Source organism: Streptomyces sp. NPDC014656, from assembly GCF_043084305.1.
Lineage (GTDB): Bacteria > Actinomycetota > Actinomycetes > Streptomycetales > Streptomycetaceae > Streptomyces.
In genome coordinates, this window is record NZ_JBIBZN010000010.1 from 169,515 (window position 1) to 225,907 (window position 56,393).

Below are 56,393 nucleotides of genomic sequence, written 5' to 3' on the forward strand. Positions count from 1 at the left end.
GGAGTCGTTGTGGCCGATGATCACGCCGGGCATGCCGGAGAAGGTGTAGCCGGCGACGTCGTAGCGGCAGGTCGCCGAGACCGAGCGGCAGTGCAGGCCCATCTGGTACCAGAGGGACGGCAGCATCGGCGCGAGGTGCGGGTCGTTGGCGAGCAGCGGCTTTCCGGAGGTGGTGAGCTTCCCGGAGACGACCCAGGAGTTGGAGCCGATGCCGTTGCCGTTGGGGCCGAGCAGCGAGGGCACCTGGTCGAGGACGTCCGAGAGGCCGGAGAGGGCGGCGAGCTGGGCGCTCGGACCGCCGGAGCCGTCGCCCGCGCCGCCCGCGGCGGAGCCGCCGTCGTCCTCGCCGTCCTTGCCCGCCTTCGGGTCGAACTTCTTCGTCACCGGGTCGACCGTGCCGCGGTCGAGGATCGGCTGGTGGAGCTCGTACGGGTACGCCGGGTAGAGCTGCTTGATCTGCGCCGGGGTCAGCCGGCTGGTGAGCAGCGAGCGGTCGATCTCGTCCTGCATGTTGCCGCGCAGGTCCCAGGCCATGGCCTTGAGCCAGGCCACCGAGTCGACCGGGGTCCACGGCTCGATCGCGTAGTCGTTGGTGAGGGCCAGGGCCGCGTACTCGACGGAGACGTCCTTCGGCGCCCGGTCCTTCAGGTAGGCGTTGACGCCCTCCGCGTACGCCTGGAGGTACTTCTTCGTCTCCGGCGCCAGGACCTTGTCGTACTCCTGCTGCGCGACCTGGCGCCAGCCGAGGGTGCGCAGGAAGGCGTCGGTCTCGACCTGGCCCTCGCCGAACATCTCGGAGAGGCGGCCGGCGGTGAGGTGCCGGCGGACGTCCATCTCGTAGAAGCGGTCCTGCGCCTGGACGTAGCCCTGCGCGCGGAAGAGGTCGGCCTCGGTGTCCGCGTAGATCTGCGGGATGCCGTGGGCGTCCCGCTTGACCTCGACGTCGCCGGAGAGCGAGTCGAGCCGGACCTCGCCGGTGGTCTGCGGGAACGAGGCCCGGACGGTGCCGACTCCCCACCAGCCGCCGAAGGCGACGGCCCCGACCAGCGCAAGGACCAGGAGCAGGACGATCAGGCGGGCGCGCCTGCCTTTCTTCTTGGCGGGGGGCGCGGTCGTGTTGGAGGGCATCGCTGTCCTTCGAGGGGCAGGGTGGTCCTGGAGTACGGGAGCCACCTTAGGCGCAGCGCCTGGGCGCCTTGGACGCGGTGTCAGGGAGGAACCGTACGGATGACCGTGTGATGACCGTATCGAAGCGGGAGGGAGCGCAAAGAAGGCGTCAAGAAAGCGTTAAAGATTAGGTAAGGTAACGAAGTACCTGGTGCTGGAGGAACGATCCGGCGCGTGCGAGGGGAAGGAACGGCGCACTGACTGTCCACGAGCTCAACGAACTCCTGCTGATCAGCTCACTGGTGCTGCTGATCGCGGTCGCCGCCGTCCGGATCTCGTCCCGCAGCGGGCTCCCCAGCCTCCTCCTCTACCTCGGCATCGGCGTCGCCATCGGACAGGACGGCATCGGCAACGTCGCCTTCGACAACGCCGAACTCACCCAGGTCATCGGCTACGCGGCCCTCGTCGTCATCCTCGCCGAGGGCGGTCTCGGCACGAAGTGGAAGGAGATCAAGCCGGCCCTGCCGGCCGCGGTCGTCCTCTCCACCGTCGGCGTCGCCGTCTCCGTCGGCGTCACCGCCGCCGGCGCCCACTACCTCGTCGGCCTGGAATGGCGGCAGGCGCTGATCATCGGCGCCGTCGTCTCCTCCACCGACGCCGCCGCCGTCTTCTCCGTGCTGCGCAAGGTGCCGCTGCCGGCCCGGGTCACCGGCGTGCTGGAGGCCGAGTCCGGCTTCAACGACGCCCCCGTCGTCATCCTCGTCGTCGCCTTCTCCTCCGCCGGACCCGTCGACGACTGGTACGTGCTCGTCGGCACGATCGCCCTGGAGCTCGCCATCGGCGCCGCCGTCGGCCTCGGGGTCGGCTTCGTCGGCTCGTACGGACTCCGGCACGTCGCCCTGCCCGCCTCCGGCCTCTACCCGATCGCCGTCATGGCCATCGCCGTCGCCGCCTACGCGGCCGGCGCGATCGCCCACGGCTCCGGCTTCCTCGCCGTCTACCTGGCCTCGATGGTCCTCGGCAACGCCAAGCTGCCGCACGCCCCCGCCAACCGCGGCTTCGCCGAGGGACTCGGCTGGATCGCCCAGATCGGCATGTTCGTCCTGCTCGGCCTGCTCGTCACCCCGCACGAGCTCGTCCACGACTTCTGGCCGGCCGTCGTCATCGGCCTCGTCCTGACCATGGTCGCCCGGCCCATGGAGGTGCTGGTCAGCCTGCTGCCCTTCCGCATCCCCTGGCAGGAGCAGGCCCTCATGTCCTGGGCCGGCCTGCGCGGAGCCGTGCCCATCATCCTCGCCACCATCCCGATGGTGGGGCAGATCGAGGGCAGCGAGCGGATCTTCAACATCGTCTTCGTCCTGGTCGTCGTCTACACCCTCGTCCAGGGCCCGACCCTGCCCTACCTGGCGAAGGCGCTGAAGCTCGGCGACTCCGCCGGGACCGCCGACCTCGGCGTCGAGTCCGCCCCGCTGGAGCGGCTCCGCGGCCACCTGCTGTCCGTCGCCATCCCCGAGGGCTCCCGGATGCACGGCGTCGAGGTCGCCGAGCTGCGCCTCCCGGCCGGCGCCGCCGTCACCCTCGTCGTGCGGGACGACGCCAGCTTCGTACCGGGGCCGGCGACCGTGCTGCGCAAGGGCGACGAACTGCTCGTCGTCGCCACCGACCCGGTGCGCGACGCCACCGAGCGCAGGCTGCGCGCGGTCGGCCAGGGCGGCAAGCTCGCGGGCTGGCTCGGCACCGGGGACGGACGGAAGACGGTCCCCGCGACGGCGACCCGCTTCCACCGGCCGGCGTCCATGACGGGGAAGGACGCGCCGCCGGGGGAGACCGGACGAACAGAGCGTTAATCGGCGGCATTATTTCGGGGTCAGGAGCGTTCTTCCCAGTGGAATCACAGGCGGGAGAACGCTCCTCCCTGTACCATGAAGGCACACTTGATCGAACCAACTCTGCCTGACGCAGAGCTGGCGCGACCGTATGGCGGCCGCGGCGCCCCCTCCCGCAGTGGGGGCCCTCCCGGTATCTACCGCAGTTCCGCGCAAGAGGACAGCTCTCGGCGAGACCGGCACCACCGTGCCCGCGCGCTACCAGGCGGCAGAAAGGCCAGGACCGTGGCGTCCACGGTCGTCTCCGAGAAGCGGCCCGGCTACGGGCAGCTGCTGCGCACCCCCGGTGCGCTCTCCTTCCTGCTCCCCGGGTTCGCCGCCCGGCAGCCCTTCGCGATGCTGACCATCGGCATCGTCCTGCTCGTCCAGCACACCACCGGTTCCTACGGCAGCGCCGGCGCCGTCGCCGCCGTCACCGGTGTCTCCATGGCGCTCTTCGCCCCGCAGAGCGGCAGGCTCGCCGACCGCTTCGGCCAGCGCGCCGTCCTCGTCCCGGGCGTCCTCGTCCACTCCGCCGCCGTCTCGCTGCTCGTCGTGCTCGCGCTGGCCGGCGCCCCGCTGTGGGCGCTGTTCCTCGCCGCCGTGCCCGCCGGCGCCTCCGTCCCGCAGGTCGGCCCCATGGTCCGGGCCCGCTGGGCGGCCAAGCTCGACGGCAGCCCGCTGATGCCGACCGCGGCGGCCTTCGAATCGGTCACCGACGAGTTCACCTTCGTCGTCGGCCCGGTCCTCGCCACCGCCCTGTGCACCGGCGTCCACCCGGCCGCCGGTCTGATCACCGAAGCCGCCCTCACGCTCTTCGGCGGCCTCTTCTTCGCCTCCCAGCGCGCCACCCAGCCGCCGCACGGCCTGCTCGCCGCGGCCGGCCGCGGCGACACCGAGCCGCACCGCTCGGCGCTCTCCGTCCCCGGCGTCCGCGTCCTGATCGTCGCCTTCCTCGGCATCGGCGCCGTCTTCGGCGGCATGCAGGTCTCGCTCACCGCCTTCAGCGAGGAGATCGGCAACCCCGGCGCCAACGGTCTGCTGTACGGCGTCTTCGCGGCCGGCAACATGCTCGCCGGCATCGCCATGGGCGCCGTCGCCTGGAAGGGCGGCCCCCGCCGCCGCCTGATCCTGGGCTACACCGGCCTCACCCTCGCCGCGTCCCTGCTGTGGACCGCGCACTCGGTGGTGCTGCTCGGCGCCCTCGGCCTCGTCGTCGGCCTCTGCATCGCCCCGGCCCTGATCACCGGCTACACCATCGTCGAGACCCTGATCCCGGCCTCCGCCCGCACCGAGGCGTTCACCTGGCTCACCGGAGCCGTCGCCCTCGGCCAGGCCCTGGCCGTCACGGTCGCCGGACAGCTCGCCGACGCCCACGGTTCCGGCGCCGGATTCCTCGTCCCGGCCGCCGGCACCGCGCTCGCCTTCGTCACGCTCGTCGCCCTGCGCGGGAAGCTCAAGCCGCGCGAGGCGAGCCGGGTCGCGGCACGTGGTGTCGGTCACCGCGTGCCGGTGGCGGTGGACTGAACCGACGGAATACGTCACTATGGATCGTCGTTAGCACTCGATGAGTGTGAGTGCCAGGAGGAAGACTAGTGCCGACCTACCAGTACCAGTGCACCGAGTGCGGCGAGGGCCTTGAGGCGGTCCAGAAGTTCACGGACGACGCGCTGACCGAGTGCCCCGCCTGCCACGGCCGCCTCAAGAAGGTTTTCTCGGCCGTCGGCATCGTCTTCAAGGGCTCCGGCTTCTACCGGAACGACAGCCGCGGTGCCTCGTCCAGCAGCTCCCCGGCCTCGAAGAGCTCGGCGTCCTCGACGACGTCCACCTCCTCGACCCCGTCGTCCTCGGACACGAAGCCGGCCCCGTCGACGACCACGGCGTCCTCGTCGTCGTCCTCGACCCCGGCCGCCTGAGGCCACCCCGCACCACAGCCCGAAGACCCCGGTCCCTCACGAGGGGGCCGGGGTTCCGGCATGTCCGGGGGCCCGGCGGATGCGTAGGGTGACCGGCATGGTGAGCAGCGCTTCCGGCTACGCGGCCGACGACACGTACGCAGAGATCGGCGTGATCGGGGGCTCCGGCCTCTACTCCTTCCTCGACGAGGTCCGCGAGGTCCCCGTCACCACCCCCTACGGCGACCCCAGCGACTCCCTCTTCCTCGGCGAGGTGGCCGGCCGCCGGGTCGCCTTCCTGCCCCGCCACGGCCGCGACCACCGCATCCCTCCGCACCGGATCGACTACCGCGCCAACCTCTGGGCCCTGCGCTCCGTCGGCGTCCGCCAGGTCCTCGGCCCCTGCGCCGTCGGCGGTCTGCGCCCCGAGTACGGCCCCGGCACCCTCCTCGTTCCCGACCAGCTGGTCGACCGGACGAAGAACCGCGCCCAGACCTACTTCGACGGCGAGCCGCGCCCCGACGGCGCCGTCCCGAACGTCGTCCACGTCTCCTTCGCCGACCCCTACTGCCCCGACGGCCGGCAGGCGGCGCTCAAGGCCGCCCGCGCCCGGGACTGGCGGGCCGTCGACGGCGGCACCCTCGTCGTCGTCGAGGGCCCCCGCTTCTCCACCCGCGCCGAGTCCCGCTGGCACGCCGCCAACGGCTGGTCCGTCGTCGGCATGACCGGACACCCCGAAGCCGTCCTCGCCCGCGAACTCGGCCTCTGCTACACCTCCCTCACCCTCGTCACCGACCTCGACGCGGGCACCGAGACCGGCGAGGGCGTCTCCCACACCGAAGTCCTGCGCGTCTTCGGCGAGAACGTCGGCCGGCTCCGCGACGTCCTCTTCGACGCGATCGCCGCCCTCCCGGCCACGGCGGACCGCGACTGCCTCTGCGTCCATGCCCACGACGGCTGGGACCTCGGCATCGAACTTCCGTAACGCTCCGCAAACCACCTGCGGGAGTGGGCGAGTTGTCCACAGGCCGTGGATCGTCCACAGGCCGGAGCGGGATCCGGCGGGGGGCGGGACCGTGGACGCATGAACACGACGTACGTCCGCGACTCCACCCCCGCTCCTCTCACCGCCCCCGCCCCCGTCTCCACCCCCGTCCCCGCTCCCTGCGAGGTGCCGGACTTCCCGCCGCTGCGCGTGCGCGGCGGGCGGTTCCGGCCGCGCCGCGCGCCCGGCGCGCTCCTCCTCCTCACGGCCGCCGCGCTCGCCCTGGCCGCCACCGCCCTGCCCGCCCCACCGGACGGCCGGCACGGCCCCACGCCCCGCGCCGCGTCGGCGCCCGCCGCCCGCTCCCCCGCCGCCGCCTCCGCCGCCCCCGCGCGGCTCGTGTCCGCGCCGGTGCGGATCGCGGACCCCGAGGCCGTACGGCTGCTGCGGGCCGGCGACCGGGTGGACGTCATCGCCGCGCCGGTCGTCAACTCCCCTTCCGGGCAAGGCGGCAGCGCGGTGCGGGTGGTGGCGCGGTCCGCCCGGGTGGCCGAAGTCCCGCGCCCGGATGAGACCCGCCCGGACGGAGGGGCGCTGATCGTCCTGTCCGTGCCCCGGGCGACCGCGACGGCGCTGGCGGGCGCCGGCATCACGTCCCAACTGGCGGTGACACTGTGCTGATTCGCACGGACACACTGTCAAGTCACCGTCCCGTGTGTACGGATTGGACGGCCTCGCGCCCTTCACGGCCTAATGGCTCCGCACACAGCAGCACACCCCTAGAAAGGCACCCCGGTGGCGAAGAAGGAAAGCGTGATGGCGGGCTTCAAGGCCTTCCTGATGCGCGGAAACGTGATCGACCTCGCCGTGGCGGTCGTCATCGGTGCCGCGTTCACCAACATCGTGAACTCGGTGGTCAAGGGCATCATCAACCCGATCGTGGGCGCCTTCGGCACGAAGAACCTGGAGAGCTACGCAAGCTGCATCAAGGACCCCTGCCGGATCGTCGACGGCGAGATGCAGGGCATCCAGCTCCAGTGGGGCCTGGTGCTCAGCGCCATCCTCAGCTTCCTCATCACCGCGGCCGTCGTCTACTTCCTGATGGTCCTGCCGATGGCCAAGGTGCTCGCCAAGCGTGCCGCGCACGACAAGGCGAAGGAGGGCGTCCAGGAGACCATGGAGGTCAGCGAGCTGGAGGTGCTCAAGGAGATCCGCGACCACCTCGTCGCGCAGCGCGGTCCGGGCAGCGGCCAGGGGACGCACTCCACCTCCTGACCGGAGGGACGCTCCGGCGTCAGAGGTGGTGCGGCGGCTTCTCGTCGAGGAAGCGCGCGAGGTCGGCGGCGCTGCCGCCGGTCGGAGGCCGCTCGCCCCACCCGCGGTCCGTGTCGTCCGCGGACTGCGCGTCCAGCGGATCGTCGAAGACGATCGCCGGCTTCGGGCGGCTCTCGGTGTCCGGCCGAATGCCGTTCGGCTTCGCGTCTCGCGGTCCGTGGGCGGGGGCGGTGCTCATGTCTTCAGGGTACGCCCGCTCCCCCGCCCCGGACCCGCCCGACCGGCGGCCTCCCGGGTCGCCCGGTCAGCGGTCCTTCGGGCCGCCCGGTCAGCGGTCCTTCGGGTCCAGCGCCCACAGGCCGAGGACCACCAGGAACGACAGGACGAGGAAGCCCGCCCCCCACCAGGCGGTGCCGGTGTCTCCGGACATCCACTCGTCCACCACGATGGTCAGCCCCCAGAGCTGGCCGATCACCACCGTGAGCGCCAGCGCGAGCCGCGCCGACAGCTTCGAGGAGCGCTCCGGTTCCTGCTCCGTGCCCGCCCCCGGGCCCGGCCCCGTGTGCCGGATCCGCGGGTCGCCGTAGCCGCTCGTGGGCCTGATCTGCGGGTAGCGCTCGTGCACCGGCCGGTTCAGCCGCGGCTGCGCGCTGCCCGGGGTGTAGCCGGGGCGCTCCGGGAGCGGGTTCTCGGTCGTCATGCGCGCTCGCTCCTCTCCGTTTCGGCCCGGCCGGCGGGGGCGTCGGCCCGGAGGGCCGCGCAGGGCGGGGTGCCGGCGCCGCGCTGGCGGCAGTACCCCTCCTGGAGGCTCTCGCCGGAGCGGGCGGTGCCGACGGCCCAGACGCTGCCGTCGATCTGCTCGACCAGGATGACCTTGGGCAGGCCGCGCGGCGGCGGGCCGGCCGTGACCTCTCCCGTGCGGGCGTCGAAGACGCCCTCGTGGCAGGGGCAGTACAGCTCGCCCTCGCTGCCCCGGTCCTTGCGCCAGAGGACCGCGCAGGCGAGGTGGGTGCAGACGGCGGAGTAGCCGGCGAGGGTGCCGTCCTCCATCCGGACCGCGATCGCCCGGTCCTCGTCGCCCGGGTAGCGGAAGGCGAGGGACTCCCCCGGCAGGATCCGGTCGGCGACCTTCTTCACCTCGGGGGTGCCGTCGGGGTCGCCGTGCCGGTGCAGGATGCCGGAGGCGACGGCGACGCCGCCGACGGCGAGGCCGCCGGAGACGGTGGCGACGATCCTCAGGTAGTCGCGGCGGGTGGTGAGCGAGTCGGCGGCGATCCGGTCGTGGAGCGCCTCCTGTGCCGCGTCGGTGCCGGCGTCCGGCGCCGGCGGCTGCGGATCGGTCACGCTCATCGGACGCCCTCCCGTCGCCCGCCGCCGCCTTTGTTCGCGTTCGCCCCGCTCACGTCCACTCCGTTGATCTCGACGACGGGCAGACCGCCCGGGACGGGCCACTGGACCTTGTCGGCGGGGACGACCATCGCCACGCCGGTCTGGACGACGACGTCGCCGAAGGTGAAGGAGTCGGCGACCTGGACGCCGGGGCGCTCGGCGCGGAGCTCGTCGAGGGTGCCGTAGAAGAGGGCGCCGGTGGGGCAGACGGTCGCGCACATGGGGGCGAGGCCGTAGGCGGTGCGGTCGTAGCAGAGGTTGCACTTCATCTGGAGCTTCGCCCGGAGGTCGATCTTCGGCACGCCGAAGGGGCAGGCGTTGACGCAGTTGGCGCAGCCGATGCAGCGGGTGGTGTCGGCCTGCTGCACGACTCCGTCGGCGGTCACCAGGATCGCGTCGGCGGGGCAGACCTCGGCGCAGGGGGCGACGGGGTCCTCGCAGTGCATGCAGACGGTGGGGAGGGAGGCGACGGAGTGGCCTTCGTCGGTGTAGTCGAGGTGGATCATCGACTTGCCGCGGTGCGAGTCGCATTCGCGGCAGGCGGAGACGCAGGCCTGGCAGCCGATGCAGCGGCCCGGGTCGATGAAGATCGTGCGGCCCATCATGTGCGGTCAGCTCCTCTCCGCGGTGCCCCGGCCCTGCGGGGACGTGGGCGGCAGGGGGTCGGTGCGGGAGACCTGGGTCTCGGGGTAGGCGGGCCGCCCCGGGGCGGTCGGGGGCGCGGGGACCTCGTCGACGCGTTCGGCGGCCTCGATGCGGGCGGCGCAGACCTTGTACTCGGGGATCTTCGAGCGGGGGTCGAGGGCGTCGATGGTGAGGGCGTTCGCGGCGGTGGGGACGGGCCAGTGGTAGGGGACGAAGACGGTGTCGGGGCGGATGGCCTCGGTGACGAGGGCGGGGAAGACCTCGCTGCCCCGGCGGGTGACGACGCGGACGGGGTCGCCGTTGCGGAAGCCGTGGGAGGGGTGGACCTCGACCCAGGGGCGGGGGGTCTGTTCGACGAGGGCGCCGAGCCGGCGGGTCTGGTTGCCGGAGAGGAAGTGGGCGACGGTGCGGCCGGTGGTGAGCGAGAGGGGGTACTCCTCGCTGTAGGGGTCCATCGGCGGGTGCCACTCGACGACCTGCATGTGGATCTTGCCGTCGGGGTGGTAGGTGCGGCCGTCCTCGAAGAGGCGGGGGGTGCCGGGGTGCTCGGTGGTGGGGCAGGGCCAGGCGATGCCGCCGGTCTCCTCCAGGCGCTCGTAGGTGATGCCGTAGTAGTCGTTGACGGTGCCGGCGGAGGCGATCCGCAGTTCCTCGAAGACGGAGCGGGAGTCGGGGAAGGCGAACTTGTCTCCGGCGCCGAGCCGCCTGGCGAGCTCGCACATGACCCAGGTGTCGGTGCGGACCCCGGCCGGGGGTTCCTGGGCCTTGTTGTGCTTGACGACGCGGGCCTCGGCGTTGGCCATGACGCCCTCGTCCTCGGCCCAGACGGTGACGGGGAAGACGACGTGGGCGTTGGCGGCGGTCTCGGAGAGGAAGAAGTCGAACTGGGCGTGGAACTGGAGGGTGTCGTAGCCCTCCTTGACCGTGGCGTAGTTCGGGAGGGAGACGAAGGGGTTGTTGCAGATGCCGATGAGGCCGCGGATCTCGGCGCGCTGCATCTGCCAGACCATCTCCATCATGGAGGTTCCGGCGGGGGGGAGCTCGGATTCCTCGATGCCCCAGATCTCGCAGATCTGGCGGCGGTGCTCGGGGTTGGAGATGGAGCGGCCGCCGGGGAGGAGGTCGGACTTCTGGCCGTGTTCGCGGCCGCCCTGGCCGTTGCCCTGGCCGGTGATGGTGCCGTAGCCGGCGCCGGGCTTGCCGATGTTCCCGGTGGCGACGCAGAGGTTGATGATGGTGAGGCAGTTCTCGACGCCCTGGGAGTGGTGCTCGACGCCCCGGGCGTGCCAGGCCATGGCCTTGCCCGCGCCGGCGAACATGCGGGCGACCTGGACGATCTGCTCCTCGGGGACGCCGCAGATCCGCGCGGAGCGGGACGGCGGGTACTCGGCGACGGTGGCCCTGACCTCGTCCCAGCCGGTGGTGTGGCCGGCGAGGTACGCCTCGTCGGTGAGGCCCTCGGCGACGATGACGTGCAGCACGGCGTTGAAGAAGGCGGAGTCGGTGCCGGGCTTGAGGGCGACGTGGACGTCGGCGGTGCGGGCGATGGCGGTCTGCCGGGGGTCCACCACGATCAGGCTCGCGCCCCGGTCGCGGGCGCCCCACAGGTACTGGGTCATCACCGGGAAGCACTCTCCGACGTTGGAGCCGGCGATGAGGAGGCAGTCGGTGAGGAGGATGTCGGAGAAGGGGTTGCCGGCCCGGTCGATGCCGAAGGCGAGCTTGTTGGCGCCGGCGGCGGAGACCATGCAGAGGCGTCCGTTGTAGTCGACGTGCTTGGTCCTGAGGGCGACCCGGGCGAACTTCCCGACCAGGTAGGTCTTCTCGGAGTAGAGGCTGGCCCCGCCGAGCAGGCCGAAGGCGTCGTTGCCGTACTCGCCCTGGATGCGGCGGATCTCGGCGACGGTGTGGTCGAGGGCCTCGTCCCAGCCGACCTCGCGGAACTCCTCGTCGCGGTTGCGGCGCATGAGCGGGGAGGTGAGCCGGTCGGGGTGGTTGACCTGCTGGTAGGCGTTGATGCCCTTGGGGCAGAGCCGCATCCGGTTGATGTCGTGGTTGCGGGGCTCGACGCCGAAGACCTTGCCCGCGCGGTCGACCCGCAGGTACATGCCGCACTGCACGCCGCAGAAGCAGCAGTGCGTCGGGACCAGCGTCTCCTCGTTCTGGTCGGCGTGCCACCGGTCGGCCGGGATCCCCCCGGCGTCCCGGAAGTTCCGCGTCCCGGGCGGGGCGACGGAGGGGTCGAGCGGCACTGCCCGGGAGGGGTCGGTGGCGGTCACTCGCTGAAGCCCTTCTTGACGTGGGTGAGGTAGGCGCTGCCGCGCAGGACGCGCTTGCAGCGGGGGCAGTACTCGGCCCACTCGTCGAAGTCGAGCTTGAGGTCCTTCATGGTGCCGCGCAGGTTCTCGACGTAGTCGGGGGTGTCGATGGGCTCGTGGCAGCGGCGGCAGCCCTGGAGCTCCTCGTCCTTGCGGCGGGAGGTGTACTTGAAGAGCTGCATGCCGACGGCGGCGGGGCGCTGGACGATGTGGAAGAACTTCCCGAAGGGGATGTAGATCAGGGTGAAGACGACCGAGACCATGTGGAGGATCGCCAGGAACTCGTAGCCGCCGCCGTGCAGGAAGATCGACGAGAAGGTGAGCAGCAGGCCGGTGACCGAGATGACGACGAGGGCGATCAGCGGGATCAGGTCGTAGGCGAAGCGCTGGCCGGTGCTGGCGCCGCGGTCCTTCATGCGCCGCCACAGGAAGTAGGAGGCGCCGGCGATGACGAGGACGGCGGCGATGTCCAGGCCGTGGAACATGAGCCAGCCGAGGATGTTCAGCGAGTCGAAGCCGAGGACCTTGAAGCCCCAGATCCGCATCTCGTAGCCGGGCCCGTCGCCGGTGCCGGACGTGAAGGTGAACCAGCCCCAGGTGAGCGGGAAGGTGATGAGCGCGGCGAGGACACAGCCCCAGAAGAGGAGCTGGTGGGCGGCCCAGCGGGCGTGCGAGCGGGCGCCGAGGAACTTCTGGAAGCCGAGGTAGGTGGCGATCATCTTCGGCAGGGCGGTGGGGGCCCTGCGGAAGTTCGCGGCGGAGAAGAAGGAGCGCCAGCCCTGGCGGAAGAGGCGCCGGGCGCCGGGGGCGGAGATCCAGACGGTGTAGCGGTAGGCGACGCCGAAGGCGAGGAAGACGGTGGCGACGGCGTAGGGCAGCAGGGCCGAGTCGAAGTCGCGGAGCAGCCGGCTGCCGAGCACGATCGCGACGATCAGCAGCAGGGAGACGGCGGTGCCGGTGAGGACGGCGCGGCGGCGGACGGCGGCGGGGGTCTGGGGTGCGCGGCCGTCCGCGGCGGAGGACTGGGGGGCGCGGCCGTCCGCGGCCGGTGCGGGTGCCGCTTCCGGCTCGGGGGCGGAGGGCTCGGCGGTCTGCGGTGGCTCGGTCACGGGGCCACGGTAGGACGCATGTGCCTTTTGATCCCGTTATGCCCGGCGTACGAGTGAACGTGTCGCGGGGCCGGGCGGGGTCACACCGCGTTCAGGCCGTGACTCCGGAAGACGTCGCGGACCGTCGCGACCTGCTCGGGGGTGGGCGACGGGGTGTCGTGGAGGGTGAAGGGCATGCCGAGGGCCTGCCACTTGGCCTCGCCCAGCTTGTGGAAGGGGAGGACGTCGACGCGGGAGACGTTGCCGAGGCCGCCGGCGAAGGCGGCGACGCCCTCGACGTCGGCGGGGTCGTCGGTGAGGCCGGGGACGAGGACGAAGCGGACGTGCACCTCCCGGCCGAGGTCGGCGAGCCGGCGGGCGAAGTCCAGGGTGGGCCGCAGCGGACGGCCGGTGACCTTCCGGTACGTCTCCGGGTCCCAGGACTTGATGTCGAGGAGGACCAGGTCGGTGTCGCGCAGCAGCGCGTCGGTGGCGCGGGCGCCGAGGAAGCCGGAGGTGTCGAGGGCGGTGTGCAGGCCCAGCTCGTGCTTCATGCGGTGCAGCAGCTCGCCGGTGAAGACGGGCTGGAGGAGCGGTTCGCCGCCGGAGAGGGTGGCGCCGCCGCCGGAGGCGGAGATGAAGCGGACGTACTTGGCCGCCTCGGCGATCACGTCGTCGGCGGAGGTCCGCTTGCCGTCGCGCATCCGCCAGGTGTCGGGGTTGTGGCAGTAGAGGCAGGTCAGCGGGCAGCCGGAGAGGAAGGTGACGAAGCGGGTGCCGGGGCCGTCGACGCCGGTGGAGAGGTCCCAGGAGTGCACCGAGCCCTCGGAGGGGCGGTGGGTCGCGGCGGCGGCCGGGGTGGCGGCCCGGACCGGGGTGACGGGGCGGACGGGGACGTCCGGGCCGAGGAGCGTGGCCATGGCGGGGCCTCCTGGGGAGGAGAGGGGTGGTGGGGGCGGGGCCCGGGGGCCGTCCGGTGAGGGTGGGCGGCCCCCGGAGGGGTGGGGGCTACAGCGCGCCGTGGAAGGTGCGGTTGAGGACGTCGAGTTGCTGTTCGCGGGTGAGGCGGACGAAGTTCACCGCGTAGCCCGAGACCCGGATGGTCAGCTGCGGGTGCTTCTCCGGGTGCTCCATGGCGTCCATCAGCACGTCCCGGTCGAGGACGTTCACGTTCATGTGGAAGCCGTCGCTCGCCGTGTAGCCGTCGAGGACGCCGGCCAGGTTGGCGATCCGCTCCTCGGGGGTGCGGCCCAGGCCGTCGGGGGTGACGGTGTTGGTGAGCGAGATGCCGTCCTCGGCGTCCTCGTACGGCAGCTTGGCGACCGACAGGGCGGAGGCCACGTAGCCGTGGGTGTCGCGGCCGTTCATCGGGTTGGCGCCCGGGGAGAACGGCTCGCCGGCCCGGCGGCCGTCGGGGGTGTTGCCGGTCTTCTTGCCGTAGACGACGTTCGAGGTGATCGTCAGGACGGACTGGGTGTGCTCGGCGTTCCGGTAGGTCGGGTGCTTGCGCACCTTCCGCATGAACTCCTCGACCAGCCGGACGGCGATCCCGTCGACCCGCTCGTCGTTGTTGCCGTAGGCCGGGTAGTCGCCCTCGATCCGGTAGTCGGTGGCGAGGCCGGTCTCGTCGCGGACCGGGGTGACCTTCGCGTACTTGATGGCGGCCAGCGAGTCGGCGGCGACCGAGAGGCCGGCGATGCCGCAGGCCATGGTGCGGCGCACGTCGCGGTCGTGGAGGGCCATCTCCAGGCGCTCGTACGCGTACTTGTCGTGCATGTAGTGGATGACGTTGAGCGCGTGGACGTAGACGTCCGCGAGCCACTCCATCTGCTCGTCGAACTTCGCCATCACCTCGTCGTAGTCGAGGACCTCGGAGGCGAGGGCGCCGGTGGCGGGACCGACCTGGGCGCCGGACTTCTCGTCGCGGCCGCCGTTGATCGCGTACAGCAGCGTCTTGGCGAGGTTCACCCGGGCGCCGAAGAACTGCATCTGCTTGCCGACCGGCATCGCCGAGACGCAGCAGGCGATGGCGGTGTCGTCGCCGAAGCGCGGGCGCATCAGCTCGTCGGACTCGTACTGCACGGACGAGGTGTCGATGGAGACCCGGGCGCAGAACTCCTTGAAGCCCCGCGGCAGCCGCGGCGACCAGAAGACGGTCATGTTCGGCTCGGGCGCCGGGCCCAGGTTGTACAGGGTCTGGAGGTAGCGGAAGGAGGTCTTCGTGACCAGCGGCCGCCCGTCCTCGCCCATGCCGGCGATGGACTCGGTGACCCAGGTCGGGTCGCCGGAGAACAGCTCGTCGTACTCGGGGGTGCGCAGGAAGCGCACGATGCGGAGCTTGATGATGAAGTCGTCGACGAGTTCCTGGGCCCCCTCCTCGGTGAGGAGGCCGGCCTCGATGTCCCGCTGGAGGTAGACGTCGACGAAGGTGGAGGTGCGGCCGAGCGACATCGCCGCGCCGTTCTGCTCCTTCACGGCGGCCAGGTAGGCGAAGTACAGCCACTGGATCGCCTCGCGGCCGGTGGTGGCGGGGCCGGAGACGTCGTGGCCGTACGAGGCGGCCATGGCCTTCAGCTCGCCGAGGGCGCGCATCTGCTCGGCCAGCTCCTCGCGGAGCCGGATGGTCTCCTCCAGGGAGCGGCCGCCGGCCGGGAGGACGTCGAGCTCGGCCTTCTCTTCCTTCTTGACCTGGATGAGGCGGTCCACGCCGTAGAGGGCGACGCGGCGGTAGTCGCCGATGATGCGGCCGCGGCCGTAGGCGTCGGGGAGGCCGGTGACGACGCCGGCCTTGCGGGCGGCGCGGATCTCCGGGGTGTAGGCGTCGAAGACTCCGGCGTTGTGGGTCTTGCGGTACTCGGTGAAGACCTTCTCCAGCTCCTCGGAGACCGGGTAGCCGTACGTCTCCAGGGCGCCGGCGACCATCCGCCAGCCGCCGTAGGGCATGATCGCCCGCTTGAGCGGGGCGTCGGTCTGGAGGCCGACGATCAGCTCCTCGTCGCGGTCGATCCAGCCGGGGGCGTGGGCGGTGATGGTGGAGGGGACGTCGTGCGCGACGTCGTACACGCCCTTGGCCCGCTCCTCCGGGAACCTGTCCGTGATCGCCCTCCACACGGCGGTGGTCCGCTCGGTGGGGCCGGCGAGGAAGGAGTCGTCGCCCTCGTACGGGGTGTAGTTCTGCTGGATGAAGTCGCGGACGTCGACGGCGTCGCGCCAGAGCCCGCCCTTGAAGCCCTTCCAGGCGCCCTCGTTCACCGTTGCCTCAGCAGGGGTCGCAGTCACTGCCCGCACCGCCTTCTCGATCGCTCGAACCAGCTTCTTCGCTTGCCTCCATTGCACTCCTTCTGATCGATCGTTTCGGGCGGCAATGGTCACCTCTCCATGGACCGAGGTCCCGCTCCGGGCATGCGGAAAGGCCCCGCCTCGGCGGGGCCTTTCTCGGAGGTCGGCTCAGCTGGGGGCCTCGGCGCCCTCGCGGGCGTAGAACCACCAGGTCACGACCATGCAGCTGATGTAGAAGGCGACGAAGCCCCACATCGCGCTGGTGACGGCGACCGAGCCGAAGAGCGCCGGGATGAAGAAGAAGCCGTAGGCGGCGATCGCGGAGGTGAAGCCGGTGACCGCGCCCGATTCCATCTCGGCCCGCTTGAGGGCCCCGGCGTACTCGGGGGTGCCTTCGGCGAGGCCCTTCAGGTGGGTGCCGCGGAAGATCACCGGGATCTGGCGGAAGGTCGAGCCGTTGCCGATGCCGGAGAAGAAGAACGCGGCGAGGAAGCAGAAGAAGAAGCCGTAGAAGTCGCCGCCGTCACCGCCCGAGGGCAGGAAGTTGATCACGCCGACGATCGAGACGGCCATGCCCACGAAGGAGAGGATGGTGACCCGGGCGCCGCCCCACTTGTCGGCGATCCAGCCGCCGGCCCAGCGGGCGAGCGCGCCCACGGCCGGGCCCATCCAGGCGTAGGTGGCGACCGAGTAGTCCGGGAAGGTGGTCTTGATCAGCATCGGCAGGGCCGCGGCGAAGCCGATGAAGGAGCCGAAGGTGCCGACGTACAGCCAGGTCATCAGCCAGTTGTGCTTGCGCTTGAAGATGACCTTCTGCTGCTTGAACGGGGTGGAGGCGACCTTGAGGTCGTTCTGGCCGAACCAGGCGACGGCGGCCAGGACGAGGACGACGGGGACCCAGACGAAGGCGGCGTTCTGGAGGTGGACGGGGGTGCCGTCGGCCTTGTGCTGGGCGGAGCCGATCGCGATCGTCGACCAGGTGATGACGATCGGGGTCAGCAGCTGCACCACGGAGACGCCGAGGTTGCCCAGACCGCCGTTGACGCCGGTCGCGCTGCCCTTCTTCGCCTTCGGGAAGAAGAAGCCGATGTTGGCGAGGGAGGAGGCGAAGTTCGCGCCGCCGATGCCGCAGAGGGCGGCGATGACGACCATCACGGTGTACGGCGTCGTCGGGTCCTGGATGGCGATGCCCAGCCAGATCAGCGGGACCACCAGGACGACCGTCGACAGCGCGGTGAACCGCCGCTGGCCGATCATCGGGCCGAGGAAGGTGTAGAGGATCCGGGCCGTGCCGCCGGTCAGACCGGGGACGGCCGTCAGCCAGAAGAGCTGCGAGGTCGAGAAGCCGAAGCCGACGTCCTTCAGGTTGGTCGCCGTGACCGACCAGACCTGCCAGACGACGAAGGCGACGAGCAGCGCCGGGACCGCGATCCACAGGTTGCGCTGGGCGACCTTCCTGCCGATCGACTTCCAGAAGAGCTCGTTCTCCGGCTCCCAGTCGCTGATGGTCCGGCCGGGGCGGTACTGCTCCGTGTCGTACGAGGCGGGTGACCCGCCCGTGGTCCTGCTGTCCTGGACTACGGAACTCATGGCGCTTCCCTGACTTCCCTGACGTTTGCGAGCCTTTTCGAGACTTCTTCCTTGCTTCTCCAGGCTGCTCCTGGGGGGAGGGGTGCCATCAGTGCCGATGGTCGCGAGCGGGGCCGGGCCTAGGTCGGCTCCCGGAGCGGCCATAGGTCCCGGGGGGGCCGGGCCCGCCGGGAGGGAAGGGGGCGGCCCCCGGGCCGGTGCGACGCCCCCCGGAAGGGGTGCGGGGCCGTCGGGGGCGCGGGCCGGGGGCAGTTCGGGGGCGGGAGGGACGAGGCCGGAGCGGTACGGGTACGGGTGCGCGTACTGCTCGGGCGCGTCCCCACGCCCGCCGAGGCGGTCGCACGCGCGCGTGGGGAGGGTTTCCGGCGGGTCGCCGTCGCGGCGCACCTGCTGGCTCCGGGCCGCTTCAGCCGGTCGCTGGAGGCGCTGCCGGGGGCGTACGCCGTCCCGGCGCCGCTCGCGGACCGCCCGCGGCAGGCCCGGCCGGTGGCGGACCGCCACGGGGCCGCGCGGCGCGGTCCGGCGGCCGTACCGCTCCGCGTGGCTTGAATTCCCGGGGCCGCGGCTCTGCTGTCCTGGCTCCATGACACAACCGTTTCTGCCGCTCACCGCACGCTCCCGCGAGGAGGCGCACCGGACCGCCACGCCCCTGGAGCTCTTCTTCGACCTGTGTTTCGTGGTCGCCGTCGCCCAGGCGGGCGCGTCGCTGGTGCACGCGGTCGCCGAGGGGCACGCGGGCGAGGGCGTGGCGAGCTACGCGATGGTCTTCTTCGCCATCTGGTGGGCGTGGATGAACTTCTCGTGGTTCGCCTCGGCCTACGACAACGACGACGTCCTCTACCGGGTGGTCACCCTCGTCCAGATCGCCGGTGTGCTGGTCCTCGCCGCCGGCGTCTCCCGCGCCTTCGAGGACCACGACTTCCTCGTCGTGTACCTCGGGTACCTGGTGATGCGGGTGGCGCTCGCCTCGCAGTGGCTGCGGGCCGCGCACCACGCCTCGTCGGCGGAGGAGCGGACGATGTGCCGGCGGTACGCGGGCGGGGTGCTGACCGTGCAGATCGGCTGGCTGGCGCTGCTGTTCGTGCCGGAGGGGGCGCAGCCGTGGGTGTTCCTGGCGATGGCGCTGGCCGAGCTGGCGGTGCCGGTGTACGCGGAGAAGGACGCGCCGAGCACCTGGCACCCGCACCACATCGCGGAGCGGTACGGCCTGTTCACGATCATCGTGCTGGGCGAGTCGGTGGCGGCGGCGACGGTGGCGGTGAAGTCGGGGGTGGTGGAGAACGACGCGCTGAACGAGCTGCTGCCGATCGCGGCGGGCGGGCTGCTGATCGTCTTCGCCGCCTGGTGGATCTACTTCGTGGTCCCGGCGCACGACCGGCTGACGGACAGCCGGCAGGGCTTCCTGTGGGGGTACGGCCACTACGTGATCTTCGCGTCGGCGGCGGCGATCGGCGCCGGTCTGGAGATCGCGGTCGAGCAGGCCGTCGGGAAGGCCCACATCAGCACGCTCGCCGCCTCGGCGTCGGTGACGGTCCCGACGGCGGTGTTCCTGCTGTCCGTGTGGCTGCTGCACGCCCGTCACTTCAAGGTCGGCCTCGCCCAGCAGGCGGTGCTGCCGGGGTCCGCGCTGGTGATCCTGCTGTGCTCGTTCGCGGGCCGGTGGGCGGTGCTCGCGGCCGGTCTGGCGGCGGCGGCGACGGTCGCGGTCGGCGTGACGCTCACCGCACGCGCTCCGGCCGCCGGGACGGCCCGGCCCTCCTGAGGTAGGAAGGGGACATGACAGCGACCGCGTCCCCTCCCGACGGCCTCACCGACGTGCCCGGTATACGGGTGGGCCACGCGCGCGTGGCGGGGCCGGGGGCCCTGTCGGGGACGACGGTCGTGCTCGCCCCCGAGGGCGGGGCGGTGGCGGCCGTGGACGTGCGCGGCGGCGGCCCCGGCACCCGCGAGACGGACGCCCTGGACCCGAGGAACGTGGTCCAGCGGATCGACGCCCTCGTCCTGACCGGCGGCAGCGCCTACGGCCTGGAGGCCGCCGCCGGGGTGATGGCCTGGCTGGAGGAGCACCGGCGCGGGGTGCGGGTGGGTCCCGACCCGGCGCACGTGGTGCCGGTGGTGCCCGCCGCGTGCGTCTTCGACCTGGGCCGGGGCGGCGACTTCGGGGCCCGCCCGGACGCCGCCACGGGCCGGGCGGCGGTGGTGGCCGCGGCGGCGTCCGGGGACCACGCGCGCGTGGCGGCGGGCGCGGTCGGGGCCGGGACCGGGGCGGTCGTCGGAGGGCTGCGCGGCGGCGTCGGGACGGCGGGCGTCCGCCTGGAGTCCGGGATCACGGTGGGCGCCCTGGTGGTGGTGAACGCGGTCGGCTCGGCCGTCGACCCGGCGACGGGGGTCCTGTACGGCAGCCTCTTCGACGGCGGCGGGCCGCCCGTGCCGCCGCCGGCGGCGGTGCGCGAGGCGGCGGCCCGGCGGCTCGCCGAGGCCCGCGCCGCCTCCGTCCGGCCCCCGCTGAACACCACCCTCGCGGTGGTCGCCACGGACGCGGTCCTGACCCGCGCGCAGGCCCAGAAGGTGGCGGGCACGGCGCACGACGGGATCGCGCGGGCGATCCGGCCGGTGCACCTGATGAACGACGGCGACACGGTCTTCGCGCTCGCCACCGGCGCCCGCGAGCTGCCCGCCGGGCCGGGGCCGCTCGCCCTGAACGAGGTCCTGGCGGCCGGTGCCGACCTGGTGACCCGCGCGATCGTCCGCGCGGTCCTGGCGGCCCCCGGCGGCCTGCGCGGGCCGGGCGGCGACTTCCCCTCGTACCGGGAGCTGTACGACCCACCCCGGGACGCGTACTCCGGGTGACCGAAAGGGAGTTGAGAAGGCCGCCGATACGGGAACTTCCGCCGCCGCCCCCTCGTTTTCCGTAACCCCGACCCCGTTGTCGGACCCAGGGACTACGTTAAGCAAGCACCAAGTGACATGCGGCGACGGCCTGGAGACCCTCTTGAACGATCCGCGGGATCACCACGATCCGTACGAGACGACCGAGACGCACGTCGAGCGGCTTCTCGGCCGGGCCCTCAACTCCTTCGACCTGCCCGACGCGACGGTGGAGCGCCTGGAATCGGCGCTCGCCCACTCCACCGCGCTGCACTCCTCGCACCACAGCTCCTCCCTGAACCGCTCCACCTACCGCCACACCTATCTGCTGTCCGACGGCAGCGCCCTCGTCCTCTGGGAGCTCGTCCACAACGCGGGCCGGGACGGCGCCGAGCAGCACGAGCTGTACGCGGAGGAGGCGGAGGCCCGGCTGGCCGCCTCCCGGCTGCCCGCGGGCCCGCTGCCGGAGTGGACGGTGGAGCGGGCCGACGGGCGTCCGCTCGACGAGGACGACGACCTGGCCGCGCTCGGCGCGCTGTTCGCCCGCCCGATACCGGCCCAGCCCCGGATGTACGTGCCGGACAACTCGGCGGACCACGCCCGCCGCGTCCTGCGCCGCGCGGAGAACGCGGACCGGCCCGCCGAGCGGACCGCCCGCCGGCTGCGGATCGCCTTCGCCCACCACATCACCCAGGTCTTCGGCCGCAACTGCCCCGTGGAGGGCGGCCGGGACGCCGGCTTCACCCTCTACGAGCACCAGTTCCTGCTGCTCGACGGCACCGAGCTGAGCCTGTGGGAGGTCGAGCACACGGCCACCCCGGACGGCCGGCACATGTGCGAGGTCTACGAGTCGGAGGCCGCGGCCCGCGGGGCGATGGAGGCCCGCTCCCGGGTCCGCTGAGGCCCCGTCACCCCGGCGCGCCGGCTCACACCTGGGCCGGCACGCCCAGCTCCCGTACCGCGAACTCCCGGTTGGCCAGGGTCTGCTCGCGGTACGGCGCCGGCAGGTCGGGCAGGCCGAGGAGCCGGTCGCAGGCGGCGAGCGAGGCCGCGTGGTCGCCGACCCAGTAGGCGGTGACCGAGTACTCGAAGAGCAGCCCCCAGCGGTACACCCACGGCTGGACGAAGAGCAGGTCCTCGGCGGGCGCGGGCCGGTCGAGGACGGACGTCAGCAGGGCGTGCGCGGCGTGGTGCCGGCCGGCCACGCGCAGCCGCGAGGCCAGCTCGTAGACCGCCTCCAGGCGCTCCGGGCGGGCCTCCCAGGCGCGGACCAGGGCGTCCTGCCCGGCCGGCCAGTCGCCCGCCTCGGCGGCCAGCACCCCGGCCTGGAGCAGTGCGTAGTACACCTCCTCGTCCCAGCCGCCCATGGCCGCCCGCCGCTCGTAGAGCCCGATCGCCTCCCCCGTGCGGCCCATGTCCCGCATGGTCTGGGCGAGGTAGAAGACCGTGCGCGGATTGCCCGGGTCGCGGACCAGCTCGGCGCCGAGCAGCCGGGCGTCCCGCTCGAACTTGTCGTGCCGCGAGCCGCCGTCGGCGTGGTCCTCGATGACCAGGGCGTCCAGGTTCCGCTGCTCGTGGTCGCGGTCGGCCGTCAGGTACTCGTGGGTGACGCCCTCGTACCGCCACGGCAGGCCCGCCCGGACCAGGCGTTTGATCCGGTACTCCACCTCGCCCTCGTGGCGCAGCATGTACGCGTCGGCCGTCAGCTCCGGCAGCGGGCCGTCCTGGCGCAGGACGTGGTCGGCGTCGAGGAGCAGCAGGAAGCCGGCCCCGCGGGCCCGGGCGCGGGCCAGGTTGAGGCTCCGGTTGTGCCCGAAGTCCACCCAGGGCTCCTCGACCAGCTCCCCGGGGATCCCGGCGAGGGCGTTCCTGACGAGGTCCTGGGTGCCGTCGGTGGAGCCCGTGTCGGAGACGACCCAGGTGTCCACGAGGTCCCGGACGGAGGCGAGGCACCGCTCGATGACCGAGGACTCGTTCTTGACGATCATGCACAAGCAGAGGGACGGCCGCATGGCAACACCACTTCTCGCGGTTCGGTCGGGGGGCGACGGTAGGCACGGCCCGGTACGGGCCCGGCGGCGGCGCGCCGACGGGGGGCTCCGCGTTCCCCGCGGCGTACGCATCCGTTCGGCTGGCAGCGCTACGCCATGGCGCTGAGAGTGCCCCGGGGCCGTCAAGGCGGCGCGGCGGCGATCCGATGAACCGATGGGAAGTTCGTCCCACGATCCGGCTCCGGCAGGTCCTGCCGCTCGGATCCCCCCACCGGCACTCGCGCCGGCGCCGCTGGGCGCCGGCGGAGAAAGGAGCACCCCCATGCGTCCTGACCCCAGGACCCGGTCCCCGCTCGGCCCGCTCCCCCGGCGCCGCGCCTGGCTCGGCGGCGGCGCGCTCGCCTCGGTCGCGCTCGTCCTCACCGGCTTCGCGCCGACCGCCTCCGCGTGGGGAACCCCGCAGGCCCCGGCCGTGGACGCGACGGTGTCGAACCCGATGACGGGCTGCAAGCACCGGGCCCTCCCGGGCTCCCCGGGCACCGCCGTCCCGGAGGACTTCCCGGTGCGGGAGGACACCGCCGCCGACCCGAGGTCGGCGGCGGTCCCGACGACGGGCTGCAAGGGCCCGACCGGTCCCACCGGCCCCAAGGGCCCGCCCGGACCGAAGGGCCCGAAGGGCGACAAGGGCAAGCCGGGCCCCACCGGACCGAAGGGGCCCCAGGGTCCGAAGGGCGCGACGGGTGCGACGGGCGCCACCGGAGCCACGGGTGCCACGGGTGCCACCGGAGCGACCGGAGCAACGGGTGCGACCGGCGCGACGGGTGCCACGGGTGCGACCGGTCCCACCGGACCGTGCGTGGACATCGACACGTACAGCCCGTCCAACACCGAGGACTTCCAGGCCGCGCTCTACGGCGGCAACGCGTTCGTCGGCAAGGCGGACACCCCCGGCGGCGCCATCGTCTGGCAGGACCTCACCAACACGACGGCGACCATGACGGACCCGGCCAACCCGGACTACCCGGCCACCGCCTGCGGCATCGCCATCGAGGCCCAGGGCAACGACGCCTTCGTCAAGGTGATCACGACGACCGGAGCCGTCTGGCAGACCCACGGCGACATCATGGGCAACACCTTCGTCTGGGACGAGCCCTGGGTGCAGCAGGCCGCCCCGACCCCGCTCATGAGGAGCGCGACGGAGTTCAAGGGCGACCTGACCCGCGGCGGCGCGGTCAACCGCTGACCCCGCTGACCCCCGCGCGCACGGGGGGCCCGGTGTCGTCGGACATCGCGCTCAGCCCCCTGCACGCTGCCCCCGCGCGCGCGAAGGGCCCCGGTCCGAAGACCGGGGCCCTTCGCTCCGTGCTCAGTGGGTGAGCGCCGGCTCCTCCTCAGCGGGTGAGCGCCGGCTCCTTCTCCACCGCCACCGGCCCGTCGTCGTCTGCGCCGCCCTCCAGGTGCTGCTTCGGCCTGGCCGGCAGGGCGAACATCACCAGGAAGATCCCCCCGAGGACCACCGCGGCCCAGCCGAGGGAGTTGCGGAAGGCGTCCGCGAAGGCGTCCGCCACGTCCGCCGGAACCCGGGCCGGACCCCGGTCGTCGATCACGCCGAAGAAGACCACCGACACCAGGCCCAGACCGATCGCGTTGCCCATCTGGCCCGTCGTGTTGATCAGGCCCGACGCCGAACCCGCGTGCTCCTTCGGAACCTCCGACAGCACCGCGTCCGTCAGCGGCGCCACGATCAGGCCCATGCCGAGACCCATCACCACCAGCGCCGGGATCATCTGCCAGGGCGAGATCTCCGCCCCGTACCGGCCCGCGGCGAAGAAGTAGAGCAGGATGCCCGCGACCATCGTCAGCGCACCCGCCTGGAGCACCTTGCGGCCGAAGCGCGGTACCAGCAGCTGGACCGACATGCCCGCCGCCACGGAGACCGCGATCGAGAACGGCACACCGGTCAGACCCGCCTTGAGGGCGGTCCAGCCGAGGCCGATCTGCATGTAGAGCGTCCACACCAGGAAGAAGATGCCGAGCACGATGCCGAAGGTCAGCTGCACCGCGATGCCCGCCGCGAAGGACTTCACGCGGAACAGCGACAGCTCGACCAGCGGCGAACCGTCCTTCTTCGTCTTGTACCGCTCGTACGCCACGAGGACGCCGAAGACGACCGGGCTGGCCGCCATCATCAGGTGGCCCCACAGCGGCCAGTCCAGCTCGCGGCCCCGGGTCAGCGGGTAGATCAGCAGGAGCAGCGCGGCCGTGACGAGCACGACGCCGACCAGGTCCAGACGGAGCGCCTTCGGCGCCTTCGACTCGGTGATGTACTTCCGGCCGAGGAGCAGCGCGGCGATGCCGACCGGCAGGTTGATCAGGAAGATCGGCCGCCACTCCAGGCCCGCGATGTTCCACTCCGTGAGCAGCGCGCCGAGCAGCGGGCCCGAGACCGCGCCCAGACCGACGATCGCGCCGAACATGCCGAAGACCTTGCCGCGCTCGTGCGCGGGGAAGGTGACGTGGACGATCGACAGCACCTGCGGCACCATCATCGCCGCCGCCGCGCCCTGGAGGAGGCGCGAGGCGACCAGCATCTCCGGGCTGGCCGCGAAGCCGCACAGCGCGGAGGCGAGCGTGAAGCCCGCCGTGCCGAGCAGGAAGAGCCGCTTGCGGCCGTAGATGTCGCCGAGGCGGCCACCGGTGATCAGGCCGGCGGCGAAGGCCAGCGCGTAGCCGGCGGTGATCCACTGGATCGCGCCGAAGCCGGCGCCGAGGTCGTCCTCGATGCTGGGGATCGCGATGTTCACGATCGTGGCGTCGACCAGGTCCATGAAGGCGGCCGTCATGACGATGGCCAGGGCGATCCAGCGCCTGCTGTCCCCCGTGGTGCTGCTGTCCGCCCCCGTGGCGGCGTCGGTCTCGTGTGCGCTCATAGGAGGACCATAGGAGTCATCTAGGTCAGTTCGCGTCCTATTTTGGCGTCATGCTGTGCTCCATGACGGACACTCCGGCACGACTCCTCAATCTGCTCTCGCTCCTCCAGACCCCGCGCGAGTGGCCCGGCAGCGAGCTCGCCGACCGGCTCTCGGTCTCCCCGCGCACGATCCGCCGCGACATCGACCGGCTCAGGGACCTCGGCTACCCCGTCGAGGCCACCAAGGGCGCGATCGGCGGCTACCGGCTCGTCGCCGGCACGGCCATGCCCCCGCTGCTCCTCGACGACGAGGAGGCCGTCGCCATCGCCGTCGGCCTCCGGGCCGGTGCGGGGCACGCCATCGAAGGCGTCGACGAGGCGTCGGTACGGGCGCTGGCCAAGCTGGAACAGGTGCTGCCGGCGCGGCTGCGGCACCGGGTCTCCACGCTCCAGAACGCGACCCTGCCGCTGACCCACGGCGACGGCGCCACCGTCGCGCCCTCCACCCTGACCGCCCTCGCGGGCGCGGTCACCGGCCGCGAACGGCTCCGCTTCAGCTACCGCGCGGGCGACGGCGCCGAGTCGAAGCGGCTGGTGGAGCCGTACCGGCTGGTGTCAACCGGACGCCGGTGGTACCTGGTGGCGTACGACCTCGGGCGCGAGGACTGGCGCACCTTCCGCGTCGACCGCGTCACCGACCCGCTCGCGACGGGCGCGCGCTTCACGCCGCGGGAGCTGCCGGAGGGGGACGAGGCGGCGTACCTGGTCCGCTCGATGAACCGGGCGCAGCGGGAGCGGGAGACGGAACTGGACCTGGACATCGAGTTCTCCGCCCCCGCGGAGTCCGTGGCCGCCCGCTTCCCGGCGCACCTCGCGCCGGTCGCCACCGGGCCCGACAGCTGCCGCATCCGCGCCCGCGTCACCGACTCCGTCGAATGGCTCGCCATCCGCCTGGCCCTCGTGGACGCCCCCTTCAAGGTCCACGGGCCCGCCCCCCTCCGCGCCCACCTCGCGTCCCTGGCCACCCGCCTGACGACCGCGACGCGGTAGGCCGGGGGCGGCGGGGGACGCCGGGGGGCGGGAGCGGCGGGGGACGCCGAGGGCCGGGAGCCGAGCCCGGCCCCGCGCGGAAGGCGGTACGCGAAAGGCCCGGCCCTCCGTGCGGAGGGCCGGGCCCGTTCCTCGGGCGCGTCCGGGGGGAGGCCGGGCCGCCGGCCGCTCTAGGCGACCGCGTCGAAGCCCGTGTCCCGCGCCATCTTCTTCAGCTCCAGGAGCGCGTGCTTCTCGATCTGGCGGATGCGCTCGCGCGTGAGCCCGTGCTCCTTGCCGACCTCCGTCAGCGTCCGCTCGCGCCCGTCCTCGATGCCGTACCGCATCCGGATGATGGAGGCGGTCCGGTGGTCGAGCTTGTCGATGAGGTCGTCGAGCTCCTCGCTGCGCAGCAGCGTGAGGACGGACTGCTCCGGCGAGATCGCCGACGTGTCCTCCAGGAGGTCGCCGAACTGCGTCTCGCCCTCGTCGTCGACCGACATGTTGAGCGAGACCGGGTCGCGCGCCCAGTCCAGGACGTCCGTGACCCGCTCGGGCGTCGAACCCAGCTCCTCGGCGACCTCGGCGGGCTCGGGCTCGCGCCCGTGCTCGCGGTTGAACTCGCGCTGGACCCGGCGGATCCGGCCCAGCTCCTCCACGAGGTGGACGGGGAGGCGGATGGTGCGGGACTGGTCGGCGATGGACCGGGTGATGGCTTGCCGGATCCACCAGGTGGCGTACGTGGAGAACTTGAAGCCCTTCGCGTAGTCGAACTTCTCGACGGCGCGCACCAGGCCCGCGTTCCCCTCCTGGATCAGGTCGAGCAGGGGCAGGCCGCTGCGCGGATAGCGCCGGGCGACGGCCACGACGAGCCGCAGGTTGGACTTGATGAAGAGGTCCTTGGCGCGCTCGCCCTCGGCGGCCAGCGCCTCCAGCTCCTCGCGGCTCGCCCCGGCCGCCTCGGTGTCCTCCACCTCGCCGTCGAGGATCTGCTGGGCGTAGACGCCCGCCTCGATGGTCTGGGAGAGCTCGACCTCCTTGGCGGCGTCGAGCAGGGGGGTGCGCGCGATCTCGTCGAGGTACATGCCGACCAGGTCGCGGTCGGCGATCTCCCCGCCCACGACGCGAACGCTGCTTGCCCGGCCGTCCCCGCTCTTGGCGGCGGACTGACGACGGGCGACGGCACGGGTTGCCATGCGTGCTCCCTTGCTGAGTAGGTCGCGACACCTTTCGGGTGCCCTGCATCCGACGGAAACAACGACCGGAATCGGGACAGAATTCCCAGGAGGCTCAGGATTTTCGCGATCATGCAGTATCCTGCGCGGCCGCCGCCCCGCCCGTCGGTCCGCGATCCTCACGGATCCGCAGGTCAGAGCCCACGGAGCGGCCTCCGGCCCTTCCCCGACCACACTGTCGGTGAGACAGCCGTCACATACCCGCCGTCCCGTCCCTCACCCACCAGGACGCCACCCGGCCTCCGGGAGGTTGCCCCGCAGCCGGCATCGACCGCCCCCACCGGCATCGACGACCGGCGACGCCCTTCGACGCTCCTCGACGACCGGCGACGTCCCTCGACGCCCCTCGACGCCCCTCGACGTCCCTCGACGTCCCTCGACGCCCCTCGACGTCCCTCGACGTCCCTCCGCGGCCCTCGACGTCCCTCGACCATCGGCCGAGGCCCGCTCCGCCCCGCGGTGTAGGTCCCGGGCCCGTTACGGCCCGCCCCTCCCCCGCCCTACCGTCCCCCCATGGACACCACCGGCATCCTCGACGAGGCACTCGAACGACTCCACGCCACCGGTCCCGAGCGGAACGGCTGGCTCACCAACCACGCGCCGATGGCCGTGGAGGCGCTGGCCCGCCACGGCCACGCCGCCGCCGTGCACCGCTGGCTGGACGCGTACGCGCCGAAGCTGGAGGAGGCGCCCGCCCCGTACGCCCCGGTCACCGCCGCGAACTGGCCGGAGGCGCTCGGCGACCCGGCCCGGATCACGGACTGGACCCGGTACTTCGCCCGGGAGCTGGCGGACCGGCCCTGGCGGGAGGTGCTGGCGGAGTGGTGGCCCCGGCTGCTGCCCGGCATCGCGGGCGGCTCCACGCATCCGGTGATCCGCACCGGGCACGCCGTACGGACCCTGCTCTCGCCCGGCGGCGGGACGGCGCCCCGGCGGGCCGAGCTGGCGCACGCGCTCGGCTACTGGGCCGCCCGCCACCAGCCGCTGCCGCCGCTCGCGCCGCTGGCCGCCGCGCCGGACGCGGCCGCCGCGCTCGGCGCCGTACCCCCGGTGCCGCGGCAGGAGGGCGGGATGCGGGAGCGCCTCGCGCAGCTCACGGCCTTCCCTGTCTGGGGCGGGGCACCGGACCCCGACACCGCGAAGGCGCTGCTCACCGAGCTGGTGACGGCGGCGACGCACCGGTACGCGACGCACGGGCACGGCGAGCCGATCATGCTGGTGCACGCGGCGACGGCGCCCAACGCGGTGCTGCGGGCCCTGCCCGCGCTGCCCCGCGCGCTGTGGGCGCCGAGCCTCGCGGCGGCCTGGACGGCCTCGGCGGCGGTCACGGCCGCGTACGCGCCGCGGGAGGCCGCTCCGTACGCGCCGGCCGGCCTCGCCCCCGAGGAGGTCTTCGCGCGGGCGGCGGCGCACGGCGACGACCACACGATCAAGTTCACGGACACGGCGCTGGACGTCGGCGGTCCGCTCGCGCTGGCCGCCGCCGTCCGCTCGGTGGAGCTGAACCCGCCGGTCCTGTGAGGACCGGCCCCGGGCTCAGCCGAACTGCACCGAGCGCTTCGCCAGGCCCATCCAGAAGCCGTCGATCACGGAGCGCTCGGCGTCGAGGTCGCCGGCCGCGTCCGCCGCGCCCATGGTGACGAAGAGCGGGGCGAAGTGCTCCGTGCGCGGGTGGGCGAGGCGGCCGGCCGGGGACTTGTGCGCGAAGTCGAGCAGGGCGTCCACGTCGCGGGCGGCGAGGGCCTCGTGCCCCCAGGCGTCGAACTCGGCGGACCAGCCCGGCACGCCGCCACCGGTGTGGCGGAGGGCGGCGAGGTTGTGGGTGAAGAAGCCGCTGCCGACGATCAGCACGCCCTCGTCGCGCAGCGGGGCGAGCCTGCGGCCGATGTCCATGAGGCGGCGCGGGTCGAGGGTGGGCATGGAGATCTGGAGGACGGGGACGTCGGCGCCGGGGTACATCTCGACGAGCGGCACGTACGCGCCGTGGTCGAGGCCCCGGTCGGGGATGTCCTGCACGGGGGTGCCGGGCGAGCGGAGCAGCTTGCGGACGGACTCGGCGAGCGCGGGCGCGCCGGGGGCGTCGTACCGGACCCGGTAGTAGTGCTCGGGGAAGCCCCAGAAGTCGTAGACGAGGGGGACGGTCTCGGTGGCGCCGAGGGCGAGCGGGGCCTCCTCCCAGTGGGCGGAGACCATGAGGATCGCCCTGGGGCGGGGCAGGCCGGCCGACCAGGCGGCGAGCTCGCCGGGCCAGACCGGGTCGTCGGCGAGCGGCGGGGCGCCGTGGGACAGGTAGAGCGCGGGCATCCGTTCCTGCGTGGCCTCCATGGCGACGGCTCCTCCTCCGACAGAACTTCTTGAAACTTCAAGCTGATGCATGCAGCGTAAACCTACATAGTTCAACTTTCAAGAACGGGTCGTACGATGGGTGTCATGGGAGACAGGACCGAACCGCGCTGGCTCAGCGACGGCGAACAGCGCGTCTGGCGCTCGTACCTCCACGCCACCACGCTCCTGGAGGATCACCTCGACCGCCAGTTGCAGCGGGACGCGGGCATGCCGCACGTGTACTACGGACTGCTCGTCCAGCTCTCCCAGGCCCCGCGCCGCCGGCTCCGCATGACCGAGCTCGCGAAGAGCGCCAAGATCACCCGCTCCCGGCTCTCGCACGCCGTCGCCCGCCTGGAGAAGAACGGCTGGGTCCGGCGCGAGGAGTGCCCCTCCGACAAGCGCGGCCAGTTCGCCCGGCTCACGGACGAGGGCACGGAGGTCCTGCGGCGCACCGCGCCCGGGCACGTGGCGGCGGTGCGCCAGGCGATGTTCGACCGGCTCAGCCCCGAGCAGGTCGAACAGCTCGGCACGATCATGCGGGTGATGGCCGAGGGTCTGGAGCCCACCGGCCCGGACGCGGACCTGCCCTGGCTCCGCTGAGCGCGACGCTCGGCGGGACCAGGGCGGGGGCGAGGGGTAGGGCGGGGCGGGGGCGAGGGGTAGGGCCGGGCCGGGCGGGGCCGGGCCGGGGATGGAGACCGGCCCGAGCCCGCGGGCTCAGTGTGCGATGACCGGCACCTTCACCTCGTCCTCGGCGCCCGCGCCGGAGCCGGCGACCGCGCCCGTGTCCGGCTTCCCGGTGGTGATGAGCACGGCCGCGATGGCCGCGGAGACGGCCAGGATGCCGACCGCCCACCAGATCGCGGCCGTGTAGCCCTCGACCATGCCCTGGAGCTGGAGCAGCTTCTGGGCGGCCGGGGTGGTCGCGCCGGCGGCGTGGTCGGTGAGGTACGCGGTCGTCGCCGAGGCGGCGATCGTGTTCAGCAGGGCCGTACCGATGGCGCCGCCGACCTGCTGCGAGGTGTTGACCATCGCGGAGGCCACGCCGGCGTCCTTCGGGTCCACGCCGTGCGTGGCGAGCGACATGGCCGGCATGAAGGCGGTGCCCATGCCGAGGCCGAGCAGCAGCTGCGCGGGCAGGATCAGCCCGGCGTACGAGGTGCCCACCTCCAGCTGCGTCAGCAGCAGCATGCCGAGCGCGGCGGTCAGGAAGCCGGGGGCCATGAGCAGCCGCGGCGGGACCCGGGTCATCAGCCGGGTGCCGATCTGGGTCGAGCCGATGATCATGCCCGCGATCATGGGCAGGAACGCGAAGCCGGTCATGACCGGCGAGTAGCCCTTCACGACCTGGAGGTAGTACGTCAGGAAGAGGAAGAGGCCGAACATCGCGATGACGGCGAGGCCGAGCGAGAGGTAGACACCGCCGCGGTTGCGGTCGGTGAGGACGCGCAGCGGCAGCAGCGGGTTCTTCACCTTCGCCTCGACGAGCACGAAGGTGCCGAGCAGCACCACGGAGCTCACGAACATGCCGATCGTGCCCGCGTCGCTCCAGCCCTCGGACTCGGCGCGGGTGAAGCCGTAGACGAGCGCGACCAGGCCCAGGGTGGAGAGGACCACGCCGGGGACGTCGAGCGCGGAACGGTTGCGGCCGCCGGCCGGCTCGCGGATCACCAGGTACGCGCCGACGGCGGCGACGATCGCGAACGGGATGTTGACGAAGAAGGTCCAGCGCCAGTTCAGGTACTCGGTGAGGAAGCCGCCGAGGATCAGGCCCACGGCGCCGCCGCCACCGGCGATCGCGCCGTAGATGCCGAAGGCCTTGGCGCGCTCCTTGGCGTCGGTGAAGGTCACGGCGAGCAGCGAGAGCGCGGCGGGCGCGAGCAGCGCGCCGAAGGCGCCCTGGAGCGCGCGGGCCCCGAGCATCATGGCCTCGCCGGTGGCGGCACCGCCGAGGGCGGAGGCGGCGGCGAAGCCGATCAGGCCGACGACGAAGGTGCGCTTGCGGCCCCAGAGGTCGGCGATGCGCCCGCCGAAGAGCAGCAGGCCGCCGAAGGCGAGGGCGTAGGCCGTGATGACCCACTGCCGGTTGCCGTCCGATATGCCGAGGTCCTGCTGGGCGGAGGGGAGGGCGATGTTCACGATGGTCGCGTCGAGCACGACCATCAGCTGGGCGAGGGCGATGAAGACGAGGGCCTTCCAGCGGCCGGGGTCGGGCTGGAGGCCGGCCGCCGACCGGGAGGTCTGGACGGTTTCGGGCATGGGGGTAGCCACCTCTTGGTGCGTAAAGGAAGAAAAGGACGTTCTAGAAGTCTGTGGGCCCGGGGAGGGGAGGGCTCAGGGGCGGGGAGGGCTCAGGGGCGGGGAGGGTTCAGGGGCGGGAAAGGGAAGGGTCGGGATCGGGGTCGGGGTGGAGGGAAGGATCCGGGGCAGGAGGAGGGAAGGGTCAGAGTCAGTCAGGGATGAGGGCGGGGGCAGGGGCGGGAAGGACCAGGAGCCCGCCCTCACTCGCCGCGCCGCAGGCCCTCCAAGGTCACGGACGAACCCGGGAGCACCGAGCGGGCGGGCGCCTCCAGGCCGTCGAGGAAGAGCTGGAGATGACGGTGGACGAAGGGGGCGAAGGCGGCGCAGCCTGTGCCGGGCAGCGGCCGGGTGAGCTGCGAGACGGCGACCATCAGGTCACCGGCGCCGACGTCCGGGCGGAGCCGGCCCGCCGCGCGCGCCAGACCGAGCAGCTCCTCGACGGACTCCTCCAGCCGGTCCCGCTCGGCGGCGAGATCGGGATGGTCGTGGTCGAAGTCCGCGTCGAGCATCGGGCAGAGCGCGCCCACCCGCTCGTCGGCCGCGCCGTGGACGAAGTCCCGTACCGCCTCGAAGGCGTCCTTCCCGCCGGCGCGGACCGACTCGGTGCCCCGCTCGGCGAGCCCGGCGACCCGGGCGGTCAGGGAGAGGACGACCTCGCGGACGAGGTCGGCGCGCTCGGGGAAGTTCCGGTAGAGCGTGGCGTTGCCGACGCCGGCCCGGCGGGCGATCTCGTCGTAGGGGACGAGGGGGCCGAACTCCACGAACATCTCGCGGGCCGCCGTCACCAGCCGCTCACGGTTGCGCAGGGCATCGGCCCGCGGCCGGGGCACGCGCCGCGCGGCCACCACGGTCACCTCGGACGTACCGGGCACCACGGTCACCTCGGACGTACCGGCCGCCTCGACCGCCTCAGGCACCACAGCCCCTTCAGGCACCACAGCCCCTTCAGACGCCCCGGCCACCTCGGACACACCGACCGTCCCGGAGACACCAGCCGTCCCGGACACATCGACCGCCCCGGACACACCAGCCGTCCCGGCCGCCACGCGGCCCCGCACGCTCGGCGGCCCGTCGGTGTGGATCACACCCGTCATGCCACGACCTCCTCGGCCGTCCGGGCTCCGGCCTCTCAGCCTTTCGGAGCCATCCGGGGAAACAGTCCCCACTTCGTCGAACTCTCTCCTGAACGGGGAAGGAGTCCCCAGTTATTTCAACCCTCCCTGTGACCTGGATCACAGCACACGCCCCGTCACCGGATACCCACGATCGGTCCACCCGGCGCGCGCCCCCGCGCCGCTCCGCACAGGCTGAGCCCACGGCACACCACGCCGCTGACCTGGCCCCGACCGGAGAGGCGACCGCATGCAGCACACCCGCCGGCGGATACGCAGACCGGTCGCCCTCGCGGCGACCTCGGCCCTCCTGCTCACCGTGCTCGTCTCGGCGAGCACCACGCTCCCCGGCCCCGCCCCGGCCTCGGCCGGCCCGGTGGCCGCCGCGCCGGACACCACCCGGCTCGGACCGTGCCGCATCGCCACCGCCCTGGGCGTGCAGATGTCGGAAGGGCTGCCGACCGCCCCCGGGTACGCCCCCTCCACCGGCCGCGTCCGCGCCCTCACGCTCATGGTCGACTTCCCCGACGCCCGCGGCGAGGGCACGGCCATGTCCCGTTTCCGGGAGTTCTTCCCGCAGACCTCCGACTGGTTCCGCGTCAGCTCCTACGGCCGGCTCCAGTACCACTCCGAGGCCCCGATACCCGACTGGCTGCGGATGCCCCGGCCGTTCTCCTCGTACGGGATCGAGCGCGGCGCCCCGTACGAACCGGGCTACCGCTCCTTCGTCGAGGACATCGTGAAGGCGGCCGACCCGAAGGTCGACTTCAGCGCCTACGACCTGGTCAACGTCCTGGTCACGCCGAACGCCGGCCCCTCCGCCCTGGAGACCGTCCTGTCCGTGACCTTCTCCGGCAACGACGACGCGCCCTACGCCGACGGCGTCCCGCTCGCCAACACGTCCTTCGTCTACAGCCGCCAGGACGACGGCTCCGGCAGCTACGCCCAGACCGGCTACCGCGTCCTCCCGCACGAGAACGGCCACGTCTTCGGCCTGCCCGACCTCTACACCGCCGACGGCGGCGGCACGGTCGGCCACTGGGACATCATGTCCGAGGACTGGGGGGCCAACAACGACCTGCTCGGCTGGCACAAGTGGAAGCTCGGCTGGCTCGACAACGACCAGATCCGCTGCGCCTCCGCCACCGGCACCAGCGAGCACCTGCTCACCCCGCTGGCCGTCGCCGGCGGCCCCAAGCTGGTCTTCGTCCCGCTCTCCGACACCACCGGATACGCCGTCGAGGTCCGCACCCGCGAGGGCAACGACGAGGCCGTCTGCGAACCGGGCGTCCTCGTCTACCGCGTCGAGTCCGACGTGGACACCGGCCACGGCCCGGTGACCGTCGCCGACAGCGACCGCACCAGCGGCGGCTGCACCCGCCGCCCCAACGTCCACGCGGAACTCTCCGACGCGCCCTTCCGCCCCGGCGAGACCTTCACCGACCGCACCCACGGCATCCGGATAGGCGTCGTCGACGAGGACCCGGCCGGCGGCTTCCGCGTCCGCGTCACCCGGGACTGACGACGGCCCCGGCCGCCGGCCCACAGCCGGCGGCGGCTGCCGGCGGCCCCACCGTCAGCCGCGCCGGACGACAGCCTCCACCCTCTCCCGCAACGGCCCCTTGACCAGCTTCCCGGCCCGGTTCCGGGGCAGCTCCCCGTCCTCCACGAGGACGACGTGCGCGGGCACCTTGAAGGCGGCGAGGCGCGCGGCGACGTGCGCCCGCAGCGCCTCCGCCCCGGCCGAGGAGCCCGCCCGGAGCCGTACGACCGCCCCGACCTCCTCCCCCAGCAGGGGGTGCGGCACCCCCACGACGGCCGCGTCGAGCACGTCCGGGTGCGCCTGGAGGGCCTGCTCCACCTCCACGCAGTACACGTTCTCGCCGCCCCGGATCACCAGGTCGGTGAGCCGGTCGACGACCGAGACCCGCCCCCCGGAGTCCACCCGGGCGAGATCGCCGGTACGGAACCACCCGCCGGGCGCGAAGGCGGCCCGGGTCGCCTCCGGGTTCCCCCAGTACCCCCGGAAGAGCGACTGCCCCCGCAGCCACAGCTCGCCCACCCCGTCGTCCCCCGGCGCCTCGATCCGCACCTCGGTGGCCGGCGAGGGCCGCCCCACGCTCCCGGGATGCTCGCGGTACTCGGCCCCCACGTTGGCGAGCACCCCGCCACAGGTCTCGGTGAGCCCGTACCCGTTCCGGGGCGCGATCCGCTCCCCGTACCCGGCCGCCAGCTCCCCGGTGATCCCGGGCGGCGCGGCGGCCCCGCCCGTACTCAGCAGCACCAGGCTCTCCAGCGCGTCCCCCGACTCCCGGGCGAGCGCGAGCAGCTGCAGCGCGGTGGTCGGCACCCCCGCGTAATGGGTCACCCCGTGCTCGCGGATCAGCTCCAGCGCCCGCCCCGCGTCCCACTTCCGCATCATGACCAGCGTCCCCCCGGCCGCCATGACGGCGTACAGCGAGGTGAAGGCGGCGACGTGGAAGAACGGGAAGGTCGTCAAGGACACCACGGGCTTCCCGCCCCCCGGCCGCTCCCCCCGCGCGACCGCGGCGAAGTACCGCGGATGGATCGCGGCCCCGGCCTGCGCGAGGTGCGTGGCGACGGCCCCCTTGGGCCGCCCGGTGGTCCCGGACGTGTAGAAGATCGTGGCGTCGTCCTCGGGCGCCACCTCGACGTCGGGCGGCCCGAGCAGCGGATCGTCGTCCACCTCGTACGCCGCGAACCCGGGCTCGGCCTCCCCCCGGAACACGATCCCCGGCACCCCGGCGGCCCGCGCCCACCCCCGCACCCGCCCGACCCGCTCACCGTCGACCAGCAGCACCCCCGGCGCGCAGTCGTCCAACGCGTGGGCGAACTCCTCCTCGCCCCACCACGCGTTCAACGGCACCACGACCAGCCCCGCCAGCTGGGCCCCCCAGAACGCCACCTGCCACTCCGGCAGGTTCCGCATCGCGACCACGGCCCGGTCCCCCGGCCGAAGCCCGTACTCCCCCGCCAGCCGCCGCCCCAGCCCACAGGCGGCGTCGAAGAACTCCCGATAGGTCAGGCTCTCCCCCTCACCCACCAGGAAAACCCGGTCCCCGAACGCCCACACCGCCTCGACGAACTCCCGCAACGTCCGGGGCCCCCGCACGTACACCCCGTCCACGACCTCGAACGGCGCCCCTTCCTCCGTCAGCACGACCCCACCCCTCTCACCCGTCCCACCGAAGCTAGCCACCCCCAACCCCCACCCACAACCCCACCCCCCAACCCCCCATCCGCTACGCTGTCCAAGCCCCGCCTCCGTAGCTCAGGGGATAGAGCACCGCTCTCCTAAAGCGGGTGTCGCAGGTTCGAATCCTGCCGGGGGCACCAGGCGAAGGGCGCCCAGTGATGTCACTGGGCGCCCTTCTGTGTGCTGGGGTGGTCAGGCGAGGACGACGTTGTGGGCCGGGATGACCGTGGGGTGGAGGTCGGGGTGGCCCAGGGCGGCGAGGACCGGGGCGAAGGTCTTGGCGTGGGTGGCCAGGGCTTCCTCGCTCTCCCAGATCTCGGTGACGCGGAAGCCGCCGTCGACCGGGCCGGCCGCGTGGGAGAGGAGGCCGGGGTTGGGGAGGTCCGCGAAGCGGGTGAAGCCCCGGCCCTCGGTGACGCGGTCGATGACCGTGTCGTAGAGGTCCTGGCCCGCGCCGGGGAGTTCGAAGGTGACGATGACTGCCATGGGGGTTTCCTTCTCGTGGTGCGCGGTCACTTCCGGGAGTCGAAGGCGTCCGGGATCGGGAGGGTGGACCAGTGGGGGACGGGCCAGGCCACGACGACCGCCCGGCCCACCACGTCGGTGAGGGGGAGCATGCCGCCCCGGCCGTCGTTCTGGTGGTAGCGGGAGTCCTGGGAGGCCTGGCGGTGGTCGCCCATGACCCAGAGGTGGCCGGCGGGGACGGTGACCTTGAAGCGGCCGCCCTCGTCGTCGCTGCAGGGGGTGTTGCCCTCGTAGACGTACGGCTCGGTCAGGGGGGTGCCGTTCAGCTTCAGGGGGCCCGTGCCCTGGCACTCGACCGTGTCGCCCGCCACGCCGATCACCCGCTTGATCAGGTGCTGTTCGCCGGCCGCCGGCATCAGGCCGACGAAGCCGAGGGCCTTCTGGACGGTGCTGGGGGGCTTCATCTCGTGGCCCGCGAGCCAGTCGGCGGGGTCGCGGAAGACGACCACTTCGCCCCGGTCGGGCTCCGAGCCGAACCAGGGGGTGAGCTTGTCGACCAGGACGCGGTCGTCCTCCTGGAGGGTGTTCTGCATGGACCCCGAGGGAATCAGGAACGCCTGCAGCAGGAAGGTCTTGATCAGGAAGGCGAGGCCCAGGGCGACGACCGCCAGGAGGGGGTACTCCACCCAGGGGGAGAGCCGGCGGCGGCGCCCGGGGGGCGGGGGCGAGGACTCCCGCGCCTCCGGGTCGGGCCTCGTCTCCGTCGCCACGTCCCCCGCGCCCGCCGCACCCGTCACGTCTCCCGTGTCCGCCACGTCCGCACGCCCCGATTCAGTTGGTTCCTGCCGCATGGGACGACCCTAGGGCCCGTACCCGGGGGTGGGCAGCCCTCTGCCGCGTTCACCCTCCTTATGGGTGACCGCGAGGGATGAGCCGAGGGGTGGGGGCGGGCAGGGGTCAGCGCAGTTCCTCCGGGCAGGCGGTGCCGCGCGGGAAGAGCTTGTAGGGGGCGGCCAGGCGGTACGTACCGGCCTTGGGGGCGACCAGTTCCGTCCACTCGTCGCCCTCCTCGTCCGGTTCCGCCTTCACCAGGCAGCCGTTCTCGTTGGCGAAGACCTTCGGGAGTTCGGTCTCGGACTCCTCCCGGGCCAGCTTGGACTCCTCCGTCTCCTGCGGGGGCTCCACCTTGCCGCCGTTCTCGTCCATCAGGGCGAGCCAGGGAGAGTAGGGGACGCGGATCTTGATCCGGGCCGGGCGGTCGAGGTGGAGGACGACCTCGTTCTCGGCGGCGCGCTCGACCTGGGCGGGGGCGTCGGCGAGGGGGGTGGCGCCGGCGACCTCGTACAGCCGCCAGTTCGCGTCGGACCACACCTGCTTCAGGTAGGGCAGGCCCTCGTCGACCAGCTCCGCCTCGCGCTCCGCGCCGGAGTCGGGGGCGCCGGTGGGCAGGACGACGTACCGGACGGCCCAGCGGTGGAGCCACTCGCGGTAGTTCACGGCGTTGAGGGTGTCGTCGTAGAAGAGCGGGTTGCGCTCCATGTCGGCCTGGCGGTTCCAGCCGCGCGCCAGGTTGATGTACGGGCTGAGCGCCGAGGACTCACGGTGGCTGGAGGCCGGGACGACCTCCACGCGGGCCTTCCGGGCGTCCCTCACCTGGAGCTGGTTGATGAGCGGCGCCACCTCGAAGGCCCAGGAGGCGTCCGGGCGGGTGCGGATCACGTCGTCGACGCCCTTGAAGCCGATCCAGAAGTTCAGGCCGAGGAAGGCGACGGCCAGCGCGTACCAGCGGCGCGAGCGCGGGCGCGTGTACGGCAGCGCAGCCAGCAGCGCCACGCCCGCGAAGAGCATCGGGAGCCGCGAGATGTTGGAGCCGATCTGGGAGTCGATCAGCCAGGTCAGGAAGGTGCCGACGGTGTAGCAGGCGGCGGCCGTGCGGACCGTCCGCCAGTCCCTCGGGACGAGGACCAGGACGAGGATCCCGAAGAGCAGCGGCAGCGACGTCGAACCGAAGGACATCGGCTGCGTGCCGGAGAAGGGGAAGAGCCAGGAGGAGACCGCGACGACCGCCACGGGGGCGAGGCCGATGGCGTACGCGCCCGGCCTCCGCTTGTTGAGGAAGAGCGCCGCCGCCACCACGCCGAGGAACAGTCCCGCGACCGGGCTGCACGCCGTCGCGAGCCCGGCGAGCGGTGCCGCCACGGCGGCCTTCGCCCAGCGCCTGCGGCGCCAGCGGTGCGGCCAGCAGAAGACGGCGGCGACCGCGCCGAGCGCGAACATCATGCCGAGCCCGAAGGTCACCCGGCCCGACAGCGCGTTGCAGAGGAAGGCAAAGACGCCCGCGAGGGAGCACGCCATGGGGTTGCGGACGGCCGGGACCCGCACGAGGATCAGCGCGGTCAGGGCGGCGGAGAGCGTCCCCGCGATCATCATCGTCGAGCGGACGCCGAGCACCGACATCACGTACGGCGAGACCACGCTGTACGAGACCGGGTGCATGCCTCCGTACCAGGCCAGGTTGTACGCCGAGTCGGGGTGCCGTCCGACGAACTCGGCCCAGGCGTCCTGCGCCGCGAGGTCGCCGCCGCTGTTCGCGAAGTAGAAGAACCACAGGACGTGGAGGAGCGCGGCGACGCCCGTCGCCGCCATCACGGGGTAGCGGCGCTTGCGGCGCCGCGACGGAGCCGGGGCCGGGTCCGGGGCCGGGGACGGGGGCGGCGCGGTGGTCCGCTCGGGAGTCCGCTCGGGGGCGGAGCGCTGGTTCGGGAGCACTATTCGCGAAGGTGAACCGGGGGTGAGGGGCATGGGTGCGGAGGCGAGGGAGGCCGGTGCGGTCTCCTCGGTGCCATCCTGCGCGACGTCCGGCCCGGCGTCCTGCGGGGAGCGGGTGGCGGTGGACCGCTCGGTGCTCCGGGTGGGGTTCCGCTCGGTGTTCCGGGCGGTGTCTGGGGTGGTCTTCCGGGCGGTGTCCGGGGTGGTGTTCCGGGAGGTGTCCGGGGTGGTGTTCCGCTCGGTGTGCCCGCTGGGGTTCCGCTCGGTGTCCCGGCCCTGGTCCGTGCGCTGGTCGGCGCCTCGGCCGGAGGGACGGTCCCGGTCGGTGTCCTGGCCGAGGCCGGTCTCCCGGTCCGTGTCCTGAGTCCGGTCGGTGACCCGGCCGGCGCCCTGGTCGGCGACCTGGTCGGTGTGCTGCTCGGGGCGGGGGGCGGGGGCCGTGCTGCGGCCCGCGCGTGTCGGCTCGGCGGTGGTCACTGCGGCCCTTTCCCGTGCTGCTTCCGTGCTGCTTCCGTCCGCTTCCCGCGCGGCTTCCGTGCGGCTCCTGTCCGGCGCCCGTACGGGTTCGCTCGGCGCGTCCGGACCCGAAGACGCTAACAGCAGGGCGCCCCGGTCGTCCGGGGCGCCCTGGCGTTCGACCACCTGGCCGGTCAGCTCACGCGGGTCAGCTTCTTGTCGAAGCCGGGCTCCACCAGGTCGGCCTGGAGCGCCACCGGGGCGCTGACCTTCCCCGCGCCCTCGCCGATCGAGACCGTGCCGACGACGTCCCCGGCCCTGCCGGTGTGCGGGACGGCCTTGCCGCCGTCGGTCAGCGCCAGCGCGACCTTCAGGCCCGGCCAGCCGACCGCCTTGATCTCCTTCGTCGCCACGACCGGCGTCTGCCCGCCGAGGCCGTCGTCGACGTAGCCGACGACCTGGCCCTTCTTCACGACGGCCGCGGACGTGACGGCGTCCTGCGCCTTCTTGATCAGCTCGTAGCTGTAGTCGAGCGACAGCTCCAGCTTCTTGTTGAGGGTGGCGGCGTCCTGCGCGCCCATCACGATGCCCAGGACGCGGCGGATCTTGCCGTCGACGACCGTGTTCGCCGACCAGAGCAGATTGCCGCCCGCCGGGGTGGAGGAGCCGGTCTTGATGCCGCTCACGCCCTCCTTGAGCAGGAGCCGGCTGTTGTTGTTCTCGATGTAGCCGACGCCCTCGATGGTCGCGTTCGGCATGTCCACGATCTCGCGGAACACGTCGTACTGCATGACCGCCTTCGCCAGCTTCAGCTGGTCCCGCGGGGTCGAGACGGTGGAGTCGAGGAGGCCGGACGGGTCGGTGTACCGGGACTGGGTCATGCCCAGGTCCTTCGCGGCCGCGTTCATCTTGTCGACGAACGCCTGCTCCGAGCCGGCGTCCCAGCGCGCGAGCAGCCGGGCCACGTTGTTGGCCGACGGGATCATCAGGAGCTGGAGGAGCTCCTTCTCCGTGTAGGTCTGACCCTCCTTCACGGGCGCCGTCGACTCGTGCACCGCCTTCGCCTGGTCGGCCGCCTTCTTGTCGACGGTGATCTCGGGGCCCTGCTTCTTCCCCTTGATCGGGTGGTCGCGGAGGATCACGTACGCGGTCATCGTCTTCGTCACGGACGCGATCGGGGCCGGCTTCTGCGGCCCGTACGTGCCCATGGAACCGACGCCCTCGACCTCCACCGCGCCCTGGCCCTCGCCGGGCCACGGCATCTGGAGCGGGCCGCCCGCGAAGGTGTACGTCGGGGAGGCGGAGAGCTTCAGGACGGGTGCCGGCAGCGGCCGGACCATCTGCGCGATCGCAAAGACGATCAGGAGGAGCAGGACCAGCGGGGTCCAGATGCGGACCCGGCGCACGGTCGTGCGCCACGCGTTCGGCGGCGGGGGCGGGGTGTTCGTCAGCTCGGCCAGCAGGTCGAGCGGGGGCAGCGGCGGCAGCGGCTGCTGCCGCGTCCGCTCGGGCTCCCCGAGCGCGGACGGAACCGCGGACGCGGGCGCGGGGACCGCCGCCTTCGCCGGGGCCGACGGCTTCGCGGCCTGGGAGGGCTGGGGGGCCTTCGGCGCCTGGGGGGCCTTCGGGATGACCGGGGCCGCGGAAGCGGCCGGAGCGGCCGGCTCGTCGGCGGCCTTCGCCGCCTTCTGGTCGGCCGGGATGTCCGGGCGCAGCGGTACGAAGGTGCTCGTCCGCTCGCTGTCGGAGTCGGGGCCCGTGACGTCACGGGGGAGCTTGAGCGCGGTGGTCGGCTGGTCCACGGCGGGCGCGGCCGGCGGACGGACCGCCCGGAACATGGTGGTGGGCTGGTCGACGGGACCCTCGGTCCGGGACGCGGCGGACTTGGCCCCGGGCCCCGCCTTCGGCTCGGCGCCGGAATCGGAACCGGAGGCAGAGCCGGAGCCGGCATCGGCATCGGTGTCGGTGTCGGTGTCGGACGTGGCCGCGGGCTTCGGGGCCGGCTTCGCGTCGGCCTCCGGCTTCGCGTCGGTCTCCGGTTTCCCGGCCTTCTTCGCGGCGAACCACGACGGCTCCGGCGCCTCGGGCGCCTCGACGGCCGCCTCAGCCGCCTTCTCGGCCTTCGCGGGCTCCTCGGCGTCCCCGGCGCCCTCGGCCGCTCCGGCAGCCGTGGAACCCTCCTCGGGCGCGTCGGGCGCACCGGGCGCGTCGGCGGCCTCAGCGGCCTCCCGCTCCCCGTCGCCGCCCTCGGCCTCCTCGCCGCCCCCTGCCGCACCGCCGTCCGCGGACGCGTCCTCGCCCTCGGACTCGCCCTCGGACTCGTCCGTCGTCTTCGCCGCCGTCGCGACCCACGCCGCCACGGCCTGCTTCAGGCGGTCGCCCCCGGGCTCGGCCGTCTCCGGGGCGTCCGGGGTCTCGGGGGCGTCCGGGGTCTCCGAAGTCTCCGGAACCGATTCCTCGGCCGTCGCGGGCGCATCGGCCGGCGCCTTCTCCGCGTCGTCCTCCGGAGTGCGCGGCGCCAGGGTCTTGAAGACCGCCGTCGGCTGGTCAACCGGAGCCGGCGCAACCGTCGACGGCGAACCCGTCGTCCTGCCCTCCGACGACCCCTGCTGCTCCGCCCTGTCGGGGGACTCGCCCGCCACCGTGCCTCCTCCATGCGTCATGCGTACGTCCGAACCGTCTACCAGTGTCCTGTGTGAACCCCTTGGCTCCCGTGCTAGACGAGAACGACATACCTACTGGTTCCCGGACGAACCACCCAGGCACTCTCGACAGATGAATGTGAGAGGGGTCACCCTGTCATTCATCCACGCGGGGAGGCATGGATGGGCAGGAGCCGCAGAAGTATTCCGGAAGAGCTTCTACTGCTCGCTCTGGACCCGACCACGGGTACCACAGCGCAGCCGCAGTCGCTCGATCTGGGCCTGGCCGGAGCACAGCTAGTAGAGCTGGCCCTGGCAGGACGGATAGCCCCTGACGGGGATCGTATCGCCGTGGTGATGCCACGGCCGACCGGAGATCCGACTCTGGACTCCGCACTGGAACTGCTGCGCAGGCGCGGCAGTCCGGTCCGGGCCGTCCATTGGATCGGCGGGCCCCGACTGGGGCTCCGCCAGACGTATCTCTCGCATCTGGAGCGATGCGGCATGGTGCATGCCGTGGAGGGCCAGATGTGCGGGGTGCTGCCGACGACTCGCTACCAGGCGACGGACACGGCGATCAGCCGGGAGATCAGAACCCGGCTGGACAGTGCGATCCGCACCGGCGTACCGCCGGACCCGCGGACCGCGGCGCTCGCCGCACTGGCCCACGCGGTCGGTCTCGGCAAGCACCTGTACCCCGGCAACGAAGGACGGTCGTCGCGGTCCCGGCTGCGCGACCTGATCCGGCACGACCCCATGGGCGGTCTCGTGGCGCACGCCGTGATGGACGTCCAGAACGGCGCGGCCGCACAGCCGCGCCGGAACGGCCCGGGCGTACCCGCCCAGCCGCGCGGCAGCATGGCCCGCGCCGCCGCCCACTGAGGCGCGCGCACGGACGCACGCACCGCCGCACATACGCACCGCCGCACGACCGCACCACGCACCGCCGCACCACATACCCCTTCCGGGAGCCGCACGAGGTGTGCGGGACGCCTCCGGGCGTCCCGCACATCCGCGTCCCCCGCACCGCGTTGTCGGGTTTTCCCAGCGCACGCGGCACCTTTGGTGGCAGTCTGCCAAGCAGTAGATACTCACAGCTACGCATCGCAGACAGCAGCCGGAGGTGCAGTTTCCGTGGCGTCCAGTGTCAACCCCACCGTCAGGCGACGCCGATTGGGCCAGGAGCTGCGCAAGCTCCGCGAGGGCAAGGGCATGACGGCCGAACAGGTCGCCGAGCGCCTCCTCGTCTCCCAGTCCAAGATCAGCCGGCTCGAGAACGGCCGCCGCTCCATCAGCCAGCGCGACGTGCGCGACCTGTGCGGGGTGTACGAGGTCGAGGACGAGGCCATGGTCAACTCCCTCATGCAGATGGCCAAGGACTCCCGGCAGCAGGGCTGGTGGCACGCCTTCGGCGACATCCCGTACAGCGTCTACATCGGCCTGGAGACGGACGCGCAGAGCCTGCGCGTCTACGAGCCGCAGATCATCCCCGGACTGCTCCAGACCCGCGCGTACGCCACCGCCGTCATCTCCGGCGCGCTGCCCGAGTCGACGCCCGCCGACATCGAGAAGCGGGCCACCGTCCGCACCCGCCGCCAGGAGCGGATCCGCGACGACGAACGTCCGCTGCGCCTGTGGGCGGTCATCGACGAGGCCGCGCTGCACCGGGTCGTCGGCAGCCGGCAGGTGATGGTCGAGCAGCTGGAGCACCTCGTCGAGCAGTCGCACCTGCCGCACGTGACCGTGCAGGTGCTGCCCTTCGACACGGGCGCGCACCCGGGCATCAGCGGCCAGTACTCGATCCTGGAGTTCCCGGACGCCTCCGACTCCAGCGTCGTCTACATCGAGGGCGTGACGAGCGACCTGTACCTGGAGAAGGGGCCGGACGTCTCGAAGTACAGCTACATGTACGAGCACCTGCGGGCGCAGGCGCTGGGCGTGGAGCAGACGCGGGACTTCGTGGCCGGCATCGCGAAGAAATACGCGCAGGGCTGACAGTCCCGGCAGTCGGGTCGGTTCCGGCACCAGGGGGCGGTCCCGGCACTCGGGACGGTTCCGGCAGGTCAGGCACGTGGAGACGGGTCGGACAGGTCTGAACCACAGGGGGCAGGTACGGTACACCCCCGACTCGGCCCGGCGGAAGCTCAGTTGGAATATGCCACCCGGTCGTGTGAACGCCGGTCCCGTCGCTCGGGACCGGCGAGTAGCGTCGATCAGGCCGGTGGAGACAACCCCGGCGACGATCCCGACGCCTTCGGGCAGAACCGGAGTTGAGCACATCATGGCCATCATCCAGGGTGCCACCGACAACTGGACCAAGTCCTCCTACTCCGGCGGCAACGGCGCCTGCGTCGAGGTGAAGTCCCCGGTCGTCGCCGCCATCGCCGTCCGCGACTCCAAGGCTCCCGAGGGTCCGGCCCTCTCTTTCGGACCGGGATCGTGGAACGCCTTCGTCGGCCAGGTGAGCGACGGGGCCCTCTGAGGTCCGCAGAACCCTTCGCACCACGTGCGGTAACCGCACCACGTGCAGCACCGCCCTCTCGTCCGGTCCGCCGTCCTGGCCGAGAGGGCTCGCTCATGTCCGGGACCGGGCTTCCGGGCCCCCTCTAGCGCAGCCGGTCCACGTACGTGTCCGTGCCCGGCACGGTCGGGACGAAGGGGGCCACCAGCTCCACCCGCCCCGCCTCGCCCGCGAGGCCGCCCAGGTCCGCGAAGTGGCCGGCCCAGCAGTCGCGCGGGTCCCGCTCCAGGAACCAGAGCAGGGTGAGCCGGGTGTCGCCCCCTTCCACCTGCTTCACGTACGTCATGCGGTCGCCGGGCAGCGGCGTCGGGCGGAAGACGGTGACCATCGCCGCCGGTGAACCCGCCAGCCGGCGGGGGAGCTCGCGGGCGGCGAGCCGTTCGAGGAGGGCCGCCCGCTCCCCGGGCCCGGCGCAGTCCACGACCTGGAGGATCAGCCCCGCGTAGGGGTGGTCGAGGGCGTGGAAGTCGCGCGGGCCGGCCGCCCCATCCCGGTACACCGTCGTCTCGTGGTCCTGGAAGGACGTGAAGACGTGGGTGCGGTCGTGGTAGACCCGGGCGTCGCGGTTGAGCCGCTTGTTGATGGCGACGGTCCACTTCATGTGCTCGTCGTAGCGGCCGTCGGTGATCCAGTACGTGGAGAGGTAGCAGCCGGCGGTGACCGGCTGCGCGACGGCGGACTTCTCGGGGGTCCGGAGCTCCTGGAGGTCGCGGGTGGCGACCCAGCGGCGGCCCGCGTACATCCAGGGCATCGCCATCGCGCCGGCGTAGTAGTGGTCGTCCTCGTACCAGCGGTTGTACGCGTACTCGTGGCCCGGGTGCGGCTCGACCATGGTGATCAGGGCGTGGCCCGGGCGGACCCCGTACGGCCCCGTGGCGGCCAGCTCCCCGTACCCCTCGGCACCTTCGGCAGCGCTCATCGCCGTCGTCTCCCTTCCCTGTGCGGCTCGGGGCACCTACTCTGACGGACCGTCAGATAAGTGGCCAGAGGCGGGAGGCACCCGGATGCTGCTCCAGGGGAAGACGGTCGTCGTGTCGGGCGTCGGGACCGGACTCGGCCACCGGGTGGCGGAGGCGGTGGTGCGGGAGGGGGGCAACGCGGTCCTCGGCGCCCGCACCGGGGCCAACCTCGCCAAGACCGCCGCCGCGATCGACCCGGCGGGCGGGCGCACCGCCCTGCTCGCCACCGACATCACCGACGAGGCGCAGTGCGAGGCGCTGGCCGCGCTCGCCGTCGAGCGGTTCGGCGCGATCGACGCCGTCGTGCAGGTCGCCGCCTGGGACTCGTACTTCGGCGGGCTCGCCGACGCGGACTTCGCCAGTTGGCAGGGCGTCCTCGACGTCAACCTGCTCGGGACGCTGCGGATGACCCGGGCCTGCCTGCCGGCGCTGCGGGCGGCGGGCGGCGGAGCGGTCGTCTTCATCGGCACCCAGTCGGCCGTCGCCGCGCCGACCCAGGTGCGGCAGGCCGCGTACGCCGCTTCCAAGGGGGCGCTGACCTCGGCGATGTACTCGCTGGCCCGGGAGCTGGGGCCGGACCGGATCCGGGTCAACACGGTGCTGCCCGGCTGGATGTGGGGACCGCCGGTCGAGGCCTTCGTCCGCTTCACGGCGCAGACGGAGGGGGCGGAGGAGGCGGAGGTCCTCGGGCGGCTCGCCTCGCGCATGGCGCTGCCGGAGCTGGCCACGGACGCGGACGTCGCGGACGCCGTCGCCTTCCTCGCCTCGCCGCGGGCCCGCGCGATCACGGGGCAGTCGCTGCTGGTCAACGCGGGCGAGCTGATGCGGTGACGGCGCCACCCGGCCTCACGAGGCCGGGTAGCGGGCGTGCCAGGTCGGGGTGTGGAGGGTGCTGGACTGGGTGAGCTCCATGGCGAAGTCGTCGGAGAGCTCCAGCAGCGTCGCGCGGCCCTCCAGCGCCGCCAGCCAGGCCGGCGGGAGGGCCGTCTCGCCGTGCTGGGCGCCCAGCAGCGCGCCGGTGACCGCCGCCGTGACGGCCGAGGGGCCGTCGTGGTTGACGGCCAGGCGCAGTCCGTGGCGGACGTCCTCGCCGACCAGGGCGCAGTAGACGGCCGCCGCCAGCTGTCCCTCCGCGCGGTCCTCGCCTGCGCCGAGGGCGGTGACGCGGTCCGCGTCGGGGACGCCCTCGCGCACCGCCGCGAGCGCGCGCGTCAGCGCCCCGGTCACCGGCTCGTGGCCGGGGCGGGCGGCCAGCAGGCCCAGGGCCGTACCGGCGGCGGCCTCGACGGAGGCGCCGCGGGCCACGCCGTGGACGGTGACGGCGAGCGCGCCGGCCGCGAGGGTCGCTGCGGGCGCGCCGTGCGTCTGGGCGGCGCACTCGACGGCCAGCTGGCAGACCAACTGCGGCTCCCAGCCGACGAGCAGGCCGAGCGGCGCGGAGCGGGCGAGCGCGCCGGAGTCGCCGGCGTCGGGGTTCTTGGGCTGGTCGAGGGTGCCGAGCCGGTCGTCGCCGAGGCCGGTGAGGCAGGCGCGGGCGGGCCGGCGGCGGGCGTAGAGCCACTCCTGGCGGCCGAGCCAGCCGTTGTCGCGGCGCCGTTCGTCGGGGCCCCAGTCGCGCTGGGTGGCGGCCCAGCGCAGGTGGGCGCGGTGGACGTCGCTGGGCGGGTGCCAGACGCCGGTGTCGCGGCGGACGTGGGCGCGGATGAGGCCGTCCACGGTGAAGAGGCTCATCTGGGTGGCGGCGGTGACGGGCAGGGTGCCGTCGGGGGGTTCGGCGAGACCCGCCTCGCCGTGCGCCGTGCGGATCTCCTGGAGCGTGCGGTCGTGCACGCCCGCGCCGACCGCGTCGCCGACGGCCGCGCCGAGCAGGCAGCCGCGGACGCGCGAGCGGAAGTCCTGCTGTTCGGTGCGGCCCCACACGGCCGCGGCAGTGGTGGTCACGACGTGCCCTCCCCCGTCCGAGGTCCCGCTCTCTCACCGGTCTCCGCAGCACTGTAATCGACCGGGTGTGGCCGTTCGGGGGTCAGAACCTTATGTGATCGGACGCCCTTCAGGCCGCTTTTGACCACAGTTCACCCGAGCTTCGCCGTTGGCCTGAACCATCCGCCGCATGACCCCCGTGACACGAGTCAAGTACTCCGCCGCCGCGTCGGCCGCCGCCCTCCTCCTCGGCCTGGCCGCGCCCACGGCCTCCGCGCACCCGGCCTCAGCGCACCGCGTCCCCTTCACCGCCGCCACCGTCACCGACCACGCCGACGGCACCTCCACCATCAGCTGGGACGCGCCCGGCACCCACCGCGTGACCGTCCGCTCCGAGGGCCGCACGGTCGCGCGCGGCGGCTCCGCCGGCTCGGTCACCGTCCCGACCCGCGCCGGCGCCGACCGCCACTGGTTCGACCTGGTGCCCGACCGCGGTACGCCGCTCCGCCTCGCCGACCGGCTGATACGGCTCCAGGGCACGGTCAACTTCCGTGACGCGGGCGGCTACCGCACCCGCGACGGGCAGTGGGTGCGGATGGGCGAGGTCTACCGGTCCGACGCGCTCGACCGGCTCACCGACGCCGACCTCGCCAAGCTGCGGCGCCTCGGCGTCCGCACCGTCCTCGACCTGCGCATGGAGTCCGAGCGGACCGCCGCCCCCGACCGCGTCCCGGCGGGCGCGACGCACGTCGTCGCCGACGTCCTGGCCGGCGGCGGCGGCTTCACCTCGATGCCGGCCACCCCGGCCGGGACCGAGGCGATGATGACCGGGGGCAACCGCTTCATGGTGAGCGGGGACACGGCGAGGACCGCGTACGCCGCCGTCCTCGACGAGATCGCCGACGGCGGCGGTGACGGTGACGGGGTCGTCTTCCACTGCACGGCCGGCAAGGACCGCACCGGCTGGGCCGAGGCCGCGCTGCTCACCGCCCTCGGCGTCCCCGAGGAGACGGTCATGGCCGACTACCTCGCCAGCAGCACCTACCGGGCCGCCGCCGACGAGGCCGTCCTCTCCCACCTGCCGCCCGCCCAGGCCGCCGTCTACAAGCCGCTCCTGGACGTCCGCCCCGGCTATCTGAACGCCTCCTTCGACGAGGTGCGCGAGGAGTTCGGCTCCTTCCGCGCCTACCTCCGCCAGGGCGTGGCGGTCGACGCCCACCAGCTCAAGGCCCTCAAGCGCGACCTGCTGGTGGGCTGACCCGGCTCAGCCCTCGACCACCGGCAGCAGCTCCGGCAGGTGGCCGTCCGAGGCGCGGGCCGCCGCCTGCCGCTCGGCGGGGACCTCGCCGTACAGGGTGGTGCGGGGGCGGGAGGGGCGGCCGGCGGCCTCGGCGATCGCCTCCAGGTCGCGGATCGAGCGGTACGAGCCGTAACTCGACCCGGCCATGCGGGAGATGGTCTCCTCCATCAGGGTGCCGCCGAGGTCGTTGGCACCGGAGCGGAGCATCTCGGCGGCGCCCTCCGCGCCCAGCTTCACCCAGCTGGTCTGGATGTTGGGGATGTGCGGGTGGAGCAGGAGGCGGGCCATCGCCGTGACCGCGCGGTTGTCGCGGACCGTCGGGCCGGGGCGGGCGATGCCGGCGAGGTAGACGGGGGCGTTGGTGTGGATGAAGGGGAGGGTCACGAACTCCGTGAAGCCGCCGGTCCGCCGCTGGACGGAGGCGAGGGTGCGGAGGTGGCCGAGCCAGTGGCGGGGCTGGTCGACGTGGCCGTACATCATCGTCGAGCTCGACCGCAGGCCCAGCTCGTGCGCGGTGGTGACGACCTCGATCCAGGTGGCGGTGGGCAGCTTGCCCTTGGTGAGCACCCAGCGGACCTCGTCGTCGAGGATCTCGGCGGCCGTGCCCGGGATCGAGTCGAGCCCGGCCTCCTTCGCCGCCGTCAGCCACTCGCGGATCGACAGGCCGGTGCGGCTGGCGCCGTTGACGACCTCCATCGGGGAGAAGGCGTGCACGTGCATGCCGGGGACCCGCTCCTTCACGGCCCGGGCGATGTCGAAGTACGCGGTGCCGGGCAGGTCCGGGTGGATGCCGCCCTGCATGCAGACCTCGACCGCGCCGACCTCCCACGCCTGCCGGGCGCGGTCGGCGACCTGGTCGAGGGAGAGGGTGTAGGCGTCGGCGTCGGTCCGGCGCTGGGCGAAGGCGCAGAAGCGGCAGCCGGTGTAGCAGACGTTGGTGAAGTTGATGTTCCGGGTGACGATGTACGTCACCTCGTCGCCGACCACCGACTTCCGCAGGTCGTCCGCGACCGCGCACAGCGCGTCGAGCGCCGGGCCGTCGGCGTGGAAGAGGGCGAGGGCCTGCGCGTCGGTGAGCTTCTCCGGGTCCTCGGCGGCGACCCGGAGGGCCTCGCGGACGTCGGCGTCGATCCGCTCGGGGACCGCGTCGGGCGCCATGCCGGGGGCGGCGGCCTCCCGCAGCGCCCCCCAGTCGCCGTACACCTCGTCGAAGTCCTCGCGCCGGTCGCCCGTACGGCCCTCGGTGTCGATGGTCGCGTGCAGGTCGGTGCGGCCCGAGGCGGCGAAGGTCTCGTCCGGCTCCTGCCACGGCAGGCCGCGGACCACCGCGTCCGGGTTCGCGAGGCCGGTCTCCGGGTCGGCGAGGGCGCGGACGTGCGGCATGATCCGCGGGTCCAGCCAGGGCTCGCCGCGCTTCACGAACTCCGGGTAGACGCAGAGCCGTTCGCGCAGCTCGAAGCCGGCGGCGGCGGAGCGCTCGGCGAGTTCGCCGATCCGCGGCCAGGGGCGTTCCGGGTTGACGTGGTCGATGGTCAGCGGGGAGACGCCGCCCCAGTCGTCGATGCCGGCGGCGATCAGCCGCTCGTACTCCGCGTCCACCAGGTTCGGCGGCGCCTGGAGGCAGGCGGAGGGGCCCATGATGAGCCGGGCGACGGCCACCGCCGCGACGAGGTCGTCGAGTTCGGCGTCGGGCATCGAGCGCATCGCCGTGTCCGGCTTGGCCCGGAAGTTCTGGATGATCAGTTCCTGGATGCCGTGGTAGGCGCGGGCGGTCCGGCGCAGCGCGAACAGCGACTCCGCCCGCTCCTCGTACGTCTCCCCGATGCCGAGGAGCAGCCCCGAGGTGAAGGGGACGGACGAACGGCCCGCGTCCTCCAGCACCCGCAGCCGCACGGCCGGTTCCTTGTCCGGCGAGCCGAAGTGCGGGCCGCCGGGCTCGGACCAGAGGCGGGTGGCGGTGGTCTCCAGCATCATCCCCATCGACGGGGCGACGGGCTTGAGCCGCTGGAAGTCCGTCCACGACAGGACGCCCGGGTTGAGGTGCGGCAGGAGGCCGGTCTCCTCCAGGATCCGCACCGACATCGCCCGCACGTACGCGAGGGTGTCGTCGTAGCCGTGCGCGTCCAGCCACTCGCGCGCCTCCGGCCAGCGGTCCTCCGGCTTGTCGCCGAGCGTGATCAGCGCTTCCTTGCAGCCGAGCGCGGCGCCGCGCCGGGCGATGTCCAGGACCTCGTCCGGGGACAGGAACATGCCGTGGCCCTCGCGCCGCAGCTTCCCCGGCACGGTGACGAAGGTGCAGTAGTGGCACTTGTCACGGCAGAGCCGGGTGAGGGGTATGAACACGCTCTTCGAGTACGTGATCACCCCCGGCCGCCCGGCGGCCTCCAGACCGGCGTCCCGCACCCGCCCCGCGACGGCCACCAGTTCCGCCAGGTCTTCGCCGCGCGCCCGCAGCAGCACCGCCGCCTCGCCCGCGTCGAGCGCGACGCCGTCCCGCGCGCGCCGCAGCGCGCGGCGCATCGCGTTCCTGGTCGGGGGCACGGTCCGCCGCCCCCCGCTGTGCCGGTCGGCCTGCTGGTCGGCCCGGTGGTCGTCCTGCTGGTCAGCCTGCTGGTCGGCCCGGTGGTCGGCCTGGTGGTCCGTCATGTACCGAGCATACGAGCGGCCCCCGGGGGCGGAAGAGGCATCCCCGCCACCTGCCGCGCGCCCGTCACCGCAGGTACTCCGCGTACCCGTCCAGCACCCGCAGCACCTCGTCCTCGCCGGCCGGCGGCAGCTGGAGGACGGTCTCCTCGCAGCCGAGCTCCGCGTAGTGGGCGAGCTTGCCGGCGCTCGGCAGGACGGCGTACGGCACGACCTGGAGGTCCTTCGGGTCGCGCCCGGCCCGCTCCCACTCGGCGCGGAGCACCGGCAGGGACGCCGACAGGCCGTGCCCGCCGATCGGCATCCAGCCGTCCGCCTGCCCGGCGACGGCCGCGAACAGCTTCGGCCCCGCGGCCCCGCCGAGGAGCACGCGCGGCGCCCCGCCGGCCGGCTTGGGCCACGCCTCGGAGGCGCGCACGGAGTACCCGTGCTCCCCTTCGTACGCCGTCGGCTCCGGCGCCCACAGGGCCCGCATCAGCGCCAGCCGGTCCCCCACCAGCTCCCGCCGCGTGCCCCAGGCGACGCCGTGGTCGGCGGCCTCCTCCTTGTTCCAGCCGTAGCCGAGGCCGAGGGTGAAGCGGCCGCCCGAGAGGTGGTCGAGGGTCGCGATCTGCTTCGCGAGGGCGATCGGGTCGTGCTGCGCGAGCAGCGTGATCCCGGTCCCGAGCGCGAGCCGCCCGGTCACGGCGGCGGCCTGCGCGAGCGCGACGAAGGGGTCCAGGGTCCGCGCGTACTCGCGCGGGAGCCCGCCGCCCCCGGGGTAGGGCGTGGTCCGCTCGACGGGGATGTGGGTGTGCTCGGGGAGGTAGAGCCCGGCGAAGCCGCGCTCCTCCAGCTCGCGGGCGAGCCGCACGGGCGAGATGGTCTCGTCGGTCAGGAAGATCGTGGTCGAGATCCGCATGGGGGCACGCTAGGGGCTCCGGCCCGGGATTCCGAGACCTCCGACGCCGCCGGCGGCGCGAAATCCGCGTGCCCGCGGCGCGAAATCCGGGTGCCCGCCGCCCCCGCCGCCCCTACGGTGGCGCGCGTGCTGAATCGAATCGAGGCGTACTACGACGCCGTGCCCCGCTCCTCCGCCCGCGCGGAGGACTTCGGACCGCTGACCTTCTTCGTGCGGGAGGGCGCCGACGGCTGGCCGTTCTACGCACGCCCGACGCTCGGTCACGCCGGCGGGGCGTCGGTGGCGGACGTCGAGGGGGTGCGGGCCCGGCAGCGGGAGCTGGGGCTGCCGGAGGCCTTCGAGTGGGTGGACGAGACGACCCCCGGGCTGCGCGCGGCCGTGGCGGCGAGCGGGCTCGTGGTGCACGCGCATCCGCTGATGGTGCTGGACGGCGAGCCGCTCGCCGTCCCGGAACCCGTCGACGCCGTCGTACGGACCGTCGGCGCCGCCGACCCCCGGCTCGCGGACGCCGTCGCCGCCCCGTACGCGGCCTTCGGGGCCGTTCCGGGGCCGGGCGACGCCCGGCGGGTCGGTGACCGGATCACGGCCGGTCTGACCGTCCTCGCGGCCGCCTTCGACGCGGCGGGCGGGGAGGCGCTGGCGGGCGGCCAGGTCCAGCCCGTCGGGGACGTGGCGGAGGTCGTGGGGGTCGGCACCCGGCCGGGCGCCCGCCGGCGCGGCCTGGGCCTCGCGGTGACCGCCGCGCTGGTCGCGGAGGCCCGGTCGCGCGGGGTCGGCCTCGTCTTCCTGACGGCCTCGGACGCGTCCGTGGAGCGCCTCTACGCCCGCCTCGGCTTCCGCACGGTCGCCACGGCCCTCATCGCGGAGGCGCCGGAGGAACCGGAGCCGTCGGCGGCACCGGCTTCCTGACCATGAACACGTCCACCGCGTCCTCCGCCTCCCGCACGAACCCCTCCCGCTCGTAGAGGCGGCGGGCCGGGCTGCCCCGCAGGACTTCGAGCCGGACGGGGACGGACCGCTCGTCGGCCCCGGCCAGGAGGTGGCGCAGGACGGCGGTGCCCAGGCCCCGGCCCTGGAGGGCGGGCACCAGCAGGAAGTGCTCCAGGCGGAGGGCGTCGCCGTCCGGGCGGAGCGTGACGCATCCGGCGAGGGCGTGGCCCGGGGTCTCGATCACCGAGGTGTGCGCGGGCGAGAACCCGTCCCGCAGCCGCTGCCGCACCCGGTGCCCGTCGTAGCGGCCGAGCCGCTCCAGGTCGGCGCGCATGACCACCGCCCGCAGGTCGGCGATGGCCTCGACGTCCCCGGGCCGGCCCGGTCGCAGCCGCCAGCCCCCGTTCCCGTACCCCTCGCGCCCTTCGTCCATGGCGTGATCGTAGGGAGCGGTTCGTAACCGCCCCCGGCCGGGTCGCGTTGGACCGGCCATGAAGAGGATCCTCACCGCAGCCGCCCTGACCGCCTTCGCCGCCACCGCCGGCCTCGCCTCCGCCGGGAGCGCGGCGGCCGACACCGGCGGCATGAACCTCCCGTCCGTCGTCCCCCTCAGCGGCGTCCTGAACCCCAAGCCGAAGCCCCCGGCCGCCGCCGACCTCCCCGCCGCCAACAAGGCCGTGGAGGGGCTGCTGCCCGGCAGGCACTGACCCCGGCCGGGAACGGACGAAAGCGGCGGTACCCCCCACGGGACCGCCGCTTTCGCGTTTCTGGGTGACTCAGGAGCGCGTACGGACGCGCCGGGTCAGTCGGCGACCACCAGGGACGGCGTCTCCTTCGTCAGGACCTCGCCGCGGAAGAAGGCGGGGCTGCGGCGCTGCATGACCAGCATGATGACCGCGCCGAGGAGGAGGAGGCCGACGGCGATGACGAAGACGGAGCCGACGCCGAAGACGGCGGAGCCGGAGCCGTAGGCCGGGTCCCACATGTCGTAGAGGGTCTTGCCGAAGACCGCCGTGAGCATGGTGCCGCCGAGGGCCGGCATGAGGCCCTTGAAGGCGAAGTCGCGGAAGGAGCGGAAGAGCTCGGCGCGGAAGTACCAGACGCAGGCGAAGGCGGTGATGCCGTAGTAGAAGCAGATCATCAGGCCGAGCGCGTAGATGGTGTCGACCAGGACGTGCTCGCTGACCAGGGTCATCACGGTGTAGAAGGCGCCGGTGGCGACGCCCGCGACGACGGTGGCCTTGCCGGGCGTCTTGAAAACCGGGTGGACCTTGGTGAAGGACTTCGGCAGCGCCTCGTACGTGGACATGGCGAGGACCGTGCGGGCGACCGGGATGAAGGTGGTCTGGAGGCTCGCGGCGGCGGAGGCCAGGACGGCGACGAAGAGGAAGACGCCGAGGACGGGGCCCATGACGGGGCCGGCGAGGGCGGCGAAGACGTTGTCGGAGGTCTCCGGGTTGGCGAGGCCGAGGCCCTGGTCGCCGGAGCCGACGGCCATCTGCGCGGCGATGCCGGTGGCGAGGTAGGAGCCGACCAGGACGACCATCGCGATGAGCGCGGCGCGGCCGGGGGTCTTCTCGCTGCCGGTGGTCTCCTCGTTGGTCGCCATGCAGGCGTCCCAGCCCCAGTACATGAAGATCGAGAGGGAGAGGCCGGCGGTGAAGGCGGCGAAGGACTGGACCGCGAAGGGGTTCATCCAGGACCAGGAGAAGTCGACCGAGGTCTCGAAGGAGCCGGCCTTGCTCAGGGCCAGGGCGACGAAGACGGCGAGGACGACGAGCTGGAGGCCGACGAGGGTGTACTGGACGCCCTTGGTGGCCGTCATGCCGCGGTAGCTGATCGCGGTGGCAGTGGCGATGAGGGCGAGGCAGGTGAGGATGTGGACGGCCTTGTTGTCGTCCAGGGCGGCGATCGACTCGCTGCCGGTGATCTCGCCCGCGAGGAGCCAGAAGTACGAGGTGGCGACGCCGGCCAGGTTGGAGAGCACGATGATCGTGGCGATCACCAGGCCCCAGCCGCACATCCAGCCGATCTTGGGGCCGAAGGCCTTCACGGTCCAGGTGAAGGAGGTGCCGCAGTCCGGCATGGCCTTGTTGAGCTCCCGGTACGCGAAGGCGACGAGGAGCATCGGGAGGAAGCCCGCGAGGAAGACGGCGGGCATCTGGAGGCCGACCTCGCCGGCCGTGGAGCCGAGCGTGGAGGTCAGGCAGTAGACCGGGGCGACGGTGGATATGCCGATGATCGCGTTGCCGAAGAGGCCGACGGAGTTGCCGCCGAGGCCCTTCTTGCGCACGCCGTGCGTGTCCCCCGGGGCGTTCTCGCCCCTTACCGTGTCTCCGGCCTGGGGCCGTACGTCCACCTGAGTCATGAACAGGACGTTAAATGCTGCGGTTTCCTTATCCGGAGCGCTTGACTCCGCTCAAGTGATCGATCATGACCTTGCATTGCGAGGGCAGATC

Annotated in this window: 49 protein-coding genes and 1 tRNA gene (1 of these 50 only partly in view); 23 read left to right on the forward strand and 27 right to left on the reverse strand. The window is 73.1% G+C overall.

All coding sequences use genetic code 11. From position 1 onward, the window contains the following. A protein-coding gene (locus ACF1ED_RS22905) for a penicillin acylase family protein (protein ID WP_391763246.1) crosses the window boundary here: on the reverse strand, nt 1-1,128 show its beginning. 1,611 nt of this gene lie to the left of the window's left edge; 1,128 of the gene's 2,739 nt are visible here — the first part of the coding sequence; it begins with the start codon at nt 1,126-1,128; the stop codon falls past the left edge of the window. Nucleotides 1,129-1,409: 281 nt separating this feature from the next. Between ACF1ED_RS22905 and ACF1ED_RS22910 the strand changes: the two genes are divergently transcribed. The 6 genes from ACF1ED_RS22910 (at nt 1,410) to mscL (ending at nt 7,127) form a co-directional block, all read left to right on the forward strand. Next, nucleotides 1,410-2,954, forward strand: a complete 1,545-nt coding sequence (locus ACF1ED_RS22910; RefSeq protein WP_391763248.1) for a potassium/proton antiporter — start codon at nt 1,410-1,412, stop codon at nt 2,952-2,954. Between the two features lie 264 nt (nt 2,955-3,218). Further along, nucleotides 3,219-4,499 (forward strand): MFS transporter, encoded by a 1,281-nt coding sequence (locus tag ACF1ED_RS22915; RefSeq protein WP_391763250.1) that lies wholly within the window; start codon nt 3,219-3,221, stop codon nt 4,497-4,499. 68 nt (nt 4,500-4,567) lie between these two features. After that, entirely contained in the window at nt 4,568-4,888 is a 321-nt protein-coding gene (locus tag ACF1ED_RS22920) for an FmdB family zinc ribbon protein (protein WP_391763252.1), read from the forward strand. Nucleotides 4,889-4,985: 97 nt separating this feature from the next. Then, nucleotides 4,986-5,852 carry an S-methyl-5'-thioadenosine phosphorylase gene (locus ACF1ED_RS22925; RefSeq protein WP_391763254.1) on the forward strand — a complete coding sequence of 289 codons (867 nt, stop codon included), beginning with the start codon at nt 4,986-4,988 and terminating at the stop codon, nt 5,850-5,852. Between the two features lie 99 nt (nt 5,853-5,951). Then, a complete protein-coding gene (locus tag ACF1ED_RS22930) occupies nt 5,952-6,533 on the forward strand; it encodes a hypothetical protein (protein ID WP_391763256.1) in 582 nt (193 codons plus the stop codon). A 135-nt stretch (nt 6,534-6,668) separates the two neighbouring features. Beyond that, complete coding sequence (mscL, locus tag ACF1ED_RS22935) at nt 6,669-7,127, forward strand: large conductance mechanosensitive channel protein MscL (RefSeq protein ID WP_391763518.1); 459 nt, start codon at nt 6,669-6,671, stop codon at nt 7,125-7,127. Nucleotides 7,128-7,146: 19 nt separating this feature from the next. Here the strand turns inward: mscL and ACF1ED_RS22940 are convergent, their stop codons facing one another. The 9 genes from ACF1ED_RS22940 to ACF1ED_RS22980 all read right to left on the reverse strand — a co-directional run bounded on the left by ACF1ED_RS22940 (nt 7,147) and on the right by ACF1ED_RS22980 (nt 17,436). After that, nucleotides 7,147-7,365: a hypothetical protein gene (locus ACF1ED_RS22940; protein WP_391763258.1), complete on the reverse strand. Its 219-nt coding sequence runs from the start codon at nt 7,363-7,365 to the stop codon at nt 7,147-7,149. 90 nt (nt 7,366-7,455) lie between these two features. After that, nucleotides 7,456-7,827, reverse strand: coding sequence for a hypothetical protein (locus ACF1ED_RS22945; RefSeq protein WP_391763260.1), 372 nt, complete (start codon nt 7,825-7,827; stop codon nt 7,456-7,458). Continuing rightward, a complete protein-coding gene (locus ACF1ED_RS22950; protein WP_391763262.1) occupies nt 7,824-8,477 on the reverse strand; it encodes a Rieske (2Fe-2S) protein in 654 nt (217 codons plus the stop codon). The genes ACF1ED_RS22945 and ACF1ED_RS22950 overlap by 4 nt, the downstream gene beginning before the upstream one ends. Then, complete coding sequence (locus tag ACF1ED_RS22955) at nt 8,474-9,121, reverse strand: 4Fe-4S dicluster domain-containing protein (protein ID WP_391763264.1); 648 nt, start codon at nt 9,119-9,121, stop codon at nt 8,474-8,476. The genes ACF1ED_RS22950 and ACF1ED_RS22955 overlap by 4 nt, the downstream gene beginning before the upstream one ends. Nucleotides 9,122-9,127: 6 nt before the next feature. Continuing rightward, a complete protein-coding gene (locus tag ACF1ED_RS22960) occupies nt 9,128-11,440 on the reverse strand; it encodes a molybdopterin oxidoreductase family protein (RefSeq protein ID WP_391763266.1) in 2,313 nt (770 codons plus the stop codon). Beyond that, nucleotides 11,437-12,588 carry an MFS transporter gene (locus ACF1ED_RS22965; RefSeq protein ID WP_391763268.1) on the reverse strand — a complete coding sequence of 384 codons (1,152 nt, stop codon included), beginning with the start codon at nt 12,586-12,588 and terminating at the stop codon, nt 11,437-11,439. The genes ACF1ED_RS22960 and ACF1ED_RS22965 overlap by 4 nt, the downstream gene beginning before the upstream one ends. Nucleotides 12,589-12,668: 80 nt before the next feature. Then, nucleotides 12,669-13,487: a pyruvate formate-lyase-activating protein gene (pflA, locus tag ACF1ED_RS22970; RefSeq protein WP_391763270.1), complete on the reverse strand. Its 819-nt coding sequence runs from the start codon at nt 13,485-13,487 to the stop codon at nt 12,669-12,671. 88 nt (nt 13,488-13,575) lie between these two features. After that, on the reverse strand, nt 13,576-15,846 hold the full coding sequence (gene pflB, locus ACF1ED_RS22975; RefSeq protein ID WP_391763272.1) for a formate C-acetyltransferase: 2,271 nt from the start codon (nt 15,844-15,846) through the stop codon (nt 13,576-13,578). Nucleotides 15,847-16,014: 168 nt separating this feature from the next. Further along, nucleotides 16,015-17,436, reverse strand: coding sequence for an MFS transporter (locus ACF1ED_RS22980; RefSeq protein WP_391763274.1), 1,422 nt, complete (start codon nt 17,434-17,436; stop codon nt 16,015-16,017). Nucleotides 17,437-17,730: 294 nt separating this feature from the next. On the opposite strand from ACF1ED_RS22980, the gene ACF1ED_RS22985 reads away from it, so the two are divergent. The 4 genes from ACF1ED_RS22985 (at nt 17,731) to ACF1ED_RS23000 (ending at nt 21,205) form a co-directional block, all read left to right on the forward strand. Beyond that, nucleotides 17,731-17,985, forward strand: a complete 255-nt coding sequence (locus ACF1ED_RS22985; RefSeq protein ID WP_391763276.1) for a hypothetical protein — start codon at nt 17,731-17,733, stop codon at nt 17,983-17,985. Nucleotides 17,986-18,019: 34 nt separating this feature from the next. Further along, entirely contained in the window at nt 18,020-19,198 is a 1,179-nt protein-coding gene (locus tag ACF1ED_RS22990; protein ID WP_391763277.1) for a low temperature requirement protein A, read from the forward strand. Between the two features lie 14 nt (nt 19,199-19,212). Further along, nucleotides 19,213-20,286, forward strand: coding sequence for a P1 family peptidase (locus ACF1ED_RS22995; RefSeq protein ID WP_391763279.1), 1,074 nt, complete (start codon nt 19,213-19,215; stop codon nt 20,284-20,286). Between the two features lie 142 nt (nt 20,287-20,428). Next, on the forward strand, nt 20,429-21,205 hold the full coding sequence (locus ACF1ED_RS23000; RefSeq protein WP_391763281.1) for a DUF6227 family protein: 777 nt from the start codon (nt 20,429-20,431) through the stop codon (nt 21,203-21,205). Nucleotides 21,206-21,230: 25 nt separating this feature from the next. On the opposite strand, the gene ACF1ED_RS23005 is transcribed toward ACF1ED_RS23000, so the two are convergent. Continuing rightward, nucleotides 21,231-22,292 (reverse strand): glycosyltransferase, encoded by a 1,062-nt coding sequence (locus ACF1ED_RS23005; RefSeq protein WP_391763283.1) that lies wholly within the window; start codon nt 22,290-22,292, stop codon nt 21,231-21,233. Nucleotides 22,293-22,617: 325 nt separating this feature from the next. Here ACF1ED_RS23005 and ACF1ED_RS23010 point away from each other — a divergent pair, with 325 nt between their 5' ends. Then, the gene (locus ACF1ED_RS23010; protein WP_391763285.1) at nt 22,618-23,538 is read left to right on the forward strand and encodes a hypothetical protein; all 921 of its coding nucleotides are present in this window, start codon (nt 22,618-22,620) and stop codon (nt 23,536-23,538) included. 148 nt (nt 23,539-23,686) lie between these two features. Here the strand turns inward: ACF1ED_RS23010 and ACF1ED_RS23015 are convergent, their stop codons facing one another. Then, the gene (locus tag ACF1ED_RS23015) at nt 23,687-25,225 is read right to left on the reverse strand and encodes an MFS transporter (RefSeq protein WP_391763287.1); all 1,539 of its coding nucleotides are present in this window, start codon (nt 25,223-25,225) and stop codon (nt 23,687-23,689) included. A 62-nt stretch (nt 25,226-25,287) separates the two neighbouring features. On the opposite strand from ACF1ED_RS23015, the gene ACF1ED_RS23020 reads away from it, so the two are divergent. Further along, the gene (locus ACF1ED_RS23020; protein WP_391763289.1) at nt 25,288-26,256 is read left to right on the forward strand and encodes a helix-turn-helix transcriptional regulator; all 969 of its coding nucleotides are present in this window, start codon (nt 25,288-25,290) and stop codon (nt 26,254-26,256) included. Between the two features lie 170 nt (nt 26,257-26,426). Here ACF1ED_RS23020 and ACF1ED_RS23025 read toward each other — a convergent pair whose 3' ends face one another. After that, nucleotides 26,427-27,431, reverse strand: coding sequence for a sigma-70 family RNA polymerase sigma factor (locus ACF1ED_RS23025; RefSeq protein ID WP_391763291.1), 1,005 nt, complete (start codon nt 27,429-27,431; stop codon nt 26,427-26,429). Nucleotides 27,432-27,983: 552 nt separating this feature from the next. Here ACF1ED_RS23025 and ACF1ED_RS23030 point away from each other — a divergent pair. Next, on the forward strand, nt 27,984-28,991 hold the full coding sequence (locus ACF1ED_RS23030) for a questin oxidase family protein (protein ID WP_391763293.1): 1,008 nt from the start codon (nt 27,984-27,986) through the stop codon (nt 28,989-28,991). A gap of 15 nt (nt 28,992-29,006) precedes the next feature. Here ACF1ED_RS23030 and ACF1ED_RS23035 read toward each other — a convergent pair whose 3' ends face one another. After that, entirely contained in the window at nt 29,007-29,795 is a 789-nt protein-coding gene (locus ACF1ED_RS23035; RefSeq protein ID WP_391763295.1) for a dioxygenase, read from the reverse strand. Nucleotides 29,796-29,891: 96 nt separating this feature from the next. On the opposite strand from ACF1ED_RS23035, the gene ACF1ED_RS23040 reads away from it, so the two are divergent. Continuing rightward, nucleotides 29,892-30,398: a MarR family winged helix-turn-helix transcriptional regulator gene (locus ACF1ED_RS23040; protein ID WP_391763297.1), complete on the forward strand. Its 507-nt coding sequence runs from the start codon at nt 29,892-29,894 to the stop codon at nt 30,396-30,398. Between the two features lie 117 nt (nt 30,399-30,515). On the opposite strand, the gene ACF1ED_RS23045 is transcribed toward ACF1ED_RS23040, so the two are convergent. Continuing rightward, entirely contained in the window at nt 30,516-32,057 is a 1,542-nt protein-coding gene (locus ACF1ED_RS23045; protein WP_391763299.1) for an MFS transporter, read from the reverse strand. A 242-nt stretch (nt 32,058-32,299) separates the two neighbouring features. After that, on the reverse strand, nt 32,300-32,980 hold the full coding sequence (locus ACF1ED_RS23050; RefSeq protein WP_391763520.1) for a TetR/AcrR family transcriptional regulator: 681 nt from the start codon (nt 32,978-32,980) through the stop codon (nt 32,300-32,302). Nucleotides 32,981-33,461: 481 nt separating this feature from the next. On the opposite strand from ACF1ED_RS23050, the gene ACF1ED_RS23055 reads away from it, so the two are divergent. After that, nucleotides 33,462-34,733, forward strand: coding sequence for a M6 family metalloprotease domain-containing protein (locus ACF1ED_RS23055; RefSeq protein WP_391763301.1), 1,272 nt, complete (start codon nt 33,462-33,464; stop codon nt 34,731-34,733). 54 nt (nt 34,734-34,787) lie between these two features. Here the strand turns inward: ACF1ED_RS23055 and ACF1ED_RS23060 are convergent, their stop codons facing one another. Next, nucleotides 34,788-36,392: a class I adenylate-forming enzyme family protein gene (locus ACF1ED_RS23060; RefSeq protein ID WP_391763303.1), complete on the reverse strand. Its 1,605-nt coding sequence runs from the start codon at nt 36,390-36,392 to the stop codon at nt 34,788-34,790. A 100-nt stretch (nt 36,393-36,492) separates the two neighbouring features. Here ACF1ED_RS23060 and ACF1ED_RS23065 point away from each other — a divergent pair. Further along, a tRNA-Arg gene (locus tag ACF1ED_RS23065) sits at nt 36,493-36,568 on the forward strand. Nucleotides 36,569-36,620: 52 nt separating this feature from the next. On the opposite strand, the gene ACF1ED_RS23070 is transcribed toward ACF1ED_RS23065, so the two are convergent. The 4 genes from ACF1ED_RS23070 to ACF1ED_RS23085 all read right to left on the reverse strand — a co-directional run bounded on the left by ACF1ED_RS23070 (nt 36,621) and on the right by ACF1ED_RS23085 (nt 42,781). Then, entirely contained in the window at nt 36,621-36,914 is a 294-nt protein-coding gene (locus ACF1ED_RS23070; RefSeq protein WP_391763305.1) for a hypothetical protein, read from the reverse strand. 26 nt (nt 36,915-36,940) lie between these two features. Next, nucleotides 36,941-37,708 carry a signal peptidase I gene (gene lepB / locus ACF1ED_RS23075; protein WP_391763307.1) on the reverse strand — a complete coding sequence of 256 codons (768 nt, stop codon included), beginning with the start codon at nt 37,706-37,708 and terminating at the stop codon, nt 36,941-36,943. A gap of 142 nt (nt 37,709-37,850) precedes the next feature. Further along, complete coding sequence (locus ACF1ED_RS23080; protein ID WP_391763522.1) at nt 37,851-39,539, reverse strand: MFS transporter; 1,689 nt, start codon at nt 39,537-39,539, stop codon at nt 37,851-37,853. A 773-nt stretch (nt 39,540-40,312) separates the two neighbouring features. After that, nucleotides 40,313-42,781: a serine hydrolase gene (locus ACF1ED_RS23085; RefSeq protein ID WP_391763309.1), complete on the reverse strand. Its 2,469-nt coding sequence runs from the start codon at nt 42,779-42,781 to the stop codon at nt 40,313-40,315. 162 nt (nt 42,782-42,943) lie between these two features. Here ACF1ED_RS23085 and ACF1ED_RS23090 point away from each other — a divergent pair, with 162 nt between their 5' ends. The 3 genes from ACF1ED_RS23090 (at nt 42,944) to ACF1ED_RS23100 (ending at nt 45,242) form a co-directional block, all read left to right on the forward strand. Beyond that, the gene (locus tag ACF1ED_RS23090; RefSeq protein WP_391763311.1) at nt 42,944-43,642 is read left to right on the forward strand and encodes a GPP34 family phosphoprotein; all 699 of its coding nucleotides are present in this window, start codon (nt 42,944-42,946) and stop codon (nt 43,640-43,642) included. Between the two features lie 252 nt (nt 43,643-43,894). Continuing rightward, complete coding sequence (locus ACF1ED_RS23095) at nt 43,895-44,755, forward strand: helix-turn-helix domain-containing protein (protein ID WP_391763313.1); 861 nt, start codon at nt 43,895-43,897, stop codon at nt 44,753-44,755. A 286-nt stretch (nt 44,756-45,041) separates the two neighbouring features. Further along, the gene (locus ACF1ED_RS23100) at nt 45,042-45,242 is read left to right on the forward strand and encodes a DUF397 domain-containing protein (protein ID WP_391763315.1); all 201 of its coding nucleotides are present in this window, start codon (nt 45,042-45,044) and stop codon (nt 45,240-45,242) included. 124 nt (nt 45,243-45,366) lie between these two features. Here ACF1ED_RS23100 and ACF1ED_RS23105 read toward each other — a convergent pair whose 3' ends face one another. Next, nucleotides 45,367-46,200 (reverse strand): hypothetical protein, encoded by an 834-nt coding sequence (locus tag ACF1ED_RS23105; RefSeq protein WP_391763317.1) that lies wholly within the window; start codon nt 46,198-46,200, stop codon nt 45,367-45,369. A gap of 85 nt (nt 46,201-46,285) precedes the next feature. Between ACF1ED_RS23105 and ACF1ED_RS23110 the strand changes: the two genes are divergently transcribed. Beyond that, complete coding sequence (locus ACF1ED_RS23110) at nt 46,286-47,071, forward strand: SDR family oxidoreductase (protein ID WP_391763319.1); 786 nt, start codon at nt 46,286-46,288, stop codon at nt 47,069-47,071. A 15-nt stretch (nt 47,072-47,086) separates the two neighbouring features. On the opposite strand, the gene ACF1ED_RS23115 is transcribed toward ACF1ED_RS23110, so the two are convergent. Next, entirely contained in the window at nt 47,087-48,181 is a 1,095-nt protein-coding gene (locus ACF1ED_RS23115) for an ADP-ribosylglycohydrolase family protein (protein WP_391763321.1), read from the reverse strand. A gap of 169 nt (nt 48,182-48,350) precedes the next feature. On the opposite strand from ACF1ED_RS23115, the gene ACF1ED_RS23120 reads away from it, so the two are divergent. Continuing rightward, nucleotides 48,351-49,418 carry a tyrosine-protein phosphatase gene (locus ACF1ED_RS23120; RefSeq protein ID WP_391763323.1) on the forward strand — a complete coding sequence of 356 codons (1,068 nt, stop codon included), beginning with the start codon at nt 48,351-48,353 and terminating at the stop codon, nt 49,416-49,418. A gap of 6 nt (nt 49,419-49,424) precedes the next feature. Here ACF1ED_RS23120 and ACF1ED_RS23125 read toward each other — a convergent pair whose 3' ends face one another. Both ACF1ED_RS23125 and ACF1ED_RS23130 read right to left on the reverse strand, forming a co-directional pair. Beyond that, nucleotides 49,425-51,980, reverse strand: a complete 2,556-nt coding sequence (locus ACF1ED_RS23125) for a bifunctional FO biosynthesis protein CofGH (RefSeq protein WP_391763524.1) — start codon at nt 51,978-51,980, stop codon at nt 49,425-49,427. A 190-nt stretch (nt 51,981-52,170) separates the two neighbouring features. Next, a complete protein-coding gene (locus tag ACF1ED_RS23130) occupies nt 52,171-53,004 on the reverse strand; it encodes an LLM class F420-dependent oxidoreductase (protein WP_391763325.1) in 834 nt (277 codons plus the stop codon). Between the two features lie 126 nt (nt 53,005-53,130). Here ACF1ED_RS23130 and ACF1ED_RS23135 point away from each other — a divergent pair, with 126 nt between their 5' ends. Beyond that, nucleotides 53,131-53,913, forward strand: a complete 783-nt coding sequence (locus ACF1ED_RS23135) for a GNAT family N-acetyltransferase (RefSeq protein WP_391763327.1) — start codon at nt 53,131-53,133, stop codon at nt 53,911-53,913. Here ACF1ED_RS23135 and ACF1ED_RS23140 read toward each other — a convergent pair. Beyond that, nucleotides 53,861-54,367, reverse strand: a complete 507-nt coding sequence (locus tag ACF1ED_RS23140) for a GNAT family N-acetyltransferase (protein ID WP_391763329.1) — start codon at nt 54,365-54,367, stop codon at nt 53,861-53,863. The genes ACF1ED_RS23135 and ACF1ED_RS23140 overlap by 53 nt on opposite strands. 58 nt (nt 54,368-54,425) lie before the next feature. Here ACF1ED_RS23140 and ACF1ED_RS23145 point away from each other — a divergent pair, with 58 nt between their 5' ends. Next, complete coding sequence (locus tag ACF1ED_RS23145) at nt 54,426-54,641, forward strand: hypothetical protein (protein WP_391763331.1); 216 nt, start codon at nt 54,426-54,428, stop codon at nt 54,639-54,641. A gap of 95 nt (nt 54,642-54,736) precedes the next feature. Here the strand turns inward: ACF1ED_RS23145 and ACF1ED_RS23150 are convergent, their stop codons facing one another. Further along, on the reverse strand, nt 54,737-56,302 hold the full coding sequence (locus tag ACF1ED_RS23150; protein WP_391763333.1) for an APC family permease: 1,566 nt from the start codon (nt 56,300-56,302) through the stop codon (nt 54,737-54,739). Nucleotides 56,303-56,393: the final 91 nt, after the last annotated feature.

Coding starts and splice junctions, on each gene's coding strand:
- ACF1ED_RS23010 (WP_391763285.1), top strand. CDS start 22,618: ATGCGTCCTGACCCCAGGACCCGGTCCCCGCTCGGCCCGCTCCCCCGG.
- ACF1ED_RS23070 (WP_391763305.1), bottom strand. CDS start 36,914: ATGGCAGTCATCGTCACCTTCGAACTCCCCGGCGCGGGCCAGGACCTC.
- ACF1ED_RS23105 (WP_391763317.1), bottom strand. CDS start 46,200: ATGAGCGCTGCCGAAGGTGCCGAGGGGTACGGGGAGCTGGCCGCCACG.
- ACF1ED_RS22945 (WP_391763260.1), bottom strand. CDS start 7,827: ATGACGACCGAGAACCCGCTCCCGGAGCGCCCCGGCTACACCCCGGGC.
- ACF1ED_RS22950 (WP_391763262.1), bottom strand. CDS start 8,477: ATGAGCGTGACCGATCCGCAGCCGCCGGCGCCGGACGCCGGCACCGAC.
- ACF1ED_RS23025 (WP_391763291.1), bottom strand. CDS start 27,431: ATGGCAACCCGTGCCGTCGCCCGTCGTCAGTCCGCCGCCAAGAGCGGG.
- ACF1ED_RS23090 (WP_391763311.1), top strand. CDS start 42,944: ATGGGCAGGAGCCGCAGAAGTATTCCGGAAGAGCTTCTACTGCTCGCT.
- ACF1ED_RS22995 (WP_391763279.1), top strand. CDS start 19,213: ATGACAGCGACCGCGTCCCCTCCCGACGGCCTCACCGACGTGCCCGGT.
- ACF1ED_RS23020 (WP_391763289.1), top strand. CDS start 25,288: ATGACGGACACTCCGGCACGACTCCTCAATCTGCTCTCGCTCCTCCAG.
- ACF1ED_RS22955 (WP_391763264.1), bottom strand. CDS start 9,121: ATGATGGGCCGCACGATCTTCATCGACCCGGGCCGCTGCATCGGCTGC.
- ACF1ED_RS23030 (WP_391763293.1), top strand. CDS start 27,984: ATGGACACCACCGGCATCCTCGACGAGGCACTCGAACGACTCCACGCC.
- ACF1ED_RS23110 (WP_391763319.1), top strand. CDS start 46,286: ATGCTGCTCCAGGGGAAGACGGTCGTCGTGTCGGGCGTCGGGACCGGA.
- ACF1ED_RS23130 (WP_391763325.1), bottom strand. CDS start 53,004: ATGCGGATCTCGACCACGATCTTCCTGACCGACGAGACCATCTCGCCC.
- ACF1ED_RS23045 (WP_391763299.1), bottom strand. CDS start 32,057: ATGCCCGAAACCGTCCAGACCTCCCGGTCGGCGGCCGGCCTCCAGCCC.
- ACF1ED_RS23140 (WP_391763329.1), bottom strand. CDS start 54,367: ATGGACGAAGGGCGCGAGGGGTACGGGAACGGGGGCTGGCGGCTGCGA.
- ACF1ED_RS22990 (WP_391763277.1), top strand. CDS start 18,020: ATGACACAACCGTTTCTGCCGCTCACCGCACGCTCCCGCGAGGAGGCG.
- ACF1ED_RS23080 (WP_391763522.1), bottom strand. CDS start 39,539: ATGGCGGCGACGGGCGTCGCCGCGCTCCTCCACGTCCTGTGGTTCTTC.
- ACF1ED_RS22925 (WP_391763254.1), top strand. CDS start 4,986: ATGGTGAGCAGCGCTTCCGGCTACGCGGCCGACGACACGTACGCAGAG.
- ACF1ED_RS23145 (WP_391763331.1), top strand. CDS start 54,426: ATGAAGAGGATCCTCACCGCAGCCGCCCTGACCGCCTTCGCCGCCACC.
- ACF1ED_RS23150 (WP_391763333.1), bottom strand. CDS start 56,302: ATGACTCAGGTGGACGTACGGCCCCAGGCCGGAGACACGGTAAGGGGC.
- ACF1ED_RS23125 (WP_391763524.1), bottom strand. CDS start 51,980: ATGCGCCGCGCGCTGCGGCGCGCGCGGGACGGCGTCGCGCTCGACGCG.
- mscL (WP_391763518.1), top strand. CDS start 6,669: ATGGCGGGCTTCAAGGCCTTCCTGATGCGCGGAAACGTGATCGACCTC.
- pflA (WP_391763270.1), bottom strand. CDS start 13,487: ATGGCCACGCTCCTCGGCCCGGACGTCCCCGTCCGCCCCGTCACCCCG.
- ACF1ED_RS23040 (WP_391763297.1), top strand. CDS start 29,892: ATGGGTGTCATGGGAGACAGGACCGAACCGCGCTGGCTCAGCGACGGC.
- ACF1ED_RS22940 (WP_391763258.1), bottom strand. CDS start 7,365: ATGAGCACCGCCCCCGCCCACGGACCGCGAGACGCGAAGCCGAACGGC.
- ACF1ED_RS23085 (WP_391763309.1), bottom strand. CDS start 42,781: ATGACGCATGGAGGAGGCACGGTGGCGGGCGAGTCCCCCGACAGGGCG.
- ACF1ED_RS23055 (WP_391763301.1), top strand. CDS start 33,462: ATGCAGCACACCCGCCGGCGGATACGCAGACCGGTCGCCCTCGCGGCG.
- ACF1ED_RS22980 (WP_391763274.1), bottom strand. CDS start 17,436: ATGAGTTCCGTAGTCCAGGACAGCAGGACCACGGGCGGGTCACCCGCC.
- ACF1ED_RS23100 (WP_391763315.1), top strand. CDS start 45,042: ATGGCCATCATCCAGGGTGCCACCGACAACTGGACCAAGTCCTCCTAC.
- ACF1ED_RS23015 (WP_391763287.1), bottom strand. CDS start 25,225: ATGAGCGCACACGAGACCGACGCCGCCACGGGGGCGGACAGCAGCACC.
- ACF1ED_RS23035 (WP_391763295.1), bottom strand. CDS start 29,795: ATGGAGGCCACGCAGGAACGGATGCCCGCGCTCTACCTGTCCCACGGC.
- ACF1ED_RS22930 (WP_391763256.1), top strand. CDS start 5,952: ATGAACACGACGTACGTCCGCGACTCCACCCCCGCTCCTCTCACCGCC.
- ACF1ED_RS23120 (WP_391763323.1), top strand. CDS start 48,351: ATGACCCCCGTGACACGAGTCAAGTACTCCGCCGCCGCGTCGGCCGCC.
- ACF1ED_RS23005 (WP_391763283.1), bottom strand. CDS start 22,292: ATGATCGTCAAGAACGAGTCCTCGGTCATCGAGCGGTGCCTCGCCTCC.